The following is a 57,671-nucleotide window of genomic DNA, read 5'->3' as shown; positions in this document are numbered from 1 at the left end:
ATGGTGCATTTGGTGCGCTGGCATTCGGGATTGGAACGAGCGAAGTAGAACACGTATTGTCGACTCAAACGCTCTGGCAATCTAAACCGAAAACGATGGAGATTAAAGTGGAAGGTGAACTTGGCTTCGGCGTAACAGCTAAGGACGTCATTCTTGCGATTATCTCGAAATTCGGCGTCGATGCAGGAACAGGGTATATTGTGGAATATACTGGTGATGCAATTAGAAAAATGTCGATGGAAGAACGTATGACTGTATGTAACATGTCAATTGAAGCAGGGGCACGGGCAGGATTAATCAGCCCAGATGAAAAAACTGCTGAATTTTTAAAGAACCGAGCGCACGTTCCGGCAGAGCAGTATGAAGAGTTGAAAAAGAAATGGCTCAGCTACGCTTCCGAGGAAGGTGCAGTGTATGATCGGACACTGACGATTCATACAGATGAAATAGAACCATTTGTTACCTGGGGCACCAATCCTTCAATGGGATCAGGCATTTCTGCTTCAGTCCCAAGATCTGAAGACTTTGCCCAGCCTGCTAAACAAGAAGAGTTAAAACAGGCGCTCGAATATATGGATCTTTCAGAAGGAATGCCAATTACAGATATTGAAATCCAGCATGTCTTCATTGGATCATGTACGAATTCCCGTATTGGAGATTTAAGAGCAGCTGCTAAAGTCATTGAAGGTAAAAAAGTACACGAAAATGTTACAGCCATTGTTGTACCGGGTTCTTTCACAGTAAAAATGAAAGCAGAAGAGGAAGGGCTGGATCAGGTTTTCAAAGATGCAGGTTTTGAGTGGCGTGAATCGGGCTGCAGCATGTGCCTTGCGATGAATGATGATATCGTACCAGCCGGCGAGCGTTGTGCGTCTACATCTAACCGTAATTTTGAAGGCAGGCAGGGAGCGGGATCACGAACACACCTTGTCAGTCCAGCTATGGCTGCAGCTGCTGCAGTCGAAGGTAAATTCACAGATGTAAGAAAACTTCAAGTTCATGCATAAGGAGGGAAGTTGATGGAACCGGTAAAAAAATTAACAAGCAATATTACACCACTTGATCGAATCAATGTAGATACTGATCAGATCATACCGAAGCAGTTTCTTAAAAGGATTGAACGTACCGGATTTGGTCAGTTTCTCTTTTATGGCTGGCGGTTCAATGAAGATGGTACACCGAATCAGAATTTTGTATTAAATGACCCTGCTTACAAAGGGTCTGAAATTCTGGCAGCAGGTGAAAACTTTGGCTGTGGTTCTTCGAGAGAACACGCTCCCTGGGCCCTGCAGGATTATGGTTTTAAAGTAATTATTGCACCGGGTTTTGCAGATATTTTTTACAATAATTGTGTGAAAAATGGTATACTCGCCATCAGATTGAAAGAAGCGAATAAAATAATCCAGGCTGGAAAAGATGAAAAGGATGCTACGGTGGACCTGGAATCACAAACAGTTAGCTGTGATGGTGAGACATGGCACTTTGAAATTGATTCCTACTGGAAGCAGATGCTCCTGAACGGCTGGGATGAGATTGCGATTACATTCCAATATGAAGAGGCAATCAGCAAATATGAAGCATCAAATGTCTAACTACAATGAGAGGATGATCAACTTGGGAATTTCTATAACACGAGCGCATTATTCGACGCAGCAGAAGAACTAAGCAGTTACGTACACAGAACGCCATGTAAGCAGTCTGACACACTGAATAAGATGACGGGTCAGCAGGTATGGATGAAGCTTGAAAACCTTCAGAAGACAGGTTCATTTAAAGTAAGAGGTGCAATGAATAAAATTTCTTCACTAACTGAAATTGAATGTAAGAGAGGTATTATCGCAGCATCAGCAGGTAACCACGCTCAGGGAGTTGCATTAGCAGGGCAGAAAAAAGGGATCGAGGTTACGATCTTTATGCCAAAGACTACTCCAATTGCTAAAGTGAATGCAACGCGTGAGTATGGTGCGGAGGTTGTGTTGATTGGTGAAACATTTGATGATGCTTACGCAGCCGCTTGTCAAAAGCAGGAGGAAACGGGTGCAGTATTCATTCATCCATTTGATGATTTGAAAATCATTGAAGGCCAGGCAACAGCGGCTATTGAAATGCTGCAGCAGTGCCCACACCTTGAAAGAGTTTTTGTGCCAGCTGGTGGCGGAGGATTACTGGCCGGTACAGCACTTGCGGTGAAGGCATTAAAGCCATCAGTAAAAGTGATCGGTGTGCAGTCTGCAGCTGCTCCGGCGATCGCTGCCTCATTTTTTGGACAATCGAGCAGTGAGGTGCCATTCTTACCTACAATCGCTGAAGGAATTAAAGTGAAATCACCAGGAACACTGACAACTTCTATCATCAATAAATATGTAGATGATATGGTGACAGTAACTGAAGGAGAAATTGCTAAAGCAATCCTCTTCATGCTTGAACGAGAAAAAATGTTGGTTGAGGGAGCAGGCGCTGCCGGAATTGCAGCTCTTCTTAGTAATACCTTATCACCTTATTCAGGTCAGACAGGCGTGATTGTAAGCGGCGGAAATTTTGATGCAGCCAAACTCGGCAGATGTATTGAGTTAGCCGGGGAAGTGAAGGAACCAAAACGCAAGTTGATTATTTAAGTAAAAAACCCCAAAGCATTGAGCTTTGGGGTTTTACGCTGGCTAAAATTCTTTTTCGATTTTTCTTGAGCTTTTATATTGTTTAAAGTTACCGGTTGCAATTCTTGCCTTCGTGTTACTGGCAATCCGACTATTACATTCTTCACATAAATAAGTATGAATTGGCCGATTGCGGAGCTTCTTTGCAAGCGGACTGAAGTCTTCAATTGATTCTATTTTATCGCATAAAAAACATTTAACTCTCATTTCCAAGCTCCTTTCATCCAGCATTATGCTTATAGTATAACATGTGTGAAGTATCAACTGTTAAGGTTGAAGAAACTGCTGTATAATAAGCCGAAAAGGAGTGGAATTATGGCAAACAGAGTTGAAGATCATCTGACACCGGGTTTGTATGAAGAGTTTCAGCATGAGCGATTTGTTCAGCTGGCGACAGTAGATGCGCAAACCGGCGGTACTAACGTGGCGTCACTTTCCTGGGTGCATGCAAAAGATGAAGCTACATTAATTTTTGCTGTAGATCACCGATCAAGAATTATTCAGAATATCGGCAAGCAGCCCTTATGCTCTCTTTCAATCATAGCAGGCGGGAGTACTTATTCCATTAGTGGAAAAGCGAAAGTAGTCGGTCAGTCTTCTGCTGATGTACCGATTGGTTTGTCAATTATTGAACTGAATATTGATGAAGTGAGAGATGTGATGTTTTATGGAGCTAAAATTGTTACTGAACCTGCATTTGCAAAAACTTATGATGAACAGGCAGCAAGAAATCTTGATCAGCAAGTGATGGGCGAATTACAAAAGCACTGACAGCGTCAGTGCTTTTGATCGTCAAGACAATGTAATTTTTCGGACATGTGTGATCGGGTTATTTCGATTTGAACCATCTTCAAATAAAACATGAACCGGTCCATCCTCAAGCAGTGGTTTTCCATCTTTAGAAAACGCCAGTATTAATTCACCGGCTTCTTCAATTGTGAAGGAATGAACGCCTTCAGCAGTTGAAATCATTACTTTTTCAGCGCTATTATCCGGTTCGGCGTTCAAAATAAATGGTTTCATCTTTATACCGAAAGTACCATTAAGCAATTTTTCTTTTTCGTATCTTTTTTTTGATTGTGAGGCCGGCTTTGGTAGTGCAGCACCTTCTTTAATTTCCTTTGAAAAGTGTTCAGCGACGGCTTTGGAATACTTTTCATTCTCATCGATTTCTACGCGCTCTTCATCGAAATAAGTGGTAAGATCTATTTTTCTTTCATCGAAAATCCACACGCTCGGGTCTATTGTCAGCTGAAATTTCACCCGTCCTGTAATTGGTATAACATTGTTCACATCATCATCCCCTTTTTTATCTGTCCTATGAGTATACATCCTATTCTAAAATGTGTCACATAAGGTAAAAACGCTCTGTATATGCAAGACACTGCTTGCAATTTCTTTGATAAAACGCTACACTTTAGGTTAAGAAGATATGATGTATCGCATGAAAACTGAATGGATTGGGGGGATCAGTGTGACATCAGAAATGAAGGTCGATCATCGTGAAAAAGCCTATGAGCTTTTACGCAAAGATGCCGAAAAAATAGCGCAGCTAATTAAAGTTCAAATGGATAACTTAACGATGCCCCAGTGTCCATTGTATGAAGAAGTATTAGATACGCAAATGTTTGGGTTATCCCGTGAAATAGAATTCGCCGTCAGGCTCGGGCTTGTGGATGAAGTAGATGGAAAGACATTAATAGACTCCCTTGAGAAAGAAATGTCAGTGCTCCATGATGCTTTCACCAATAAATAACTTTTACCCACTCAAACAAACTTTTCAGATTGTTTGGGTTTTTTTATATCAAAAAAAGAGGATTTTACACATTTCCTGTTGAATAAATATACAGATGGGACTGATAAGAATGTCGATCATTCTGAAAAGAATGTTCAGGTCTTACGATTATTCATTAATGGCTGTATACATACTCTTAGGAATATTCGGGGTTGTCATGGTTTACAGTGCAGGAATGGTGTACGCAGTAGAAATCCTTGACCAGAACCCTGATTATTTTTACACAAAGCAGCTCAGAAACTTAATTATAGGGGTGATTGGCTTTACCGTTATGGCATTAATTCCTTATAAACTTTATAAGGAAGGGTTTATGCTAAAATTAATTTTTGGGCTGATGTTTGTTCTCCTGATTGCAGTACATATAATCGGATCTGAAGTTAATAACGCAAAGAGCTGGATCATGCTTCCTGGCTTTCAGCTGCAGCCTGCAGAATTTGCAAAGCTTGGTATGATCGTTTACTTGTCCGCAGTTTACGCAAAGAAACAGTCCTACATCAATGAATTTAACAAAGGGGTAATGCCGCCGATTATCATACTTGTTTTCGCATGTTTTCTAGTTGCAGCTGAACCGGATTTTGGAACGGCAGCGATTATCTTTGCGATCGGTATGAGCGTCATTGTGGCATCCGGGATGAAAGTGAAAAGTATGCTGAAACTGGCAGCTTTAGCCGGTGGTGTGATCAGTTTATTCACAGGAATACTTTTTCTTTTTAACCGGAATACATTTCAGAACATTTTTTCAGAGGAACGATTAGGAAGAATTGCTGCTTATCAGGATCCTTTCGCACATATCAGTGATAATGGCTGGCAGCTTGTAGGCTCTTATTATGCGATTGGTAATGGCGGGCTTTGGGGCACTGGTCTCGGACAAAGTATTCAGAAACTTGGATTTCTTCCTGAACCGCATACAGACTTTATTATGGCAATCATTGCCGAAGAGTTAGGGATTTTCGGCGTAAGTTTTGTTCTGTTAGGTCTCGCCTACATAGTTTTAAAAGGCATCGTAATAGGACTTCGGTGCAGGAACCAGTTTGGTAAAATGCTTGCAATAGGCATTTCAAGCATGATTGGTATTCAAACCTTCATCAATCTTGGCGGCATGTCAGGATTAATTCCAATTACAGGAGTCCCGCTGCCATTTATCAGTTATGGTGGATCTTCATTAATTCTTCTATCGTTATCAATGGGACTGCTTATGAATGTATCTATGTTTGTAAAGTATGAGGAAAAGTATTTTGCGAAAGAAAGTCAGAGTATGCCGGATCATAAGAGTAATACATCTTCAATGAATGAAAAAAACACAGCAAGATTGTACCGCTAGAAGTTTGACATCATAGAGGAGGATCATTATGAAGAAAATTAAAAAGGTATTAGTAGCAAATCGTGGAGAAATCGCAATCAGAGTATTCCGTGCATGTACGGAATTAAATATTCGTACAGTCGCAGTTTATTCCAAAGAAGACAGCGGATCATTTCACCGTTTTAAAGCGGATGAAGCATATATTGTAGGTGAGGGAAAGAAGCCGATTGATGCTTATCTGGACATTGAAGGGATTATTGAAATTGCAAAGCGGGCTAATGTTGATGCCATTCACCCGGGGTATGGGTTCCTATCTGAAAATATTCACTTTGCAAGACGATGTGAAGAAGAAGGGATTACATTTGTAGGTCCTACTTCTGAACACCTTGATATGTTTGGAGATAAAGTGAAAGCACGGGAACAGGCAATTAAAGCAGGGATTCCGGTTATACCGGGCAGCGATGGTCCTGTAACCAGCGTTGAAGAAGTTGAACAATTTGGTAAAGACTTTGGATTTCCGTTCATTATTAAGGCATCACTGGGTGGCGGTGGCCGCGGAATGAGAATTGTCCGATCTGCCAGTGATGTGAAAGAATCCTACGATCGTGCTAAATCAGAAGCGAAAGCAGCGTTTGGTAACGACGAAGTATATGTTGAGAAGTTCATTGAGAATCCTAAGCATATTGAAGTTCAGATCTTAGGAGATCATGCAGGGGAAATTATTCACCTTTATGAACGTGACTGCTCTATTCAGAGAAGACACCAGAAAGTTGTAGAAGTGGCACCATCTGTATCTCTTCCAAGAAGTTTGCGCGATGAAATTTGTGATGCTGCTGTGAAGCTAGCAAATAACATTTCATACGTTAACGCAGGGACAGTGGAATTTCTTGTAGCAAATAATGAGTTCTTCTTTATTGAAGTAAACCCGCGTGTTCAGGTAGAGCATACGATCACTGAGATGATCACGGGTGTTGATATTGTACAATCCCAGCTATTTATAGCAGAAGGCCACACATTGCATAGTCCAACGATGGGCATTCCAATGCAGGAGGATATCCAGCAGAATGGTTTTGCTATTCAGTCCCGTGTGACAACTGAGGATCCGCTGAATGGTTTTATGCCTGACTCCGGACGCATAATGGCGTATCGTTCAGGCGGAGGTTTTGGTGTGCGTCTGGATGCCGGTAATGGTTACCAGGGAGCAGAAATTTCAGCTCATTACGATTCTCTATTGGTAAAGGTTTCAACATGGGCGCTGACTTTTGAACAAGCTGCAGCTAAAATGGTCAGAAATTTACAAGAATTCCGTATTCGCGGAATTAAGACGAATATTCCGTTTCTTGAAAATGTAGTAAAACATGAAATGTTCCTGAGTGGAAAATATGATACATCATTCATTGATCATACTCCTGAGCTTTTCCTTTTCCCTAAACGAAAAGACCGTGGAACAAAAATGCTGGCTTACATCGGTAATGTAACAGTAAATGGCTTCCCGGGAATTGATAAAGCCGAAAAGCCTGAGTTTGGTCAGCCTAGGATTCCAAAAGTGAATTTACTCGAAAAGCCACCTGGCGGCACAAAGCAGATTCTTGATGAAAGAGGCGCTGACGGCCTGAAGGAATGGGTGAAGGAACAGGATGAAGTACTGGTTACAGATACAACGTTCCGGGATGCGCATCAATCATTACTCGCTACTCGTGTGAGAACAGTAGACCTGAAAAATATTGCTGACGCATCTGCACGTATGCAAAGTGACTTATTCTCATTTGAAATGTGGGGAGGAGCAACGTTTGATGTTGCATACCGATTCCTGAAAGAAGATCCATGGATGAGATTAATTACTTTAAGAGAGAAAATTCCGAACGTCATGTTCCAGATGCTGCTTCGCGCATCCAATGCGGTTGGTTATAAAAATTATCCGGATAATGTCATTGAAGAATTTGTGAAGCGTTCTGCCTATGCTGGTATTGACGTCTTCAGAATCTTTGACAGCCTGAACTGGATTGAAGGAATGGAAACAGCAATTAAAGCGGTAAGAGATTCAGGGAAAGTTGCAGAAGCAGCCATCTGCTATACAGGTGATATTCTTGATCCGACCCGTACGAAATATGATACTGAGTACTATAAGTCATTAGCGAAAGAACTTGAAAATCAGGGTGCTCATATTTTAGCAATTAAAGATATGGCAGGACTGCTTAAGCCGGAAGCAGCGTATCGTCTGATTTCTGAACTGAAGGATACAGTTGATCTTCCGATTCATCTTCATACACACGACACGAGCGGCAACGGTATTTTCCAATATGCCCGTGCGATTGAGGCAGGAGTGGATATTGTAGATACAGCCCTTGGATCAATGAGCGGATTAACTTCTCAGCCGAGTGCAAGTTCACTCGCTTATGCAATGAAGGGTAATACCAGACAATTGAAACTGGATGTGGACCATTCAGAAACGCTTTCTCATTATTGGGAAGATGTACGTAAATACTATGCGCCATTTGAGAGTGGGATGAACTCTCCGCATTCAGAAATTTATAAGCATGAAATGCCGGGAGGACAGTACTCTAACCTTCAGCAGCAGGCAAAAGCGGTTGGACTTGGCGGTCGCTGGGAAGAAGTAAAAGAAATGTATGCCCGCGTAAACCAGATGTTTGGAGATATTGTAAAAGTTACACCATCTTCTAAAGTGGTAGGCGACATGGCATTATTCATGGTCCAAAATGACCTGGATGAGCATTCTGTAATTGAAAAAGGCTATTCGATTGATTTCCCTGACTCAGTGGTCGAGTTGTTCTCAGGTTACTTAGGACAGCCGCACGGAGGTTTCCCTGAAGAACTGCAAAAGGTTATCTTAAAAGGAAAAGAACCGATTACAGTAAGACCGGGTGAATTGATGGAGCCGATTGATTTCGAAAAGCTGAAAGAAGAGTTATTCCATGAACTTGGCAGACCTGTTACAAACTTTGATGCTTTGGCACATGCACTGTACCCGAAGGTGTTTAAAGAATTTACTGACACTGCTGCACAATTTGGTGATGTATCAGTTATTAATACGCCAACATTCTTCTATGGCATGAAATTAAATGAAGAAATCGAAGTTGAGATTGAGACTGGTAAAACACTAATTTTGAAACTTGTATCGATTGGTGAAGCGAGAGCAGATGGTACAAGAGTTCTTTATTTCGATTTAAATGGTCAGCAGCGTGAAATTGCCATTAAGGATGAGAGTGTTAAATCAACTGTTGCGGTAAAACAAAAAGTTGACCCATCTAATCCTGAACAACTTGGCGCGACTATGCCTGGCACAGTTATTCAGGTTGTCGTATCAGTTGGAGACCAGGTAGAGAAAGGCGAACACCTGATCATCACAGAGGCGATGAAGATGGAAACAACAGTTCAGGCACCATTTGATGGTACGGTTGAGGAAGTTTGCGTGGAGAGTGGAGAATCACTTTCGCCGGGTGACCTTATGATCAGACTGAAAAAAGACAGCTAATCAAAAAAAGAAAGTTGAGCAATTTCGCTCAACTTTCTTTTTTTCGATTTATTTTGCTTCTTGAAATGAGTAGTACAAAGTAGCTCAACAGCCCGAATAACAATGAAATAATAAGGGCGTGAGAAAGTGCGATCAGTAAGTTCAGCTTGGTAACTACGACAAGTGCGCCGGTAATCACCTGTGCAGTAACAAGTATTAAAGCAATGATCCAGCCATAATACACGACTTTTTGATGCTTGTAATTTTTAATGGCGATAATGGCAACATAGATAATCCATATAAATATAAATGCAGCTGCCATGCGGTGTCCCATTTGAATCCATTGGATGGAATTCAATGATAAGTCACCGGGAGATGAGTTTACACAAAACGGCCAGTCTGGACATGCGAGGCTCGCTTCAGTATGTCTCACAAAAGCACCTGAATAAACGACAGCAAATATGTAGATCATCAGTCCGTAGGTATGACGTTTAATTCTTTTGTCGATAACAATTGTATACGCGTTAAACTTTTTATCAACTTCAAAAATCAGAAGTGTCAAGAGCAACACTGCAGCGAATGAAATGAGCGAAATGCCAAAATGAGCGGCCAAAATGATATCTGAGTGTCCCCACACAACTGCACCGGCTCCGAGGAGCGCCTGCAGCATTAAAAAGAAAAATGCAAGGATGGCAAGAAAGTTCGTCTCTCTTATATGTCCCATAGCACGCCATGACCAGATTGATAATGCAAGTACCAGAAATCCGGCGCCGGCAGAAATGACTCTGTGTGAAAGTTCAATGAGTGTTTCTATTTCTAATTGATCAGGTATGATTTTACCGTGACACAATGGAAATGACTGTCCGCATCCCTGTCCTGAGCCAGTCTTAGTAACCAGCGCCCCGCCCAGTAATACCATCAGCATCACCAGAGTCGTAACAACTCCTAAAAATTTTAATCCTTTAGATTGCAAAAGTTTCACCTTCTCATAAATTTATAACTAAACTGCCAGGCAGCGTGTAATCTGATTCTCACAATCTCTATTATGGTACAGAATAAACTTCAGGTGTACCTTTTTTGTGTAAAAATCAAATATTCTTTAAGTGTCATGACAAATAATTTTCACATTGCAATACTATATAAAAATAATTCATATCAATGAAAAGACTGTAAGATGTGAAGGAATTGTTACATTTAATTAATGGCTCAATTTCAGAAGTTGTCTGAATTTCATTTTAAATATAGAAATCATGTTCGCTATCCTTTATAGTAGATGTAGTATAATGTATTAGCAAGTTTGGAGAGGAGGGGAAAGTGTGTCAAATAGTCGAGTTGTGTCGGCTGTAAATGGGGCAGATTTTTCTGGAACAACTGCTTGGAAAGATTTCCTCGCTCTGATCAAAATCGGTATTGTAAACTCGAATTTTATAACAGCGTTTACCGGATTATGGCTTGCGCTATATTTCACCGATACTTATTTTCTGGGATCTCTTGATGTTATGTTTTTAGCATTACTCGGATCTTCACTAGTTGTTGCGGGCTCATGCAGTATTAATAATTACATAGACCGTGATATCGATCCTTTAATGGAAAGAACGAAGAACCGTCCGACAGTAACTGGACGTGTAGCGCCAACGAAAGCTCTTGGACTGGGCATCAGCCTGGTAATTGTTGGTGAAATCATGTTGTTTATGACAACAGTTACAGCTGGTTTAATAGGGTTGTTTGGTGTGTTCAGTTATGTTGTCCTGTACTCCATGTGGACAAAAAGAAAATACGCCAGCAATACGATTGTCGGGAGTATTTCAGGTGCGGTTCCTCCACTGATTGGGTGGGCAGCAATTGATCCGGGACTTGGAGCGATTCCGTTTGCACTATTTTTAATTATGTTTGTCTGGCAGCCACCTCATTTTTACGCAATTGCGATGAGAAGAGTGGAAGAATACAGAGCTGCAGGAATACCAATGCTTCCTGTAGTAAAAGGGTTTGCGAGAACGAAGCTGTCGATGCTTCTGTGGGTTATCGCCTTGTTCCCGCTGCCATTTTTATTGCCTTCACTTGGTACCGCTTTTATTGTGTTGGCAACAATATTGAATGTAGGCTGGCTTGCGCTCGCGCTTGCAGGTTACAAAACGAAAAATGACCATAAATGGGCGACAATGATGTTCGTTTATTCACTGAATTACCTGACAATTATGTTTACAGGTATGGTCATCCTTACATTTATTTAGGGAATTCTTTCTTAAGAGAAATCCACATAAATAATTTCAATCAACAAGAATATTTGAATGAAAGAGGGGTTTAACAAAGCTATGAAAAATGGGCTTAAGAAATGGCGTTTTCTGCCGCTTTTTGCGGCAATGGCGTTTATTCTTTCCGGCTGTGGAGAGCCATTTCTGTCAACGCTTCAACCTGCGGGTGAAGTAGCACAGAAGCAATTCAACCTGATGATGCTGAGTGTGGCAATTATGGTTCTGGTAATTATTGTTGTAGCAATTGTATATGTTATCGCGATTACTAAGTTCCGCCGCTCCAAGCTTGGGGATGACTTCATTCCGAAACAGGTTGAAGGAAGCCACAGACTGGAAGTAATCTGGACTGTTATTCCGATTATTCTTCTTTTGATTCTTGCAGTCCCGACTGTAGCACTGACATTTGAGCTTGGCGATCAGTCAGGAATGGAAGCGGAAGATGAAGAAGGAAACAGAGAGGCACTTGTGATTGATGTACGCGCAAACCTTTACTGGTGGGAGTTTGCTTATCCTGACCAGGGAGTTGTAACTGCACAGGACCTAGTTGTCCCTACAGATCAAAATGTTTACTTTAACGTAATTGCTTCTGACGTTAAGCATTCATTCTGGATTCCTGCAGTAGGAGGAAAGATTGATACGAACGTTGATAATATGAACACATTCTACCTGAACTTTGACGGTGAAAAAGCTGAAGAAGCGAACAATCTGTTCTATGGTAAATGTGCTGAGCTGTGTGGTCCTTCACACGCATTAATGGACTTTAAAGTTCAGACAATGTCTCAGGAAGACTTTGACGGCTGGATTGCAGCAATGCAGGAATCAGCTGAAAGCGAGCAGGACTTTGAAAATGATACTGTCGCTGATGGATTTGCCGTGTTTGAAGAACAGGGTTGTATCGGGTGTCACGCTGTAGACCCTACTCAACAGATTGGCTCATCTGCCGGACCTAACCTTACAAACTTCGGTGAACGTTCATATACAGCCGGAATCCTGGATAATGAGGATTCTGATGAAGTACATGCAGAAAATATTCAAAACTGGATCCGTAATGCAGACGTTCTTAAGCCTGGCAATACAATGGGTGGATATAACGAAGACGATCTGTCAGATGAAGATCTTGATGCATTAACTGAATACTTAATGAGCTTAAAAGTTTATTCTGAATAATTTGATTTCTAAGGGAGGTATAATTAGTGAGTACCGTTGCTGAAAAAAGAGGGTTCTTAGCAGTCCTATGGGACTACCTCACAACGGTCGACCACAAGAAAATCGCCATTCTTTATCTTGTTTCAGGCGGATTTTTCTTCCTGGTCGGCGGTATAGAAGCAATGCTGATCCGTATTCAGCTTGCGATTCCTGATAATGATTTTGTGTCAGCAGGACTATACAATGAATTACTTACCATGCATGGAACAACAATGATTTTCCTGGCAGCCATGCCGCTATTATTTGCTTTTATGAACGCAGTTGTACCATTACAAATTGGTGCACGTGACGTTGCTTTTCCATTCCTGAACTCACTTGGATTCTGGTTATTTTTCTTCGGAGGAATTTTCCTTAACCTTTCTTGGTTTTTAGGTGGCGCACCTGATGCCGGGTGGACTTCATATGCTTCACTGTCACTAGCATCACCTGGTCATGGAATTGACTTCTACGTATTAGGTCTGCAGATATCAGGGGCCGGTACATTAATTGCGGGGATTAACTTCCTTGTAACGATTATTAATATGCGAGCACCTGGGATGACTTACATGCGTATGCCGCTATTCACATGGTCAACGTTTGTAGCATCAGCACTTATTCTGTTTGCATTCCCTCCACTGACTGTAGGACTTTTCCTAATGCTGTTTGACAGAATGTTTGGTGCGAACTTTTTCGATGTAACAATGGGAGGAAATACGATTATCTGGGAGCATTTATTCTGGATCTTCGGTCACCCGGAAGTATACATACTGATCCTTCCGGCATTCGGTATTTTCTCTGACATTATCTCTACATTTTCTAAAAAGCGTCTGTTCGGTTACGCTGCGATGGTATTCGCAACAGTGCTGATCGGGTTCCTTGGATTCATGGTATGGGCGCACCACATGTTCACAACCGGTCTTGGGCCGACTGCGAACGCAATCTTTGCTGTAGCGACAATGGCAATCGCCGTTCCTACAGGAGTTAAGATCTTTAACTGGCTTCTTACGATGTGGGGCGGAAGCATTCGTTTTACAACGCCAATGCTTTACGCTGTAGCGTTCATTCCTTCATTCGTTGCCGGTGGTGTGACAGGGGTTATGCTTGCATCAGCTGCAGCTGACTACCAGTACCACGATTCTTATTTCGTAGTTGCTCACTTCCACTATGTAATCATTGGTGGGGTTGTACTTGGACTATTAGCCGGTACACATTTCTACTGGCCAAAAATGTTCGGTACAATGTTAAATGAAACTCTCGGTAAAATTACATTCTGGCTATTCCTGATCGGTTTCCATGGAACGTTCTTTATCCAGCATTTCCTTGGACTGATGGGTATGCCTAGACGTATTTGGAAGTTCCTTCCTAACCAAGGTTTAGATTTATTTAACATGATCAGTACTGTTGGTGCATTCTTCATGGCACTTGCTGTAATCGTACTATTATACAATGTAGTGATTACACAGATTAAAAATGTACGTGTTGGAAACGACCCGTGGGGAGATGGACGTACACTTGAGTGGGCGATTCCATCACCACCGCCTTACTATAACTTTAAGCAGCTTCCTCTCGTACGTGGACTTGATCCGCTTTGGATTGAAAAAATGGAAGGCCGTAAAGAAATGACGCCGGCAGAACCGCTTGGTGACATTCACATGCCTAACAATTCTTTCATTCCATTCGTCATGTCTCTTGGTTTATTCATCGCAGCATTTGGTGCGATGTATCAGGTTGACTGGAGAGCTTCTGACGGGGCAGACTATGTCTGGTCAATTCCGGTATTAATCATTGGTATGTTAATCACAATCGGTTCTATGGCTGTACGTTCATTGAAAGATGATCACGGATACCATATTCACAAAGAAGAACTGATGGATGATCACGATGATAAAGGGGGTAGGGAGTAATGGATATGAACCAAAAATACACGGCTCGCACGTGGCCTGAATCTCCTGAAAAAACTACCCTTGAAGGTAAAAATAAATTTTTAGGATTCTGGCTCTTCCTTGGTGGAGAAACAGTTCTTTTCGCTTCATTATTTGCAACTTATCTTGCATTAAAAGATAAAGTTCCTGGTAATGATCATGCGCTGGCAGCAGATATGTTTGAACTGCCGCTTGTATTTATTATGACGATGTTACTCTTAACATCATCATTAACAAGTGTGTATGCGATGTATCACATGAAGAATCATAACTACCAGAAAATGCAGACATGGTTACTGATTACAGTATTTTTGGGCCTTGCATTCCTTGGATTTGAAATTTATGAGTTTAACCACTATGTTCATGAATTTCACCATACATTTACAAGCAGTGCATTTGGTTCAGCTTTCTATACACTGGTAGGATTCCACGGAGCCCACGTTGTTGTCGGGCTTGGATGGTTTACTCTTCTGCTGGTACGTAACGGCAAGCGTGGATTGAATCTTTACAACGCACCGAAGTTCTTTACAGCTTCTCTATACTGGCACTTCATTGACGTTGTATGGGTATTCATCTTCACGGTTGTATACTTAATGGGAATGGTGGGATAAACTGATGGCACATGAATCAACTTCAGCAAACCCTAAAGTCAATTATGAATACCGCCGAAGAAAAGCACGCGATGAAATGCGCGGGCAGGTAACATCATTTGCAATGATGATCTTTATGACATTTATTGCATTTATCATTGTCATTGCAGACTTTGATAAGTTTTATGCATTTCCTGTACTTCTTGTTTTAGCAGGAGCTCAGGTCGTACTTCAGCTTTACTATTTCATGCATATGAGTCATAAAGGACACGGAACAGCAGCACTATTTCTGTATTCTGGTGCACTGATTGCATTTGTTACGATACTGACTTTCTTAACGATCGTTTGGTGGTAAATGATACGGGACCGGCATATGCCGGTCCTTTTTCATGCGTAAATTTCTGTATCGTTCATGAACTTGTCATCTGGTTCCATTGAAGTAACCGGCTGTCAGGATTATAATGAAGTAGATGATACAGGAGTATTCGGAAAGGAAGGTGCCTGATGTCGATCAGTATTTTTGGGTTCCAGGCTTTATGGAGTCCATACTTTTTAATAAGTCTGATAATCCTTACAATATTATTCTTTCTGTTAGCAACGAAGTGGAGACACAAAATAACTTACTCCAGATCGATGACCAGGAAAGAAGTCACGTTAGTTTTAACAGCCGTTGTGATTATATATACGATAAAAGGGTCACCTATAGATTTACTTGGCCATATATTGTTTTCGGTTCATATGGTGCAAATGGGTATATTTTATTTACTAGTTCCGCCTTTATTAATTGCCGGTGTTCCGAATTATATGTGGAAGGCATTATTAAATCTTCCGGTTGTCAAACCAGTATTTGGATTCTTAACTAAACCATTAATCGCACTGATTGTATTTAATGGAGCTTTTTCTTTTTATCATATTCCATTAATATTCGATACGATTAAAGTTGATATGCTGCTTCATTCTATCGTTACAGGATCAATTTTCATATTTGCTTTCTTGATGTGGTGGCCGCTCGTTAATACACTCGAAGGGGAGTATAAATTAAGCGGAGTAAAAAAAATCGGTTATATTTTTGCCGATGGCATATTATTGACTCCCGCCTGTGCATTGATTATTTTTGCTGACAGCCCCATGTATGAAACATTCTTCAATGGTGGTGCCTGGCTTGAGGCAATGGCACTTTGTGTGCCTGCTGGAACTTTGCAGGGACTTGCAGGACTCGGCATTACGGGACCTGAACTTTTCACAGACATGGCTCCTTTGGAAGATCAGCAAGTAGGTGGAGTAGTGATGAAGATCATTCAGGAAATCATTTACGGAGTCATACTGGCTCAAGTATTTTTTGAATGGTACAGAAAAGAGAAATCAGAAGAAGATGCGTTAAATGCATCATTATACGCAGCAAGAGAACCAAACATTCAATAACATATATAATTGATAGAAAGAGGATATCTACATGACGTTACCTTTATTACCTACGTTGAGTACAATTTTTATCGTATTAAGTGCAATACTAGTCGCAATTGGCTGGGCACTTGTCAGAAAAAGAAAAATAGAGGCACATAAGAAAACAATGTTTGCTGCTGCAGTTGCAGCATTAACGTTTTTTATCATTTATATGAGCAGAACAATCTTTACGGGTAATACAGCTTTTGGCGGTCCTGAAGATATGAAAATCTATTACACACTGTTTTTGATTTTTCATATCATTTTAGCCACTACAGGTGCAGTTTTTGGACTTGTGACAATTTGGCTCGGCTACAAGAACCGTATTAAGAAACACCGTAAAATTGGTCCGATCACATCAGTGATCTGGTTTGCTACTGCGATTACCGGAGTAATGGTTTACCTTCTTTTATATGTGTTATATGACGGGGGAGAAACAACTTCTGTCATTAAAGCGATATTAGGAACTTAACTGCAAAATTCAGTTCATTTAAAAAGCGTAACCGGCTATTTTTAACCGGTTACGCTTTTTTTACATCTATTCGCTGAAAATATTAGCTTAGAACTTGAAATTCATTTTGATGATGCCAGCTTCTTTTGCAGAATTAAAGATAATTAAGATTAATGGTCCGATCACAAAGCCGAGCAGCCCAAAAAGTTTTAGACCAATAAACATTGCGATTAATGTGGCAAGAGGAGATAAGCCAATATGAGTGCCCATCACTTTAGGCTCAACAGTTCTTCTGATAATTAAAAGTACTGCAGCAAGAATAGCAAGTTGCGTTCCCTGTTCTATATCACCGGTTATTAATTGGAAAATTGCCCAGGGACCGAGTATCACAATTGAACCAATGATCGGTATGAAATCAATGATCCAGATGATCAGAGACATGACAAGTGCTACTTCAGGTGCAATAAGAGATAAACCAATTAATGAGCCTGCAAAAATCAGCAGACTGACAAGGAATTGTGCCTTAGCAAAACCCCAAATGACCTTCGATAGTCTTGCTGTCATAAACCTGACCTTTTCAGCGGTCTGTTCTTTAAAATGCTTATAAATGTTACTTCTGATTGTTGGCAGATCGAGCATGATCAAAAACAAAGCAATTAAATAGACTAGGAAGCTGACTAGATAATCAGGGATATTCGTTATGATCCCTGTAACGCTTTCGGCATTAATCGAGTTTGTAATGCTCGTTCGGAATTCATTAATAAAATTATTAATTTCTGAACTGGTCTGTTCCATTACCTGTTGAGGAACCTGGGCAAAGGTAATGGCCATGTCAGTTTCAACAGTCTTCCACCAAAGAGCAAGTTCATTTACGTAATCAGGTGTATTTTCAACGAATTGAATTGCCTGACCAATCAGTTTCGTTACAGCAAAATAAGAAAGAAGGCCTATTGTACCCATGAATAATATAAAAACTGTCCCAACAGACATTTTTCTATTAAATTTCGTTTTATTTTCAATTAACTTAACGATTGGATCCAGTATAAGTGCTGTAATAAGCGCGGCGATAAGCGGTACAGACACAGGAAGAATAAAGTAAATTAACATGATTACAGCGATAATAACCAATGTGGCGATCACATTTCTTTTCGTAAATAACTTGTTCAATGCCGGTCCCCTTTCAAAATATATAAAAATGTTTGTATTGAGGATAATAAAATTTCCTGATCAATTAATAGAAGATATGCTTAGCGTTTATATATAAAATAAAAGAGCCATATAAACCATGGCTCCTGACCATTAAATGGCGATCTTTGCAAGATCCTCATAAATGGCAACTAAGATTTTTTCACAAGTTTGTACGAGATGTTCAGGGAATTCTTCCCCTTCACCATATTCAACACCATGGGGATAATAATGTTTACCCAATAGTGGTGTAAGCAGTTTTACATCCGCATCGCTGGAGCCGATGTCCCCTTTTTCAGTAAAGCCGAAAATGCGCAGGTAAAATGTGCCTTCTCTGATTTCGAACTTTCTGTCATATGTAACACGTTCCCAGTCCCATTGTCCTGCACGAACCATACCGTGTTCATTCATCGTATCTTCCAATGGATCAAATTCAATTAATAGAGATTCTAATCCCGTATTTTCAAATCGCATTTGAAAATCTCCTCCTGTAAACCAGTTTTAATAATAAGTCGTCTCATGCTTAATAATAGTCGAAACAATAAGAAGTTGCAATTATGTCAGCTATTAATTTCATGTTTTTTTGTGGCAAAAAGATGACAGTTCTAATACTGCCTCTTGCTATTATTATAAGCTGTTCATATGTATAATATAGATATATTAATGAAAGGGGGGGACATAAGTGAAAACAATGGTTAGAATAGGCGTGGTTATTTTAGTCATATTCCTCATTGGTTTTTATAATGGTCCTTCTTTTCAGGAAAATGAAGAACTTGAAAATGAGCCATTCAATGTTGACTCTAATAGCGATAACGTTGAAGTGCCTTCATCTGATGGGCTGACACGGCCGAAGTCCGGCGTATCTGTTTTTATAGGTGAGGATGCAGACAGTCTTAAAGAGGCTTATGGAGAGCCCGACAGAACCGATCCGGGGAGAAATGAACTTACCTGGTATATTTATATGGATGAAGATGGTTATATGCAGGCAGCCGTGAAAGAAAATAAGGTAAAAGCATTATTTGTGATGGGAAATGCTTATGACAGCACACCTTACCATACTGGACAGTCTGTACAGGATATATATCGTTTTACGATGATAAACAGTGAGATTGTAGTTGAGAATGAAGGAAAGGTATATCAGCTTGAATTGAGCGAACAGGACTTGCATACGAGGTTATTAGTTCAATTTGACGACATTTATGCCCAGCTTATGATTGATTCAATTTCAAATACGTTAATGGGTGTATATTATCTGGATAAAGAAACGCTTCTGGATCAGCAGCCTTATGAAGTATCAGTTGAAGGTGGACCTGCTGCGGAAAAAGACCAGTTAATCAGGGATGAAGTGAATGAAGCGAATGAACGTCAAATTTTTGATATCGTGAATTATGTCCGGGAATTAAATGGGTTGAACGGACTGGAGTGGGATGACCGGATTGCTGAGGCTGCCAGAGAGCTTAGCGTAATGCGTAAACAAATGTTGGAGGGTGATAGCGACCAGGACGATTCAGGATTATCTGACAGGTTGTCATTGCTCGACAGAACCTACAAATCAGCCGGTGAAAATACCGCTTCACAATACTACCTTACGCCTGCAGTGGTCCATGGGTGGTTAAATTCAGAAGGACACAGAGATACGATGCTGAATGAAATGTTTACTCATACAGGATCAGGCGTGTACGGCAGTTATTTTACCCAGGATTTCGTTCAGTTTGATCAGTCAGAAGAGTATTCAGAAAGTACAGCACAAAATGAACAATAAAAGGCTGCACCGGCAGCCTTTTATTGTTTTTTGTCTATTAAATAAAATGACCCTGTTGCATGGGCAGCTCTTTTTCCTGCGTCGGTCTCGATCCATCCTTCAATAACCATACTTTTGCTTCCGTGATGGATGATTTTTGCATAAGCACGAACTATACCTCCGTAAATAGGGGCAGTATAATGAAGGTTGAGCTGACTCGTTACAGCTGCTTTATTAGATGGCGCTATTTTATTTGCGAGCATTCCCATTGCAGTATCAATCGCCGTCGCGGTAATTCCACCGTGCATCATACCTAATGAGTTATAAACAATCGGTGTGACGGGCATGGTAATGCTGAGCGTCTCACCGTCAAATTCGTGTTCCATTGCATACATTGCACTAACATAGGAAGTGCTTGTTCCCTGACGTTTTGATTCAAAGCCTTTCAGCACTTGTTCAATAATATTTTTTTCATCTTCGTTTAACTGTTCAATATACATTTGATTAACTGTATCCATCATGTGCCCCCTTTAACCATTCATTTCATTTTACCATAAAATAAATGATGGAAAGGAAATAGGAGGGATGAGATGAGTACACACATCGATCAGATGAATGATTTCAAGGAATACCTGAGAAAAAACCCTGACCTCATCAAAAAGGTTAGACGTGAGGAAGCTACCTGGCAGGAATTATATGAAGATTGGCTTATATTTGGAAATGAACGTAAAAGCTCCAGTATAGAATTTGAACAGGTTTTTTCAGCAGTAAAAGAGAAGATACAACACATTGATCCGTCACAAATTGAAAAATATTCGAAACAGATACAAACAGGTTTAGATTTTTTTCAGGAAATGTTAAACAACTTTAATAAACAGAGTGAAACAAAAAATGATGCATTTATGAATCAGTGGAAACAATAGGGGGCATTCATTCATAACAATTCATGTTATGATAAGTATGGAGGTGCGAACATGTTAGCAACGATGGAAAGAATCCAGCTGCTTGATGCATCAGATGAATTGTCTGAAGCCATCCTGCACTCAGAAACATTAGAGAACTACTATGAAAAGTACCAAACACTAAAAGCGTCCATCACGTCAATGGATAAAATATATAAATTCAACTCTCTGAAGGAACTATATGAAGAGGTTCAGCGTTTTGGCAGGTACCATCCTGACTATGGCAGAGTGATGAAAGAAATACGTGAGACAAAAAGAGATATGGACATGGATCAACATGTGGCACAGTTCAGAGTAGCAGAAAATGAACTGCAGCAACTGCTTGATGAGGTAAGTTCATTAATTGGTCACGCGGTATCTGAAAATGTGAAAATTCCAACTGGAAATCCATTTTTTGATTCTCAATCCGGATGCAGCGGCGGCTGCGGATCGGGTGGAGGCTGTTCCTGCTCTGCTTAAGCTCAAAATAAGTGATGAGACAGTAAATATTATACAAAAAGAACTGACGGAAAGCCCGTCAGTTCTTTTTTATATTACTCACTTTTAACTAATTGCATGGCAATATCAGGACGGTCTGTAATGATACCGTCAGCACCTAGTCTTAATAATCGGTCCATAGTCTCCACGTCATTAACAGTCCAATACTCCACCTTAATATTAAGCGAAGTTAAAAACTCAATAAAACCTTTTGAATCGAGTGGGATTGATTTGTGTTTTGTCGGGATTTGAATTGCGTCAGCATTTGGATGGTAAAGGTGTCCAAACCCGCTGCGATATAATGAAAATGCTTTGCGTGCTTCATTTTCACCACCGCCAATCGCTACCCGGTCCTGCGAGTAAAGTGAAAAGCGATCGATTTGTTCATCGTAAAAGCTTGTCACAAGGACTCTGTCTTCAACGCCGAGCTTTTCAATCAGACGCCATAGCTTTGAAGGCATTAGGCTTCCTTCGTAAGTATCAGGATCTTCTTTCATATCAATATTAAAAAGGTGATCCGGGAAAGCCTCAAGCGCTTCTTTAAGGCTTAATATTTTTTCTTCTTTTCCTCTGTAGGTCTGTTCACCCTGAAGGTCTCTGAAGTGGTAGCCCATATCAAATTCTTTAAGCTCAGATAAAGTGTAGTCAGAAATTCGTCCGGCTCCGTTGGTTGTCCGGTCAATAAACTGATCATGGAAAACAACTAACTCTTCATCTTTAGTCATACGGATGTCAATTTCAAATCCGTCCACGCCAAGTTCAGCAGCATTTCTGAATGCAGCAAATGAACTTTCAGGCGCCAGTTCTGCACCGCCTCTATGTGCGAATACCCGGGGCTTTTCCCCTTCAAAGAATTTTTTAGTCGGTCTCTTTACTGGATTTGATGTCATTTTAGTACCTGCCCAGATTGCTGCGCCAGACGCTGCAAGAGCAAGGCCGATATTCGTTTTCTTTCCCATTTCGAATCCTCCCTTATACAAATATTTCACCATTTAATGTTAGCACGATGAGGGGTGGTTCACAAACATGAGCTCACCTGAAACGAATACAGTCACTGCAGAGGTTGCCGCAGCAGAACATTTTCTGCTGGGGTACATAAAAACGATGGCGATAGACCCATTTGCCATTGTCAGACCTTACAAAAACCGTTTCTGCATTCAGTCTTTTCCCTCTCATTGATCTGACAGCACACTTCTTAATTGTCAGTTCAATTTCATGGCGGTCAGCTTTTATTGAATGTAAATATAAAAAGGGGATGCCTGCTGATTTTTTCCAATAAACATCAATTACTCCTGGCTCTTCACTTAGTAATGAAATAAATCGCTTCCAAATGTCATTTACATCCATATAAGCGCTTCCTTTCATTGCCGGAAAGGCATACTATATGCTACAATTTTTATTAAGAAAAACGAGTGAGGTAATGACTATGCTGATAGAGCGTCAAGGATTAATCGTATGGCTGCACAGCTTAAAGCACGCTAAAACGCTCAGGCGCTTTGGGAATGTGCATTACGTATCGAGAAAAATGAAATATGTTTTATTATACTGTAACCAGAACGAAATTGAAAAACTGACAGAAAAGCTGTCGAATTATTCTTATGTAAAAAAAGTGGACGTATCGTTAAGACCGTTTGTCAAAACAGAATATGAAAACGCAAGACCGGATAAAGCGAAAGAGTACGATTATAAAATGGGTCTTTGACAATTTAAAAAAGGCGGGCATATGCTCCGCCTTTTTGTGTATCAAATTTTAAGAGAGCGGTGCAATGTATCGGTTCATTCTCAATATACCGATCAAATGTTGAAAATAAAGCTCTTTTTCACCAAATGCCGTTGAAGGCTGAACCTCCAGATGCACTAAGGGGATACCTGCTTGTTCGGCAGCCGATTCGATCAGCTTTAATCTTTCAGAAGGTTGTTCAAGGTCAGGAATGCCCTCTCTTGAAATATAGATTGCCTGAAAATTCCCCATGCCGGTTTTTTTCATGATTAATGCCGGAGAAACTACTTTTCGATCATTTACAACCGCATGTAACACTGCAACCCGCATTGCGCGGTCCTGATTGAAATGAATCATATCCAAAAACTCGTATATATCTGCATAACCCTCACCGAGTTCAATAAAACGTTGAATCATCAAGTCACCTGCTTAATTAAAGTTGTTTTGCAAACGCAGATTTGCTATTGCACATCAATAATGTAACACATGTGATGAAAATAGTCTTAAGTGAATATGATTAAAAATATGATGATTAGAGGTGGTTTTGATGCATGTTGTCGTAATTTTATTAGTCATAACATTAATTGTCGTCTATTTTATCCCCGGAGGTCATAGTGAGAAAGAATTTAAAGATGAAGGGTGGATTGTAGCAGCAATTGTGACTGCGCTTGTCACCTACGGATTAATTGAGCTGGCCAGGGAAGATGAATTGAAAGAAATGACACTTGCTGACCTTCGTGAGGCTTTGAATCAAAATGAAGAATTACCGGATCTGGATGTTGTTGTAGAAAACATGTTAAGTAATGATCAAATGATTGATGTAAACGATATGTGATTTCTTCTATTGAATGTAAACAATCGTAAAGCTTTCTCAGTCATTTCAAGTTTATTTTGTGCTGTCAAATTAATCATTCAGCCTTTTTAAAAATTTCAATTCAAGTACAGCAAACATGTATAAATTGAGTATATATGCCGGCTCTGAGGCCGGTTTTATTTTATGCAAAAATTGCGGGGTATCTCATGGCAGATTATAGTCAATTATGGTAGCATAAGTACGAAATGTGTGAGCTGATGTCAATTGAGTTATTTTAACTAAGAGAATGGTTTTGTTAAAGACTAGTGTTTGTTTCTTCACAGCTGGTGATCGGAGCGTAAGGCGGTGACTCCGGCAGGAAGAGACGGATAAAGCATAATGGTTCTGCGCCAGACTGTAGAGAGCGTCCGTCTGAAGCGGAAATCAACAGCCAGAGTTAAGAGAATAAAAGATCGCGGTGATAATATGAGGATTATTTCAGGAGAAAAAAGAGGCATACAACTTCAGGCGGTTCCGGGGACTGGTACTAGGCCGACCACTGATAAAGTAAAAGAAGCAATTTTTAATATGATTGGTCCGTACTTTGAAGGAGGTACAGGACTGGATTTGTTTGCAGGCAGCGGAAACCTGGGGCTTGAAGCTTTGAGCAGAGGGCTGGACCGTATGATATTTGTAGATAAAGACAGAAAAGCATTTCAGACCATTAAAGACAATATACAAAAATGTTCCTATGAGAAACAAACTGAGTTATTCCGGAATGAAGCGGAACGGGCATTGAAAGCGGTTGCGAAAAGAGAAATCAAATTTGAATGTATCTTTCTCGATCCTCCTTATAAGAATAAGCAGCTGGATATGTATTTAGCCTATATAAATGAACATCATTTGCTTTCAGATACCGGTGTTGTAATGTGTGAACATGATGCTTCTACAATAGTTCCAGAGGCTTCAGGCAATTTAATAAGAGCAAAACATGAAATATATGGAACGACTGGTATATCAATTTATTATCTGCAAAAGAGAGAGGAAGAAAATAATGAAGCGTAAAGCAGTATGTCCAGGGAGCTTTGATCCAATTACTCTCGGACATTTAGACATCATTTCCCGTGGTGCCAAAAATTTTGATGAATTACATATTGTCGTTTTGAATAACTCTTCAAAAAAACCGGCGTTTTCAGTTGAGGAGAGAATGGATTTAATCAGGACTGTGACAAAAGATATTCCAAACATTAAAGTTGACTCTTATCAGGGTCTATTAGTAGATTATGCCAGAGAAATAGGTGCAAATGTAATCATTCGTGGTTTGAGGGCAGTATCTGATTTTGAGTATGAGATGCAAATTACTTCAATGAACAGAGTATTACATAGTGATCTCGAAACTTTCTTTATTATGACAAATAATCAGTATTCATTTTTAAGCTCAAGTATTGTAAAAGAGGTTGCACGTTACAGTGGTGATATTTCTGAACTTGTACCTCCTGAAGTGGAAGAAGCTTTAAGGCAAAAGTATATAGTGAAATAATATTTGTCCCGGACTAAAGCCGGGACTTTTGTTTGTTTACATTCACTAGCATAACGATGATGCACAGCGAAAAACTGATAATTGTGATCAATTGTGAATAAGGAACCGGCCGACTGAATGTCATGATCACATGTTGAACAGCTGGTACTTCATCGTATGCGAACGGGGAAAAGTGAGTATATATAATAAAAATAAGTGGTGATAGTATCATGTGAAAGAGCCTTGAAAGCAAGTAAGGCTTATAAGATATGGGAAGATGGTCAATGAATGATACAACTTGCATATGTATGCACAGACCGCTAAAAGAAACCATAGCTAAAACGATCATGGCAGTGGTTTGAAGGTTTTCGGATTGCCTGACAGCTGCATCAACACCGTTAGATAGCTCGAGGATCCCTGAAGCTAAAATTTCCAACTTTTCATTAGGGATGTCACTGTGAAGAGATTGTATGCCATTTTCGATTGAATGAATGGCCACTGAAAAAAAAATAATAAAGCCGCCAATCACTACAAGCTGTTTCATAGATATTACGACGGATTCTCGAAACAATGTAATATAATCAACAGACTCATTACGTTCTGGTACTTTAACCAATGAATCACCTTTAATGAGCCTCCCTGCAAATATACCTATGATCATATTGCCCGCCAAATGACATAGGAATAGTATAATGCCAAGTGAGGGCTGATTCATCAGGCCACCGGCTACAGCGCCAATCAGAAACATTGGACTTGCGCCATTCGTATAACAAATCAGACGTTGTGCATCAGGAAGACTGATTTTATTTTTCTTCAGCATATCAGCTGTCATTTTCGCACCAACTGGAAACCCTGATAAAGAGCCAGTTAAAAAGACCAGAGCTCCCTGTCCGGAAACATTAAAAACCGGCTTCATGACATGTCCGAAAAATTTGGAGAAGTTATTCAGCCAGGAAATTGAAGGTAACATGGAGGTTAATACAAAAAACGGAAATAGAGACGGAAAAATGATTTCGATGAATAATTGCATACCATTTATAGCTGCTTCAATCGTAGATTCGGGATTCACGAGTAGAAAAATAAAAGATAAAAAAAACAATAGTGAAATGATGTGGTCTTTTAATTTCATTGCAATCGGCTCCATTGCAGTATGATTAGTTCTTTTTAAGTACCAGCAATGCTAAAATTAACTATAAGTTGATTGTATGAAATGACAAGCTGTTTAGAACTGCTGTGAAAGGGTGTGAAAATATGAATCCTAAAATAGGGCTGGCACTTGGTTCAGGCGGTTCAAGGGGCTTTGCACATCTCGGTGTGCTGAAAGTACTTGAGCGTGAAAATATCAAAGTGGATTACATAGCAGGAAGCAGTATGGGGTCACTTGTAGGTGCGCTGTATAGTGCCGGGCAAAGCGTTTATGATATGGAGAGACTGGCGGCTACATTCAGAAGTAAATATTTTATGGATCTGACAGTACCTAAAATGGGCTTTATATCCGGAGAAAAATTCAGACAGTTTGTAAAGCTGTTTACTCATAATAAAAATATTGAAGAGTTAAACATTCCACTTTCAATCGTTGCAACCGATCTCATTAAAGCTGAAAAATTCATCTTTACTGAAGGTCCGGTAGACCGGGCTGTAAGAGCGAGTACAGCAATACCGGGTATATTTGTACCGGAAAAAATAGATGGAAAACTGCTTGTTGATGGTGGTGTGATTGACCGGGTTCCTGCTTCAGTTGCAAGGAATATGGGGGCGGATATTGTGATCGGTGTAGATGTTTCTCAAGTGAAGAAAAATGCTGAAATCAACACGATTTATGATGTCATTATTCAAAGTATTGATATATTGCAAACTGAAATCGTTCATTTGAAGATGACAGGAGCAGATATACTGATTTCTCCTAAAGTGGATCAATACAGCAGTAAATCATTTCAGTTTGCAGAACAGATTATACAATTGGGGCAAGAAGCTGCAGAAGCAGCTTTGCCGGATATACTAGAGGAAATAGAACGCTGGAAGGAGCACCGCAATGAATAGAAAAATGATGCTTACACTGTTAATAGTTATGGTTATTGCAGTGTTTCTTAGCTTTTATTCGCTGCCATATTATGTTCAGAAACCGGGCAACGCGTTTGCGCTTGATGAAATCGTAGAAGTGGAAAATGGGACTGAAAGTGAAGGGGACTTTTCATTAATGACGGTTTCACAGGTGCAGGCCAATGTGTTTGCATACGCGTGGGCATACTTTAGTGAATATCAGGAAATTTACGATGTTGAAGAAGTAAGAAATCCTCATGAAAGTGAAGATGAGTATTCTGTCAGACAATTATACTTAATGGATAATTCTGCAGCTCAAGCAATTGAAGTAGCATTTAGAGAAGCTGGAGCTGAGTATGAGTTTCAATACAATGGAATCTATATATTGAACGTGTTTCCCGGTATGCCTGCTGAAAATATTTTAAAAGCAGGAGACCGCGTAATTGAAGTTGACGGGATAAAGCTGGAATCTTCCGAACAATTTATTGATTATGTTGCTGAAAAAGAAGCGGGAGATCGTGTCACACTCGTATATGACAGAGAAGGAAAAGACATGACAGATGATATTGTACTTGATACGTTTCCGGAAAATAATGATCAGGTAGGGATGGGTATCTCTCTTGTAGATGACGTGGAGCTGGAAACAGACCCAAGTGTAGAGATTGATTCAGGCGGGATTGGCGGTCCCTCAGCGGGCTTAATGTATTCTCTTGAGATTTATGATCAGCTTGTTGAAGAAGATCTGACAGCCGGGTTGATGGTGGCCGGTACAGGTACAATTTCTTCAGAAGGTGATGTGGGGAGAATCGGTGGAATTGAGCAAAAAATAGTTGCTGCTGACAAACAGGATATAGACATCTTTTTTGCGCCTGATGATGAACTGCCTGAAGACATTCGGGAAGAAAATCCGGATGTTAAAACAAATTATGAGGCAGCCGTTGAAACTGCTGAAAAGATAGGAACTGATATGAAAATTGTACCTGTCAAAAAATTTGAAGATGCTTTGGAATATTTAAATTCATTATAGGTTAAAAGAGGATGGGACATAAGCTGTCTCATCCTCTTACTCGTTTCGCTGCGCTTCAGGCGGACGCTTTCCGCGCGGCCGGCGGTGAGCCTCCTCATCGCTTCGCGCCTGCGGGGTCTCACCTGTCCGTCTTCTCGCGCTGGAGTCACCGCCTTACGCTCCGCTACACTTAGATTTTAATATAAATATTGTTTAATTCAACAAAAGAGTTTTTTTGTCTCAGCCTCTTTTTTGGATAATGACTATATGATAACGGGTGCAGATTTGAAATCTTTTACAATCATTTCCTGTCTTTTAATGGGATTACTGTATCCCATGGCGTATGCCCTGCCTGCTCTGATATCAATTGCGCATTGCTCATGGTGATTACGGTTTAGGTTACTGATGATTGGGAGTGTAAAATCATTTTTATACAGATTTAAATATTCCCGCCCTTTAGCATTCATGCCAAGCATTCTTAAATAGGCCGGAGAATGATTTGATTGCATTTCCTCTTTTGTTGTTGTCGTTAACAGGTGAGTCAGAATCCGCTGAATTCTCGTCCATGTATATCTCTTCGTCTTTACCTTATGCATGAATTCCCCGAAGTTTCTGCTATCCAAAGCTGCCTCAATCAGTCTGTATTGAATACCTTCTTCCATTTCATAAATGCGCTCAAGAGAAGAAGGAGAGTTTGTAAGCAAAATATGCTGGATATAAGACCAGTAGCTGCTCCAATTCAGCAGTTGACCATGATTACCTAAATATTTATCCAGAACTGAATACGTCGATTCTGGTACGTGGTTCTTAACACTTTCAACGCCGTCTTCAAAAATTTTCTTTCTGATTGAAGTAGCACTTGATATGAACGAATGATTCAGCGACTCATCATGATACTGTGATGAAGTTCTCTGAATCGTATAAGGTTTTATTTTGTCCGAGAAAACATCCACTGCGGTTATGTACTGATAGCCCAGCATATTGTTAGGTTTGGCTAAATCAAGCTGAGATTGATCTTCAAATAGTTGCTTGTAGCTTTCTGCAGCTGCTGCAGGGTAGCTTTTGCCCAGTTTCATCTGCTCCCTGATTTTATGCTGTAACTCCGGGCGTTGATCCTTCTCAAGCTGAAGCTGCTGAATAAATGGTTCGATTTTGCCGTTTTCACTTCCAAAACAAATTGAGCTGCACCCGGCTGCATCCAATAGTTTGACTGCTCCTTCAGCAAAGATCGAAGCATGCTGCACCGCAAACTGATAAGGCAGTTCGAAAACGATATCAACTCCAGAGCGCAGTGCCATCTCTGCACGCTCCTGTTTTGGCAGCAGTGCAGGTTCTCCTCTCTGAAGAAAATTCCCGCTCATGACTGCGATGACAATTTCGCTATTGGTAACTGTGCGTGACTGGTCAGCGTGTAATTGATGTCCATTGTGAAAAGGATTATATTCTACAACGATTCCACAAGCCTTCAACCAAATCATTCCTTTCTTTAAATGTTAATTTGAATTGTATTAAAATTTAGTGATCATGATCGTTTGTTGATGTTTAATCGCACATTTGCAGTAAGTAAATTTCTCTACAGTAATAGACAGCGCAAACAGATTTTATAGTCAGATTTATTAAAGATAACATTTGTTGAACAATCCCTTTATATTTTAACTCATCTGCGTTATAATAATATGTAGTTTCGACCGGTAAAGCAACCGGTCTTTTATTGTGCAGCCTAAAGCGCGAATACTTTCAGGCCGGCATTTTCAGTTGTAAAGAAAAAATCTTGACATTCCTTTATACAGGGAATATAATCTACTTTGTGCCTTGAGGTGATGACAGATGAAATGGTCAATCATTCAGCTGCAGAAATATCGCAATGAAGACTTTAAGATCAATGAAACGGTAGAAATGAATGAACTGACTGAACGGCACCGTGATATCCGGCAGGTTGAACCTGTCCGTGTTACAGGTCGCGGGGATATTAGTTCATCCAGAATAACGTTTCACCTTCAGATTGAAACAACACTTACTCTGCCATGTGCGAGAACACTAGTAGATGTTAAGTATCCAGTTTCTCTTCAAACCGTAGAAACTTTTATCCTGAATTCATCTTATATTGATGAAGAATTGCATGAAGAAGTACATGAACTGGAAGGTGAAGTAATCAATCTTCGTCCGGTTATTGAAGAAATTCTATTGCTCCAGGTGCCGCTTCAGGTCTTTAGCGATAAAGCACTTAAAGAAGAAGGCATGGACAGCGGAAACGGCTGGGAAGTTTTATCCGAAGAGGAGCTTGAAGAAGCAAGAAATGAAGAGCAGCAGGATGAACCTGCAGCAGACCCAAGACTTGCTGATCTTGCGAAATTTTTCGACGAAAAAAAATAAACGTAAAAACTGGACCTATGGTTCATTTTACAATCACTCTCTTTAAGGAGGTGGGAAACATGGCAGTACCATTTAGAAGAACATCGAAAACCGCTAAAAGAAAGCGTCGTACGCATGTCAAGCTATCTGTACCAGGTATGGTAGAGTGCTCTAACTGTGGAGAAATGAAGCTTTCTCACCGCGTGTGTAAAGCGTGCGGAACTTATAAAGGCAAAGAAGTAGTTGGAAAATAATTGCTTCTTCTGAAAACCTGCAACAGGGACCATGGCCCTTTGCAGGTTTTTTGTGTTATTGCAGTTTTGCTTAAACACCACTCGTATGTCTCGTGTTACAATAATTTGCAGATTAGCGTAAAGGGGAAAAAATATGGGGTATACGATTCAGCAAAATAATCATGCATTAATTTTTACAATTTCTCGTCCGGAACGCAGAAATGCAGTTAACTATGAAGTCATGGACGGGCTTCAAATAGCGATAAATCAAGCACAAAAAAACGATTATGTAAAAGCACTGATCGTAACCGGTGAAGGGAATGAGGCATTTTGTGCTGGTGGGGACCTGCAGGAGTTTCACCGGTTAAAAACTCAAAAAGAAGCCTATGGCATGTTATCAAACATGGGCTCGATACTCTATCAGCTTGCTACATTGAATAAAGTAACTGTAGCATACATAAATGGTGCTGCGGTTGGTGGTGGCTGTGAAATTGCAGCAGCCTGTGATTACAGAATAGCCCGTCCAGGCATTAAAATGGGCTTTGTTCAGGCTAATCTCGCGATCACTACCGGCTGGGGTGGAGGTACATTATTATATGAAAGATTACCTGCAAATCAGGTGTTTCGCCTATTATCAGAAGCGAAAGTACACCATGAAAGCACATTATACGAATTAGGCTTTATCGATCAGACAGTTCAGGTTGAATCAGTTGATGAACTGATTGATATGTTTAAACCGGTATTTGAAAAATCAGGAGCAGTCCTGGGAGCATACAAAAAAATGCTCACTCAAAAGTGGACTGCCGGAGATTTAAAAGCCCGGATGGAAAGCGAAATCTATGAGTGTTCAGTGCTATGGGAGAAAGAAGAGCACCATCAAGCTGTTGAAAAATTCTTTGAAAAATAATAGTAGACATAAAAAATACGTTTTTCGTATTTTTTTATGTCTATTTTTTTATATTCGGGCATAGAATATCAATAGATTACAAAACTGTATATCAGCTATATTAATATGAAAATGGGGGAATCAGAGTGAAGTTAAGACAGGATGGCTGGACATCGCATGAAGATCAGTTGTTAAAAGAGAGAGTTCTTGCGCATATCGAAAGAGGAAGTACGCAGCTGAATGCATTTGAAGAGATTGCAATTGAACTGAACAGGACGCCGGCAGCATGCGGGTTCCGGTGGAATTCGTGTCTTAGAAAAGAATGTCAGAAACAGATCTCTGAAGCTAAAAAAGTAAGGTATGCAAAAAGAAGAGAAGAAGAAAAGAAGTCTGTTGAAAAAAGCAGCGACTGGAATGCAGAACAGCTTATTATGAGGATGAATCAGTGGATCAGCAGACTTGAGCAGAGTAAGCCTGCGGAAGAGATGGAACTAAGAGTAATAGAAGCAGAGAAAGATCGTGAAAAACTTGAAAAAGATAATCAACTTCTAAAAGAACAAATATCTGAATTAAAAGAAGACTATCATGCATTACTCTATCTGATTGAAAAAGCAAGAAAATTGGGGACAGAAGATGGAGATAGATCATCAAGTGTTTTTAAGATGGAACCTAACGGCAACCTGTTCAGGATGGAAAAGAAAGCTGTTAACGAATCTTCAGAGCATTTTTAGGTAATATAGAAACGAGGGCTGCGAACAGCCCTCGTTTCTATTTTTTATTCGTGAATTTGTTCTGTAACTCCATCCGGGTACCAGACCATTGGATTTTCTCCTAAGTCTCTTTCCAGATCATAAGTGACATACTCAAAGCCCATCCGCTCCCAAAAAGCTCTTGAATTTACTCTTGGATTCGTTTTTATCGGAAGACCGAAGCTTTTGGCATACTCAACCATTTTCGATCCGTAGCCTTTTTTTTGATAATCAGGCAGTACTTCTACTTTCCAGAGCTCCAGATAATTTTGTGGAGGTTCGAAATACTGGTCAAAGCGTGCATCTCTTTTAAAAAGATTCATTCTTGCTACCAGTTTATTGCCTAAGTAAATCCCGTAGAAAGGTGATTCACTATCATTTTCGACCATATTGGTTTCAAGTTCCTCTTTCATTGAAAGCTCCTGAACGCCAACTTCACGAAATTTATTAAACTCTTCAAGAGTTTTGTAATTAATTTTTAAATTCTCTACTTTATAAGACATTTCGTACACTCCCTGTAAGTATGATGAGATTATGATGTAACCGCTTAAAACGGTATATAGCTATATTATAGCGCAACAGGTCAAAAAATTCTGCACATTTCATTAGAAAGCGTTTACAATAGAAGGTGGGGATGGAGATAAAATGTTTAGAAAGGGGATTGTTGTGAGAAAAATACTAATTGCTAACCGTGGGGAAATAGCGCTTCGAGTTATTAAAACATGTAATAAAATGAATATAGAAACGGTAGCTGTGTATTCTGAAGCCGACCAGGATCTTCCTTATGTGAAAGCAGCAGATACAGCTAAGTTGATCGGTCCGCCTCCAGTGGCCCAGTCATACTTACATATTGAAAGACTGCTTGAAATTGCTTCCGAGGAAAACGTTGATGCGATTCATCCAGGCTATGGTCTTTTATCTGAAAACGCAGATTTTGCTGAACAAGTAGAAAAGGAAGGGTTCATCTTTATAGGTCCTTCGTCTTCAGTCATGCGCAAGATGGGAGACAAAATAGAAGCAAGAAAAACGATGATGGAAGCCGGAGTCCCAGTTGTACCTGGTTATGAAAGTGACAATATGACATTGGATGATGCGAAATTTGAAGCGGGTAAAATCGGCTACCCTGTTATGTTGAAAGCAAGTAGTGGCGGAGGCGGAGTGGGAATGGTGCTTTGCAAAAATGAACAAGCGCTCACTCAGCATTTTGAACCGACAATCAAACGCTCCCAAACTTACTTTGGATCCGGAAAATTGTTTATAGAAAAATACATCCCCAAAGCACGCCACATTGAAGTGCAAATATTCGGGAATGCTGAAGGGGAAGTATTTCATTTATTTGAACGGAATTGTTCAATTCAGAGACGAAATCAAAAAGTGATTGAAGAATCGCCGTCTCCTTCCCTGTCAGAACCTGCAAAGGAAAGACTTTATCATTTAGCCGTGCAGGCTGGAAAAGCAGTAGGATATAAAAACGCAGGAACGATTGAATGTATATTGGACACTGACGAGAATCCGTTCTTTTTAGAAATGAACACCCGATTACAGGTTGAACATCCAGTTACCGAACAAATAACAGGGTTTGACCTGGTGGAATGGCAGATCCTTACTGCATTTGGAGAAAGGCTTCCTGTTCAAAAACAGGATGAGATAAAGTCATCAGGACATTCAATTGAGTTCAGAATCTACGCAGAAGATCCGAAAACGTTTTATCCTTCTCCAGGAACACTAGAGACAGTTGAATTTCCTGAAGGGCAGGGGATCAGGGTAGATATCGGATATGAAAGAAATAATAAAATTACACCTTACTATGATCCGATGATCGCTAAATTTATCGTGACAGCTGATTCACGTCAGTCATGTATAAAAACTGCAAGACAGGCATTTGATTCAGTCAAAATAGAGGGTGTAAAGACAAACACTCCTCTCCATAAACTCGTTTTGGATTCTGCTGAATTTATGGATGGGAAATACCACACACAAACATTAGAGAAAATTAAAGGAGAATGATGACGATGACACAGATTACATCAACGATGGCAGGTACAGTTTTACAAGTTTTGGTTAACAATGGCGATCAGATTGAAAGTGGACAACCAGTGATGATGCTTGAATCAATGAAAATGGAAATTCCTGTAGAGGCTGAAGCTGCAGGTAAAGTGAGTGAGGTTAAAGTAAATGCTGGTGATTTTGTAAATGAAGGTGACACGCTGCTAATTCTTGAATAATCCCGAAAGGAGAGGAAAATACATGCAATCTGAAACGATTCAGAGCAGGCTGAAAGAAGCCCGTGAAGAGATACAAAAAGGCGGTAAACCAAAGTATCATGAAAAACTGAACGATCAGGGTAAGATGTTTGCCAGAACAAGAATAGAACGCTTAGTGGACAAAGATTCTTTCAAAGAAGATGCAATGTTTGCGAACTTCAATGCAGGCGACCTGCCGGCTGATGGCGTCATTACAGGAACAGGTCTTGTGGATGGAAGACCTGTATGCATCATGGCCAATGATTCTACCATTAAAGCCGGTTCCTGGGGAGCGAGAACGGTTGAAAAGATTATCCGCATACAGGAAACCGCTGAAAAGCTGCGTGTTCCGATGCTTTACTTAGTGGACTCTGCAGGAGCCCGCATTACAGATCAGCTTGACATGTTTCCAAACCGCAGAGGCGCAGGAAGAATATTTCACAATCAGGTAAGACTGTCCGGTTTCATCCCGCAAATTTGTCTGTTGTTTGGTCCGTCAGCAGCAGGCGGCGCTTATATTCCTGCTTTTTGTGATATCGTCATTATGGTTGAAGGAAATGCGTCTATGTATCTCGGTTCCCCGAGAATGGCTGAAAAAGTGATCGGTGAAAAAGTGACGCTTGAAGAAATGGGTGGTGCAAAAATGCACTGTTCAGTAAGTGGATGCGGAGATATCCTGGCCAAAAATGAAGAAGAAGCCATTCATCATGCAATCAATTACTTAAGCTATTTTCCTCTTAACTTTGAAGGTGAGGTACCGGTGAAGGAACCGGCAGTGTCTCATAGTAAGGAGCAGCTGTCAGGATTAATCCCGGCAAATCAAAATGCTCCATTTAATATGTATGATGCCATTGACACGCTCATTGATCAGGACAGTTTTTTTGAGATTAAGAAGCTTTTTGCTCCTGAACTGATTACCGGTTTTGCAAGAATGAACGGTAAGCCGGTCGGAATGATTGCAAACCAGCCAAAAGCTAAAGGTGGCGTATTATTTGTTGACTCAGCTGATAAAGGCGCGAAATTTATTCAGCTGTGTGATGCATTCAACATTCCATTACTTTTCCTTGCTGACGTGCCAGGCTTTATGATCGGAACGAAGGTCGAGCGTGCAGGTATTATCCGTCATGGTGCCAAGCTGATTTCAGCTATGAGCTCTGCTACTGTGCCTAAAATATCGGTTGTGGTCAGAAAAGCTTATGGCGCCGGCCTTTATGCAATGGCTGGACCGGCATTTGAACCTGACTGCTGTATTGCACTGCCTTCAGCTCAAATAGCCGTAATGGGACCTGAAGCAGCTGTCAATGCAGTATATTCTAATAAAATTCAGGAAATTGAAGATCCTAAAGAAAAAATTGCTTATGTGCAGAAAAAACATAAAGAATATCAGGAAGAGATAGATATTTACAGACTGGCATCTGAAATGATTATTGATGACATAGTTGAGCCTGATGAACTGAGAGATGTTCTGATCAGCCGATTTGAATACTACGCATCAAAAAAGATCCCAATGCCGCCAAAGAAGCATTCTGTATACCCTGTATAACGTACGAACCGCCAGAAGTAGCTTCTGGCGGTATTTTTCTGAAAAATGATGCTTTTCCATCTCTTAATTTTGATAAACTAGATGAAAAGGGGTGATCAGCATACATATACATATCATTGGTGCAGGGTCAATCGGCCTTCTCTTTGCACATCAACTTAAGCAATGCGGCCATCACATACATATATGTACAAGAACTGAGCAGCAGTCAGACCAGATTAACCTCCATGGAGTTTCAGCTTCAGGAGGTTCAAACCAGCCGGTTACAGCATCTGTATTGGGACGTGAAGCATTTACACGGACCGATGCAGTAATCATTGCTGTAAAACAATATCATTTAGCGGGGATTATTCCTGACCTTCAGCGAATACCAGCAGACGTACCATTAATATTTCTGCAAAACGGGATGGCACACGTGCAGCTTTTCCCGGATTTGAATCACAATCATATTTTTGTCAGCACAGTTGAACACGGTGTAAAAAAACTGACATCACATTCATTTCAGCATAATGGAATTGGCTGGTGGAGAATCGCAAAATTCCGGGGAAATGATGATCTAGTCCTTGAAATAATAAATTGTAATCAATCAAATTTCCCGATTGCATTCGACCAGGATTATGAAAGTTTACTAACAATAAAATTAATTAAAAATCTGATGATTAACCCTCTTACAGCTATCTTTATGGTGAAAAATGGTTCTTTAGCCGAAAATCAATACTTCAAAGATATGATGAAAACACTTTACGGTGAACTGTCCACCCTATTTCCGGCGGCAGCTGAAAAGTGCAGTTTTGAAGATATCCTGGATCTTTGCAGAAGAACCGCAGAAAACGAATCATCTATGCTGTCAGATATTAATGCCGGGCGCAAAACAGAAATTGAGTCTATGACTGGATATGCATTGAAAGTTGCTGAAGAAAAAAATTACTTACCTGTCATTCTGCCATTTCTGGAGAAAGGTATTCTTGCAATCGAAACAGGGAGGGAAACAGACTAGTGGAGGCTGCAGCTATATTCATCAGTGTACTGTTATATGCCCCGTATCTGATTTATCTGATTGTATTTATAGCAATAAAAAAGCTGTCATCCAGACACAGGTTAGCAGTCTCATCAGGGATTAATATCACAACTCCATTTTTAATCGGGTCAGTTTATTTCCTCATCCTTTTTATTTGGGATATTTCGATGTTGTGGATGATCTCTTTGATTATCGCATCCATAGGGATTATGGCTGCATTTTACATTAGAAGTAAAAAAGATGATTTCACATTTGGTCACATTTTAAAAAGTACATGGAGACTGTCCTTTTTAATTTTTTTTATGATCCACTTCACATTGGTCATTGCGGGAACGGCACTCGCAGTTTATAAATCATTACTTTAACAAGCATTATTCTTTCGGCTTTCGAAAAGTAGATGGTATAATGACGATGGACTAATGTGGATTAAAGGAGTTTTTATCGATGCTCGTAAAACAATTGGATCTTCCGGCTATACAGCCATTTGCTTCGGCATATATAAACGAATCTTCTATTGCAATGAAACATTTTCATTATTCATATCAGCACGACTTTAATAAGAGGCTGGCTGATCTTGATCAGAGAACGTTTATGCGCAAAGAATTAGCAGCATGTATAGAAACGTATATGAATGAGTTGCCCATATCTGACGAGACCAAGGTTTCACTGTCAGCATTAAAAGAAGATGCAGTCGCAGTCGTTGGCGGTCAGCAGGCAGGATTATTAACCGGACCTCTTTATTCAATACATAAAGTTATTTCAATTATAAAGCTCGCTGAACAGCAGTCTAAAGATCTCGGCAGAAAAGTAATTCCTGTTTTCTGGATTGCCGGTGAAGATCATGACTTTCTGGAAATCAATCATGTGTATACTGAATCAGGTGGAAAGCTAAAAAAGAAGGGTTATCCTGAAAGAGTGTTAACTAAAAAGATGGCTTCAGATATTCAGTATACTCTTTCAGATATGCAATCCTGGATTGATGAGATTCTTGCTGAATTCGGCGAGACCTCTCATACAGCAAAATTGCGCAAAACACTGTATCGGGCTGCATCAGAAAATCAAAATATATCAAAAATGTTTGCCTGGCTTGTAATGGATCTGTTCAAGGATACAGGCCTTCTCGTACTGGATGCAGCAGACCCTGAACTCAGAAAGATTGAATCATCATTTTTCAAACAGCTGATTGAACAGCATGCAACATTGAATCAGGCTGTTTTATCACAGCAGGAAGTATTAAAAAATGATGGTTTTACTCCAATGATCGAATTAGAAGATGATGCGTCAAACTTATTTATAAGAGTTGATGGGGAACGGCAATTGTTATTTAACAGAAACGGTGAGTTTTATGATAAATCCGGCAGAACATATTCATTGGAAGAATTAATGGCAGCTGCAGAGAGTACGCCTGAAAATCTGAGTAATAATGTTGTGACCAGACCGTTAATGCAGGAGTGGCTCATCCCGACACTTGCATTTATCGGCGGACCTGGTGAGATTGCTTATTGGGCGGAATTAAAAACCGGTTTTGAGAAAGCAGGTTTTCAGATGCCACCCGTCGTACCACGCCTTACATTTACAATTGTTGAAAGAAATATTGAACAGGATGCAAAAGAGTTGGATCTATCTGTTAATGAAGTGATCAGCAGAGGCGTTGAAAATGAGAAGACTCATTTCTGGGAAGAAGTTAAAGATCAATCATTGTGTACCTTAATAGAAGAAACAGAAGAACAGTTAATTGAACAATACCATCAAATTAAACACCTGACTTCTGAATATGACCCTAACTTTAATCAGGTGGTGGAAAAAAACCTGAATTTTCATATGAAGCAGCTCTCTTATCTTCAACTGAAATCAGATGAGGCAATCAAGTTAAAGCACGACAATATATTGAGAAAATACGACCGTGTAGCAAATGCCCTCAGACCTTCAGGTGGTCCACAGGAAAGAATCTGGAATATTTACTACTATATTAACCGTTACGGTGATTCTTTTCTTGACGATTTAGTGAAGTCAGAAGTTGAATTTAATCACAAGCACAATATTATATATGTGTAATACCGAGGAGCTGCCAGACAATAACCTGGCAGCTTTTTTATTTTGAAAAATATTTCTCGCTTTAAGTGCGCTTTCGTTTTTGAACAGCTGATGTTTGTGGTTAGAGAACCTAACCCCAGCGTAATGTCGCCGCGACCGCCCGAAGCGGAAATCAGCAGCAATGGAATAAAGACATAATAATATCTTATTTGAGCATCTATTGAAGCCTTTTAAATTATGATCAGTGGACAATGTAATCAAATATATAAATGTTTTTAGAAAATTCATTCACATTTCATTTTTTAATATTACAGTTGTGTTAGAATATGAGAAACGAGTGGTACAAAGTGGGGGACTGTGGTACATTTATTTTGAGAGGTGGGAAGCCTAATGTTCATGGGGGAGTATCAGCATTCAATCGATACGAAAGGGAGAATCATTGTCCCTGCAAAGTACCGTGAACATGTGAAAGATCTTTTTGTCATTACAAGAGGTCTTGACCAGTGTTTATTTGGTTATCCTATGGATGAATGGCGACGCCTCGAAGAAAAAGTACGTTCACTTCCTGTTACTAAGAAAGACGCCAGAGCGTTTGCGAGATTCTTCTTCTCAGGTGCAGTTGAATGTGAAATTGACAAGCAGGGAAGAATTAATCTTCCGAAAAATTTAATCGACTACGCTAAAATTGATAAAGAATGCATGATCATTGGCGTATCTTCAAGAATTGAGATCTGGGATAAAGCAGTGTGGAATGATTACTTATCTGAATCAGAAGAATCATTCGCGGAAATTGCAGAAAATCTGATTGATTTTGACTTATAGAATTCAGAATGTGTTGAGGTGGCAAGGATGTTTGATCATACTACTGTCCTTCTTAAAGAAACAGTTGATGGACTAAATATAAAAACAGATGGAATTTATGTGGACTGTACACTTGGTGGTGCAGGTCACAGTGAATACTTATTATCCCAGTTATCCAGCAAAGGACATCTTTATTGCTTTGACCAGGATGAAACCGCAATTGAACATGCGAAAGAAAAATTGAAGTCATATGAAGGACAAGTTACTTTTATTCAGTCGAACTTCAGACATTTAAAAAGTGAGTTAAATGAACGGGGCGTTGAGAAGGTAGACGGAATTCTTTATGACCTGGGTGTCTCATCGCCACAGCTGGATACACCTGAAAGGGGATTCAGCTACCACCACGATGCGCCACTGGATATGAGAATGGATCAGTCTTCTTCACTAACTGCAAAAGAAGTGGTAAATCAATGGTCATATTCTGATTTGTTAAGAATTTTTTTCCGTTATGGGGAAGAAAAGTTTTCGAAGCAGATTGCCCGAAAGATAGAGGCGGCACGCGAACAGAGAACAATTGAAACCACTGCTGAACTGGTTGAACTAATTAAAGACGGAATCCCGGCACCAGCCAGAAGAAAAGGTGGACATCCGGCTAAAAGAATTTTTCAGGCGATTAGAATTGCTGTGAACGATGAGCTTGGTGTAATTGAGGAGTCTTTGGAACAGGCAATGGAAATGCTGAATCCCGGGGGAAGGATCAGCGTCATTACGTTCCATTCTTTAGAGGACAGAATATGCAAAACAATGTTTAAAGAAGCATCTAAAGGTCCGGAATTGCCTCATGGTCTGCCGGTTATACCTGAAGGCTACGAGCCTGAAATGAAACTAATTACAAGAAAACCGATTACAGCAAGCGAAGAAGAACTTGAACACAACAATCGGTCGAGATCAGCAAAGCTCAGAATTATAGAAAAAAACAGATAAAATTGAAATGGGGGAAATAGAATGATGAACACTGCAAAGAAGGTCGAGCAAAACCCTTCGGTTCAGGTTACACAGAAGAAAGTACTTAAAAAAAGATCTTCTCCGTTTACACTTGGGGAAAAAGTAATCGCTGCTGTATTTGCTGCATTTGTATGCTTTGCAAGTCTTCATATCATTACCGCTCAGGCGGAGATTTACAGTACCAATAAAGATATTCAGCAGCTGGAATCAGATGTGCTGGCCCAGGAAAATGTAAATAATGATCTGACGATTCAAGTTAGCCAAATGAGTACATATGAGCGTGTCTGGGAGAAAGCGAAAGAACTTGGACTCACACTGAATGATTCAAATGTTAAGGTTGTGCAGCAGCCATGAGAAAGTTGAAAAAGAATTGGGGAGCCTACCTGTTATTTATGGTATTTGGTGCTCTCTTTTTTTTATTGATAACAAGATTTTTGACATTACAGATTACCGGAGAAGCTGAAGGAAGAGACCTGGCGGCTCAGGCCCAGGCTCAGTATGCAAGAAGTCAGATTCTCGAAGCTGAAAGGGGTAAGATCCTTGACCGCAACGGTGAAGTGATTGCTGAAGATACCCAGACGTATAAAATTGTTGCAGTTTTAGATGAAAACCTGACTACAAACGAAGAAAATCCGAGGCACGTTATTGATCCTCAAACAACAGCTTCAACACTTTCAGAGTATCTGGATTTAAGCGAAGCTGAAATTATGGAGATTTTAACACAGGAACGTAAACAGGTTGAATTCGGGACTGAGGGAAAAGACATTCCGCTTGAAATCAAGCAGCAGATTGAAGATGCAGAACTGCCTGGCATCTTTTTCCTCCAGGATTTAAAACGGTTCTATCCGAATGGAATTTTTTCATCCCACCTGATCGGCTATGCACAGCCTGAAACGACAGAAGATGGAATGGTTAAAACGGTTGGGCAAATGGGTGTAGAGAAAAATCTGAATGAATATCTTGAAGGAAAAAATGGTGAGCTTTCTTTTGAGACTGATGCACGCGGTTATTTGCTGCCAGGTGGTGAAGAAGCTCTTACTAAGGCAAAAGATGGTCATGATGTATATTTGACGCTTGATAAAAAAATTCAAACTTTTCTCGAAGACGCAATGAGCCAGGTTTCAGATGAGTACAATCCTGGAAATATGTTCGGCATTGTAGCCGATGCAAAAACAGGTGAAATTCTTGCCATGAGTCAGCGGCCTACATTTGATCCTGACACAAGGGTTGGTTTAAGTGAAAATTGGTACAACCAGATTGTTGAAAGTACTTTTGAACCCGGTTCCACCTTTAAAACGTTCTCACTTGCAGCAGCCGTTGAAGAAGGTGTTTTTAATCCAAATGCAACTTATCAATCGGGTTCATACGATGTACTCGGACAAAAAATTAACGACCATAATGTAAGCGGCTGGGGAACGATCAGCTATTTAGAAGGTGTTCAGCGTTCTTCAAATACCGCTTTTGCAAAACTACTGGAGCAAATGGGTGATGATGTCTATCGAAATTATCTGGATGATTTCGGATTTGGTCAAATGACGGATATAGACCTTCCGAATGAAGCACCTGGAAATATCCTTTATAACTATCCGATTGAAAAAGTAACAACAATTTTCGGGCAGGGCACTACTGTTACACCTCTGCAGATGATTCAGGCGGAAACCGCGATTGCAGGTGATGGAAAGATGAAAAAACCGTTTGTCTTATCAAAAGTGGTAGATCCGGAAACCGGAGATGCAGTGTACGAAGGTGAACCGGAAGTGAGTGGTCAGCCGATCTCAGCAGATACTGCGTCAAAAGTAAGGGAGTATCTTGCATCAACAGTAACAAGTGAGGTTGGTACCGGGCAACCGTTCAATATTCCTGGCTATGAGGTTGCGGGGAAATCCGGTACAGCACAGATTCCTGACTCTCAGACGGGCAGATATATGACAGGAAGAAGTAACTACCTGTTCTCATTCATCGGAATGGCGCCGGCAGATGATCCTGAATTAATCGTCTATATTGGAGTGCAACAGCCTGATCTCCCTGCAGACGAAATCAGTTCAATTCCTGTATCAAAAGTTTTTAATCCTGTTATGTTAAATAGCTTAAAATACCGTAATATCCAGCCTGCAGAAGCACCTGTAAAAGAAAATGTGACAGTTGAAGATTACACTGGACAAGATCCTCAGTCTGTTAAAGAAAAATTAGAAGGTGAAGGACTTTCTGTTGAAGTAATGGGCAATGGTTCCAGCATTAACCATCAATCCAACATGCATGATGAATTGATGGCTGGAGAACGACTCATTTTAGTCACTGATGAGGAATTAACGATTCCTGATTTCACCGGGTGGTCATACAGAGATGTGGTGAAAGCTGCTGCAACGGCAGACCTCGAGCTTAATGCAACCGGCACCGGGTTTGCAACACAGCAGAACCTGACAGCTAATACGGCAATTGATCAAAGTCAGCCTCTAACAGTGAAGTTTGAAACGCCTGAAGAGACGAGGACAAGATTAAGTCAGCCGCAGGGTGAAGATGAAGATGAACTTCCGCAGGGCTAAGCTGTTTTCCGGCAAAAGCCTTTTCTGACAAAAAGTCAGAAAAGGCTTTTTTGCATACGGAAAGAATCTCAACATACGATGTCAGTATAGATGCAAGAGACAGGAGGAGCGGAGTGCAGCATTTTTCGGAAAGGCTACTGAAAAAAAGGTTGATGGCTGTCTTTGTGTTGTTTCTTATTATTTTTACTGTCATCGTTGTCCGCCTGTTTTATGTACAGGTTTTTTCACACGAAGAGTTATATGAAAAAGCTGTTGAAAGCTGGACCAGAGAGTTACCTTTAGAACCCAAAAGAGGAGCAATATACGATCGGAATGGAGAGGCCATTGTATTAAATGAATCAGCACCGAGCCTATTCATCATTCCGAAGCAGGTAGAAGATCGTAAACGTACAGCGGGTCATTTAAGTGAAATACTGAAAATCTCAAAGAAAAGAGCAGAAGAATATGTAGGGAGAAATGGGTCAATTGAAAAATTGCATCCTGAAGGAAGAAAGCTTAGTTATGAGCAGGTAAGGGCGATTGAAGAGGCAGCACTGCCAGGGGTTTATATAGCAGATGATTATAAACGCTCCTATCCGAATGGGAGAATGCTGTCCCATGTTCTTGGTTTTATAGGTGTAGATAACAGAGGTCTGTCGGGACTTGAGCTTTTATATGATCAGCAGTTGTATGGTGTACAGGGTGCAGAAGGTCTATTTACAGATGCAAAGGGAAAAGAGATGGAGAAAGCAGGATCCTACCATAAAGATCCCGAGCATGGCACGGATCTGCATTTAACGATTGATTTAAATGTGCAAAATGTACTCGAGCGGGAATTAACGAATGCACAGGAGAAATATGAGGCCGATCAGATCTTAGCCATTGCGATGAATCCGAAAACTGGTGAAATTTTAGGGATGGCTTCGCGACCAGACTTCGATCCCGCGAATTATCAAAAGTTTTCTCCGGATATTTATAACAGGGTACTGCCAATTTGGAGAACGTATGAACCGGGTTCGACATTCAAGATCATTACACTTGCAGCAGCTTTGGAAGAAGGGCTTGTTGACCTTGAGAAAGAGCAGTTTTATGACAGTGGCCATGTTGAAGTAGCAGGCGTACACCTTCACTGCTGGCAAAGAGAGGGGCACGGAAGCCAGACATTCCTTGAGGTGGTACAGAATTCCTGTAACCCGGGATTTATTGAGCTGGGTAACAGACTGGGAAAAGACAGACTTTTATCTTACATTCATGACTTTGGATTTGGTCAAAAAACAGGGATTGATTTAACTGGGGAAGCGAGTGGGATCTTATTCAAGCCGGAAAATATGGGTCCGGTTGAACAGGCAACTACGGCTTTTGGTCAGGGGGTTTCGGTTACGCCAATCCAACAGGCAGCAGCTGTTTCAGCGGTCATAAATGGAGGCAACCTGATCGTGCCTACCATTACAAAAAAATGGACTGATCCAACAACAGGAAAAACGATTCAGGAAGTCCCTGTTAAAACAACGAGAAAAGTGATATCTGAGGAAGTTTCTGCAGAAATGAGAGAAGCTCTTGAGTCAGTAGTGGCTCAGGGTACAGGCAGAGGCGCATTTGTTGAAGGATATCGGGTAGGCGGCAAAACGGGAACGGCGCAGAAAGTAGAAAATGGACAATATCTGAAAGATAATTATATCGTTTCCTTTATCGGTTTCGCACCGAGTGATGACCCTGAATTACTTATTTATCTGGCGGTAGACCACCCTAAGAATACGATACAGTTTGGTGGGGTAGTTGCTGCACCTATTGTAGGAAACATCATTGAAGAGTCTTTAAATGTACTTGGTGTGGAAAGAAGAACAGAACAAATTGAAAAAGAAGTCAGATGGACGGATCCGCTGGAGATTGAGGTGCCGGATCTGAATGGAATGTCAAAAAAAGAATTATTGACAATGAACCTCCCGATTAAGCTTGATATTAAAGGCGAAGGAGAAAAAATTATCAGGCAGTCACCCGAGCCGGGAGCAGTAATATCAGAGGGAGAAACACTTCGAATATTTGTAGGTCAATAGCATTCTTTTGACCTATCAGTTAAAATAGAAATATAAGAAATGTTCGAGGAGTTGAATGTATGAGACTTTCAGAGCTGACAGGCTGCCTGCCATTTTATGTGATGAAAGGCCCTGAATCAGACCCTGAGATCGTGAAGGTTTGTCATCACCATCAGGATGTAGAACCGGGATCACTATTTACAGCTATTAAAGGTGAAAAGTCTGATGGCAGGTTTTATATAGAAAAAGCAATTGAAAAAGGTGCAGCAGCAGTTCTTTCTGACACTGAATATGACTTGTCTGTTCCCCTCATCATGGTCAAGCAGCCACGTCATGCTTTAGCGTATATCGCCAATCATTTTTATGATTATCCGAGCTTCGGCCTGAATGTGATCGGTGTAACAGGAACGAATGGTAAAACTACAGTTACACATATGGTTCACGGTGTACTTGAATCAGCTGGGATTAAAACAGGTATCATAGGTACTCTCTATATGAAACAGGGAGATCGCATTAAGAAATCTGAGAATACAACGCCTGATAGTTTGCTTCTTCAGCAGACACTTGCAGAATTCAGAGATGAAGGATCACGGGCTGCTGTTCTTGAAGCCTCTTCACACGGATTGTCACAAGGAAGAATGTACGGCTGTGATGTTGATATTGCGATTTTAACGAATTTAACACAGGATCACCTCGATTATCATGAAACAATGGAACATTATAAGTGTGCGAAAACACTTTTATTTTCACAACTGGGTCACACGCATGTAAAAAACGCTCCCAAGTTTGCCGTGTTGAATCATGACGACCCTTTTTCGAAAGAGGTAGCAACAGCAACATCTGCCCATATCATTACTTATGGAATCACCAGTGAAGCAGATGTTTATGCAAAAAACATTCATTCATACAGTGAAACGACTTCATTTACGATCTGTACCCCTTCTGGAGAAACAGATGTTGAATTAAGGTTTGCAGGAATGTTTAATGTCTATAATGCACTAGCGGCTGCGGCAGTTGGATTTGTAAAAAGAATTCCGACTGGAGTGATTGCCAAAGGATTAGAAAGTGTATCGGGGGTACCGGGCCGTTTTGAAATCGTTAAGCACAATGGGCCGTATACTGTCATCGTTGATTATGCACACACCCCTGACAGCTTAAAAAATATTTTGCAGGCGGCGGGCGAAATGAAGCCTAATAAATTGATCACAGTGATCGGCTGTGGAGGGGACAGAGATCGCGCCAAACGACCTATTATGGCTAAAATCGCATGTGAATTTGCTGATTATGCAGTATTCACTTCAGATAATCCAAGAAGTGAAGATCCCAAAAAAATTCTAAGAGACATGGAAAAAGGCGTCCAGGGTAACAGCTATATTTCACTTGTAGACCGTCGTGCAGCCATAAAATATGCACTAAAATCAGCAGAAGCAGGTGACATCATTATTATTGCCGGAAAGGGACACGAGAAATATCAGCTAATAAATAAAGAGAAAATCCCTTTTGATGATAAGTCTGTTGCTGAAAGTATATTAAACGAAATGTTGATTGAAGACGTTTAATTAATAGCATCAGTTATTTAGCACAGCGTAAAATCGTTGTGCTTTTTAATATGTCTTACTGATGTAAAACAAACATAAAAGGACTTTTGTATCGAAATTAAAATGTCAAAAAATTTACCGTTGTAACCATCATGATTATGGTAAAATGGGAGATTGTCAGCATACAACGTAAAAAGTAAAATAAAATGGACCGATTTGTTAGGAGGAAGCAAGATGTCAGTATGGGCTGTAATATGGGCGGCAATATTTGGATTTGGAATTTCGGCAGCGACAGCTCCGGTATTTATTCCTTATCTAAGAAGATTAAAATTTGGACAAAGTATCAGGGAAGAGGGTCCTGAATCACACCAGAAAAAATCGGGAACACCTACAATGGGCGGACTGATTATTATCAGTGCAATTACACTCGCGACAATCATAGTCAGTGCGATTTACGCTGTTCTTTCTGTTACAACATTATTATTATTAATGGTTATGATTACATTTGGGGTGCTTGGCTTCTTAGATGATTTCATCAAAGTAGCTAAAAAAAGAAATCTTGGCCTGACCTCTAAGCAAAAGCTTTTGGGGCAAATTGTGATCGCAATTATTTTTTATATTATTTTCAGTGCAAATGACTTTTCATCTATTATTTCCATTCCGTTCACATCATTTGAACTGAATCTTGGAATTTTATATGTTGCATTCGTTATTTTCTGGTTAGTTGGTTTTTCAAATGCTGTTAACCTGACTGATGGTCTGGATGGTCTTGTGTCCGGAACAGCCGTGATCGCATTTGGTGCATTTGCATTGATTGCATGGCAGCAGGATCAGCTTGCTCTGGCGATATTTTGTATGGCTGCAGTAGGCGCACTGCTTGGATTTCTATTATTTAATGCGCACCCTGCTAAAGTTTTTATGGGAGATACAGGTTCACTGGCACTCGGTGGTGCGATTGGTACAGTTTCCCTTCTGGCCAAGCAGGAAGTATTGCTATTATTAATTGGGATCGTTTTTGTATTAGAAACATTATCTGTCATGATACAGGTTACTTCTTTTAAAACTACAGGAAAAAGAGTGTTCAAAATGAGCCCGCTTCATCACCACTTCGAACTGACTGGCTGGTCAGAATGGAAAGTGGTCACTGTTTTCTGGACAGTCGGTCTTACAGCGGGTGTTCTGGGCGTTCTGATGGGAGTGTTTGGTTAATGATTGATTACAAAGGTTATCAAAATAAAAAAATTCTGGTGGTCGGACTAGCCAAAAGCGGAGTAGCTGCTTCTTTGCTTCTTCATAAGCTTGGGGCATTTGTTACAGTGAATGACTGGAAGCCGCTGTCAGAAAACAAAGATGCGCAACAGCTGCTGGATCAGGGTATCAAAGTGATCTGCGGGAGTCATCCTGTAGAACTTCTTGATGAAGGGTTTGAACTCATCGTTAAGAACCCAGGTATTCCTTACTCAAACCCGCTTATCAAAGGTGCGATTGCAAAAGGAATGCCAGTCATTACAGAAGTGGAACTTGCATATCACATCAGTGAAGCTCAACTAATTGGCGTAACGGGTACAAATGGTAAGACTACAACAACTACACTCATTCATGAAATGATTACAAATGATGATAAAAAGTCTTATGTAGCAGGGAATATTGGAACTGTTGCATGTGAGGTTGCTCAAATTGCGAACAAAGGAGAGGCGATGGTCATTGAATTATCGTCCTTTCAGCTGATGGGAATACGTCAATTTGCACCATCTATTTCAATCATTACGAACATCTATGATGCCCACCTTGACTATCATTCTTCTAAACAGGAATACGTGGAAGCGAAAGCTGCAATCACAAAAAACCAGAGTGAAGAAGATATGTTAATAGTAAATGCAGACCAGGAAGAATTAATGTCTGCAGTAGAAAACACAAGAGCAACAGTTATTCCGTTTTCAACCAAAAAAGTACTCTCTGAAGGGATTTCTTCAGATGGTGAGCACATTGTGATGAATGGTGAATCTGTGATTGCACTTAGAGATATCGTTCTTCCAGGAAGACACAACCTTGAAAACATCATGGCTGCAATCGGTGCAGCTAAAACATATGGTGTTTCTAATGAAAGTATCAGAAAAGTCCTCGGAGAATTTTCAGGTGTTAAACACCGTACACAATTTGTTAGAGAGTTGAACGATATTAAGTTTTATAATGATTCAAAAGCAACAAATGTACTTGCAACTCAAAGTGCACTTGAAGCATTTAAAGTACCTACAGTGCTTTTATGCGGCGGTCTGGATCGCGGTAACAGTTTTGATGAATTGGCATCATCAATGTCCAATGTGAAATCAGCAATTGTTTTTGGTGAAACTGCAGACAAAATGTCTGAAACTGCAAAAAGTGCAGGTGTGGAAAATATAATTAAAGTAAAAGATGTTGAAGAAGCTGTTGCTGCAGCTTCAGAAGTTGCAATTAGTGGTGATGTCGTCTTATTGTCACCTGCATGTGCAAGCTGGGATCAGTATCCAACATTTGAAGTGCGTGGAGACATATTTATTGATGCGGTGAATAAGCTGAAGTAAATAAGTTGAAGGGACGAATGTAATGGATCGTCTGCTGTTTTCTTTCGTACTGATCTGTTCAATATTTGGTGTTGTTTTAATTGACAGCGCAAGCAGTGTGTGGGCATTTGACCGTTTTGGTGATGCCCATTTTTTTTCGAAAAGACAAGCAGTATATTTAGCAGCAGGATTAGTCGCCATGATGATTATTTCGAAACTGGATTATCTATTCTGGTACAGACACGCAAAATTAATTTACATATTTTCAGCTTTATTATTAGTGCTTGTTTTAATTCCTGGTATTGGGTTAGAGCGCAATGGATCTCAAAGCTGGATTGGTGTTGGACCTATTTCCATTCAGCCTGCTGAGTTGGCTAAAGCAGGCGTATTAATGATGACGGCTGCATTAATCAGCAGGTCCACGAGAAAATTAACAATGAAGAAAATGATTTTGTTAATGTCAGTTGTGCTGATGCCTTTTGGGATCGTCATGCTCCAGCCAGACCTTGGTACAGGTACAGTTTTAGCAGGAAGCGGTCTATCGCTGCTTTTTTTAGCCGGCGTAAGCATTCGCTTTTTTCTATTTTTATTTGGTGCGGGCATCACAGGGTTTGCAGCACTGGTGATTGCTGCTCCATACAGAATGCAAAGAATTTACTCATTCATTGATCCCTGGCAGGACCCATTAGGCGCAGGTTTTCAAATCATTCAGTCCCTCTACGCAGCTGGACCGGGAGGGTTATTTGGGGCCGGATTTTTTGATAGCAGACAAAAACATTTTTATCTTCCTGAACCTCAGAACGATTTTATCTTTGCTATTGCTGCTGAAGAAATGGGGCTGGCAGGAAGTGTGATAATCGTATTGTTGTTTTCAAGTGTGATCTGGAGAGGAATATTAATCGCACTTGGAGCACCGGATGTCTTCAGTAAAATGCTTGCCGGTGGAATTGTGATCTCGCTTGGACTGCAGGCTGTAATCAACATATCTGTTGTGATTGGGCTGATTCCTGTTACAGGTATTACACTGCCTTTTTTCAGTTATGGCGGCTCATCTCTCATGGTAGTCCTGTGTATGTGCGGGATCTTACTGAATATTAGCCGGCATTCTAGAATTTAGGTATTTTACATTTTCATGACGATCAACAAGTTTCTGTATGTTATACGCATACAATAGTGTAGTATTAAGGTAGATTCAGAAAGACTAATGTTATTGCGGTTCAACCGCGTGACTGGAGTGAATTGAATGAAACGCAAGCCGGTTGTCTCACTTGAAGACAGAGTGCCGCAGTTAAGACAGCGCCGGCGTAAAAAAGCGAACAGGCGCTTAGTTGGAGTTGTTCTGCTATTCGTCTTCTTAATTATTATCGTGTTATATTTTCAATCTCCTTACAGTAAAGTGCAGAATATTCATATAACAGGAAACAGTGGGATCTCTGATGAGCAGGCTGTTCAGCTTAGCGGAATTTTAGCCGGAGACCCTTATTGGACTTTAAGCACGGATGATGCCGAAAAAAGACTCAAAGATAATAAGATGATCAGAGATGCAGAAGTAAAAAGGGATTTACCTTTAAATGTCGAAGTTACAATTGAAGAATTTGAAAAAGTGGCGCTTAGCAGAGAGGGACAGCTTTATAGAGCGGTCTACGAAAATGGCTTTGTGAGTGAACCCCAACCAGTGCAGGATATTGATTTTAGCGCTCCGGTATTGAATGGCTTCCAGCAGGGGGAGGCAGTGAATGATCTTGCTGCAGCTCTGTCGGATCTTCCTGGAAATGTGTTAAACGCCATTTCTGAAGTGCACTATTCTCCTTCCGAAGTTGATCCCAACAGAATCATATTATACATGAATGATGGATTTGAAGTTCATGCAGTAATACCTACACTTGCAGAAAAAATGACTCACTATCCTTCGATTGTAAGTCAGCTTGATCCAGAAGTTAAAGGTGTAATTGACCTGGAAGTAGGATCTTATTTCAGGGCTTATAATGCAGGAGAAGCGGCAAACGGGGAGACAGACGAAACGCTTGATGAGCAGATTGAAGAAGCTGCTGAGGGATTGCCTGATAACGATGTACCATCCATCGAGGAAAACTCAGGAGGATAAATTCTGTTAAAGTATTAATTTGTCAGTAAAATCGGTCATTTATTACTTTTCTGAGTATCTCAATTGGTGTAGACTATATCTATTGAGGTTTCATAGGTGAAACAGCAAGAATGCTATTCTTTTAAAAGTCTAGTGTTTATTGAAAATAAAATACGAATTCTTAAATGAAATGCTTTCATAATGTTCATTGTTGATTCTGCATCGTTTTATGGTTGGAGCGTAAAGCGGCGGCTCACTGCCGTCCGTAGGCGTTCACCTGAAACGGAAATCAGCAGTTAACTTTAAAAAAGCAAATGAAAAATAATTATTTAAAACTAAACATGTATGTTTACAGGTTTGAAGGAGGTGCCACACTTGAGCAATAACGAATATTATGTCAGTCTTGACATTGGATCATCATCTGTGAAAGTTGTTATTGCAGAACTGGTCCATGATTCAGTAAATATTATTGGAGTCGGAAATGTAGAATCTGAGGGAATCCGTAAAGGATCAATTGTTGATATTGATGAAACCGTGCAATCTATTCAGAAAGCAGTAGATCAGGCTGAACGGATGACGGGCCTTTCAATACATAATGTAATTGTCGGAATACCGGCTAATCATGTAGCTTTACAGCCATGCCATGGGGTAGTGGCAGTTTCTACAGAAGATAAAGAAATTCGTGATGAAGATATTGCACGCGTTTTGGATGCGGCACAGGTAATGCCTATGTCACCGGACAGAGAATTAATTAATGTAATACCACGACAGTTTATCGTGGATGGTTTGGATGAAATTAAGGATCCGCGTGGTATGATCGGTGTCCGGCTGGAGCTGGAAGGCACTGTAGTAACAGGGTCGAAAACAATGCTGCACAACATTTTACGCTGTGTAGAGAAAGCTGGACTTGAAGTTTCAGACATTTTTCTTCAGCCTCTTGCTGCAGGAACGATTGCTTTATCTAAAGATGAACAGGATCTTGGTACCGCAATCATTGATATTGGCGGGGGTTCTACCAGCATCGCGGTGTTTGAACATGGTCATCTGATAGCGGCATCGACTGTTCCGGCAGGTGGAGAGCATATTACGAAAGATCTTTCAATCGGCCTCCGCACGACAACGGATGACGCTGAAAAAATCAAGCGCAAACATGGTCATGCATTTTATGATTACGCTTCAGAAGATGAAGTGTTCAGTGTGCCGATCATCGGCAGTGACCAGCATCAGCAATTTAACCAGCTGGAAATCTCTGATATCATTGAAGTAAGAATGGAAGAGATGTTTGAATTAGTACTGAACGAATTAAAAAGACTGAACATCCATGATTTACCTGGAGGATTCGTCCTTACTGGTGGATCAGCTGCTATACCGGGAGTATTAGAACTTGGACAGGCAGTGCTTCAAAATCAGGTTCGGGTAGCAGTGCCGGATTATATTGGTGTAAGAGAGCCTCAATACACAACAGCAGTCGGATTAATTAAATATGCATATAAACATGCGAAGCTGCAGGGTCATGCAGATAAGCAGCCTTCTGCCTCAGAGTTTGAAAACAATGAGTATGCACCGAAAAAAACCAGAAATACTGAATCGGGCTCAAAGCAGCAGAAACCAAAGCAGAAAAATGAAGAGGGAAGATTTAAAAAACTATTTGGATACTTCTTTGAATAGGAGTTCTGGAAAGTAATTTGAATTTAGGAGGATTTGCGATGTTAGATTTCGATACGAATGTTGATTCCCTGGCAACGATAAAAGTCATCGGTGTAGGCGGCGGCGGTAACAACGCTGTTAACCGAATGATCGAGCACGGCGTTCAGGGAGTAGAATTTATAGCAGTTAACACAGATGCCCAGGCACTTAATCTTTCTAAAGCGGAAATTAAGATGCAAATCGGCGGTAAGCTTACACGCGGACTTGGAGCGGGTGCAAATCCTGAAGTAGGTAAAAAAGCAGCTGAAGAGAGCCGCGAGCAAATTGAAGAAGCAATCAAAGGTGCGGACATGGTATTCGTAACAGCTGGTATGGGCGGCGGTACCGGAACGGGTGCTGCACCGGTTATTGCTCAAATTGCGAGAGAACTTGGCAGCCTGACTGTCGGAGTAGTAACTCGTCCGTTTACTTTTGAAGGACGCAAACGTGCAACTCAGGCCGCAGGCGGTATCAGTTCAATGAAAGAAGCGGTTGATACACTGATTGTCATTCCAAATGACAGACTGCTTGAAATCGTTGATAAGAGTACACCTATGCTTGAGGCATTCCGTGAAGCTGATAATGTACTTCGTCAGGGTGTTCAGGGTATTTCAGATTTAATTGCAGTTCCCGGTCTCATTAACCTCGACTTTGCAGATGTGAAAACAATCATGTCTAATAAAGGTTCTGCTTTAATGGGTATTGGTGTTGCATCTGGAGAAAATCGTGCGTCAGAAGCAGCTAAAAAAGCCATTTCAAGCCCATTGCTTGAGACATCTATTGATGGGGCGCAGGGTGTGCTAATGAATATCACCGGCGGTACGAACTTAAGCTTATATGAAGTTCAGGAAGCAGCTGACATTGTTGCAAGTGCTTCAGATCAGGAAGTAAACATGATCTTTGGGTCTGTTATTGATGAGGATCTGAAGGATGAAATTCTTGTAACTGTTATTGCGACAGGATTTAACGAAACACCAAACCAGGCTAAACCGACTCGCCCGCAAATGGGTGGTCAGGTAAGACAACAGCCTCAACCCCCTAAGCGTGAAAGAGAAAGGGATAGAGAGCCTGTAAGAGAACAGCACCATCAGCGTGAGGAAGCTCCTCAGGCAGAACAGCAAACCCGTAATCAGCAGCCTGTAGAAGATACACTTGATATTCCAACATTTCTTCGTAATCGTAACAGACGAAGAGGATAATCTAATATTTTTAGAAAGTTCGGCGTTTTTACGCCGGGCTTTTTTTTGTGGGTTAGTGGCGTAATTTATCCAACGAATTATTTAATTTTATTGATGAACTGACAAGTTTCGTTCGTAGTTGTTTGTAGAATGTGGTTATCAGGAGGGCAGGATCAATGACATTGTATATCGAGTATTTACTTTTGGTAAATATTTGTGGAGGGCTGCTTTTGTTATTTGCGGCGAACAAGTGTCTAAGAACGGGAATAAAGGTTCGGTCCGCATGTACCATACTACTTTTGCACACTGCCATGGAATGGATTGTTTTTTCATATTACCCACAAGTTTCAGGTTTGCTTTCAGCAGTTTCCATTTTGGTCATCAGTAAATATGCTGTAAAAGGTCAAGCTGTTTCGCATGTTGCACTTATTATTTTAATCGTTTTTTCTTCAGGATCATTGACTACTTTTACAAATAATTTACTGAATATTCAGTCATATTATTATCATTTCATCATGCTGTTGCTCATTTTAGTGGGGCATTCCTTAGTGACTCAAAGAATATCTCAAGGGCTCACCTATTCTTCTGTACAAGCATCTTTCGTTTGTGAAGTGAAACTGACACAAAAGAACAAGCATTGGACAGGAAGGGGATATTTGGATTCTGGAAATGCCCTCTCAACTCCCTTTAATGGGAAGCCGGTTATGTTTGCTGATTCATCTGTTGCAGCGCATCTTTTACCTGAAGAAATGGTTTATTATCTCAATGGTCAAGCAGAATGTCCTCATGAATGGAAACAAAAAATTTCTTTCATTCCATCAAAGTCGATTCATAAGGAATGTGAAATCCTGATCAGTGTTGAATGTGACAGTGTGGAGGTACTTTCAGGTGGAAATAAATTTGTTTTTGAAAAAATGCCTGTGGTTTTCAGCAAGGAAAATTATTATGTGGAGCAATCATGTCATTGTCTTCTGAGTCCATTACAAATGCTTCACTGCTATCAAAAATAAGGGGTGCTGTGAAATGAATTTACTGGATGCAAAAAAGAAAGTTCAATTATGGCTCGTTCAGGTTACCGGAAAGATAAAGGTAAAAGAAATTCATTACATTGGAGGTAGTGAAGCACTCCCGTCTCCACTCGAAAGACCTGAAGAAGCCAAGGTGCTGGCAAGACTGGCAAAAGGTGATGAACAGGCAAGGTCGCTACTGATAGAAAGAAACTTAAGATTGGTTGTCTACATCTCGAGAAAATTTGAGAATACAGGTATTAATCTTGAAGATTTAATTAGTATCGGCACAATAGGATTAATCAAAGCAATTAACACTTTTAATATTGAAAAAAACATCAAACTTGCGACATACGCATCAAGGTGTATTGAGAATGAAATTCTGATGTATTTGAGAAGAACAAGTAAATTAAGATCTGAAGTATCATTTGATGAACCACTGAATACTGACTGGGACGGAAATGAACTGTTGTTATCCGATGTCTTAGGAACGGAAAACGATCTGATCGTAAAGGGTATTGAAGAGAAAATGGACAGAGTACTACTTTATCAGGCTTTAAATATTTTGGATGAGAAAGAATCATTTATTATTGAATCCCGTTTTGGGCTGAATGGCAGGAAGGAGCATACGCAAAAAGATGTAGCAGATATGATGGGCATTTCCCAGTCCTACATATCCAGACTTGAAAAAAGAATCATTAAGCGGCTGCAGCGGGAAGTAGCAAAATTAGTGTAGCATCCATTCTTTTCCTATGGTGAATACCCGCATATTTTTTTTCTGCAGGGACATACTGAACGAGAACAATTACTCCCGACTGGAGGAAATCTCATGTCCCGGAAAGTTGAAATATGTGGTGTTGATACTTCTTCACTCCCAATATATAAAAATGAAGAAATGAGACAGTATTTTTCTGCTTTACAAAATGGCGATAGCGAAGCCAGGGAAAAGCTGGTTTACGGAAACTTAAGACTGGTACTAAGTGTTATTCAACGTTTCAGCCACCGGAGTGAAAATCCGGATGACTTATTTCAGGTAGGCTGTATTGGCCTGTTAAAATCAATTGACAACTTTGACCTTGGTCAAAATGTCCGTTTTTCAACTTATGCAGTACCTATGATCATAGGAGAGATCAGAAGACATCTCAGAGATAATAATCCAATCCGTGTTTCAAGGTCTCTTCGTGATATCGCCTATAAATCATTAAAAGCAAAAGAGGAATTAATCACAGAAACTTCAAAAGAACCTACATTGCGCGAAATTGCCGAGCGGACCGAAATTCCAGAAGAGGATATTGTATTTGCACTTGATGCGATTCAGGAACCTGTTTCACTATTCGAGCCTGTCTATCAGGACGGCGGAGATCCGGTGTATGTGATGGACCAGGTGAAAGACACACGCGTCAGTGATGAACGTTGGATAGAGGAATTATCAATTAGAGAAGGAATGCTCGATTTAGAAGATAGGGAGCGGCTCATCTTAAAAAACAGGTTCTTCAATGGTAAAACCCAAATGGAAGTAGCTGAAGAGATCGGAATATCCCAGGCACAGGTTTCAAGGCTTGAAAAAGGTGCCATCAAACAAATGAATAAGTATTTTTCATGAGAGAAGAATGAGCAGTTCTTCTCTTTTTTTGGTGTGCCCGGCATGGGTAATAACTTGACGGTGAAAGTCCGCTACAGGCTTGGCAGTAGGAACTGTTAGCTAACGGCAAGGGT

The 57,671-nt window shown here is 40.4% G+C and carries 59 protein-coding genes and 1 pseudogene (1 of these 60 running past the window's edge); 48 read left to right on the top strand and 12 right to left on the bottom strand.

What is annotated here, in order from left to right; all coding sequences use genetic code 11:
• The 3 genes and pseudogenes from leuC to ilvA form a co-directional block, all read left to right on the top strand.
• Positions 1-1,007: the 3' portion of a 3-isopropylmalate dehydratase large subunit gene (gene leuC, locus E2626_RS12440; RefSeq protein ID WP_134382097.1), read on the top strand. Its footprint begins 397 nt before the window's first position; the window shows 1,007 of its 1,404 coding nt (coding positions 398-1,404); its start codon lies beyond the left edge, outside the window; the stop codon is at positions 1,005-1,007.
• A gap of 12 nt (positions 1,008-1,019) precedes the next feature.
• Complete coding sequence (gene leuD, locus E2626_RS12435; RefSeq protein WP_134382096.1) at positions 1,020-1,592, top strand: 3-isopropylmalate dehydratase small subunit; 573 nt, start codon at positions 1,020-1,022, stop codon at positions 1,590-1,592.
• 87 nt (positions 1,593-1,679) lie between these two features.
• Positions 1,680-2,615 (top strand): annotated as a pseudogene (gene ilvA, locus E2626_RS12430) (threonine ammonia-lyase); the annotation flags it as partial.
• Positions 2,616-2,657: 42 nt separating this feature from the next.
• Here ilvA and E2626_RS12425 read toward each other — a convergent pair.
• Positions 2,658-2,861, bottom strand: a complete 204-nt coding sequence (locus E2626_RS12425; protein ID WP_134382094.1) for a YlaI family protein — start codon at positions 2,859-2,861, stop codon at positions 2,658-2,660.
• 108 nt (positions 2,862-2,969) lie between these two features.
• Here E2626_RS12425 and E2626_RS12420 point away from each other — a divergent pair, with 108 nt between their 5' ends.
• On the top strand, positions 2,970-3,425 hold the full coding sequence (locus E2626_RS12420) for a pyridoxamine 5'-phosphate oxidase family protein (RefSeq protein WP_134382093.1): 456 nt from the start codon (positions 2,970-2,972) through the stop codon (positions 3,423-3,425).
• Between the two features lie 21 nt (positions 3,426-3,446).
• Here E2626_RS12420 and E2626_RS12415 read toward each other — a convergent pair whose 3' ends face one another.
• Positions 3,447-3,947 (bottom strand): peptidyl-prolyl cis-trans isomerase, encoded by a 501-nt coding sequence (locus tag E2626_RS12415; RefSeq protein WP_134382092.1) that lies wholly within the window; start codon positions 3,945-3,947, stop codon positions 3,447-3,449.
• Positions 3,948-4,128: 181 nt separating this feature from the next.
• On the opposite strand from E2626_RS12415, the gene E2626_RS12410 reads away from it, so the two are divergent.
• The 3 genes from E2626_RS12410 (at position 4,129) to pyc (ending at position 9,242) form a co-directional block, all read left to right on the top strand.
• Positions 4,129-4,410: an Fpa/YlaN family protein gene (locus tag E2626_RS12410; protein WP_134382202.1), complete on the top strand. Its 282-nt coding sequence runs from the start codon at positions 4,129-4,131 to the stop codon at positions 4,408-4,410.
• Between the two features lie 118 nt (positions 4,411-4,528).
• Positions 4,529-5,770: an FtsW/RodA/SpoVE family cell cycle protein gene (locus E2626_RS12405; RefSeq protein ID WP_134382201.1), complete on the top strand. Its 1,242-nt coding sequence runs from the start codon at positions 4,529-4,531 to the stop codon at positions 5,768-5,770.
• A 28-nt stretch (positions 5,771-5,798) separates the two neighbouring features.
• The gene (gene pyc, locus E2626_RS12400) at positions 5,799-9,242 is read left to right on the top strand and encodes a pyruvate carboxylase (RefSeq protein WP_208528147.1); all 3,444 of its coding nucleotides are present in this window, start codon (positions 5,799-5,801) and stop codon (positions 9,240-9,242) included.
• 28 nt (positions 9,243-9,270) lie between these two features.
• Here pyc and E2626_RS12395 read toward each other — a convergent pair whose 3' ends face one another.
• Positions 9,271-10,194 carry a COX15/CtaA family protein gene (locus E2626_RS12395; RefSeq protein WP_424955134.1) on the bottom strand — a complete coding sequence of 308 codons (924 nt, stop codon included), beginning with the start codon at positions 10,192-10,194 and terminating at the stop codon, positions 9,271-9,273.
• A gap of 343 nt (positions 10,195-10,537) precedes the next feature.
• Between E2626_RS12395 and cyoE the strand changes: the two genes are divergently transcribed.
• The 7 genes from cyoE to E2626_RS12360 all read left to right on the top strand — a co-directional run bounded on the left by cyoE (position 10,538) and on the right by E2626_RS12360 (position 17,085).
• A complete protein-coding gene (cyoE, locus tag E2626_RS12390; protein WP_134382089.1) occupies positions 10,538-11,452 on the top strand; it encodes a heme o synthase in 915 nt (304 codons plus the stop codon).
• Between the two features lie 81 nt (positions 11,453-11,533).
• Positions 11,534-12,640 (top strand): cytochrome c oxidase subunit II, encoded by a 1,107-nt coding sequence (gene coxB / locus E2626_RS12385; RefSeq protein ID WP_134382088.1) that lies wholly within the window; start codon positions 11,534-11,536, stop codon positions 12,638-12,640.
• A 26-nt stretch (positions 12,641-12,666) separates the two neighbouring features.
• Positions 12,667-14,562 carry a cytochrome c oxidase subunit I gene (ctaD, locus tag E2626_RS12380; RefSeq protein ID WP_134382087.1) on the top strand — a complete coding sequence of 632 codons (1,896 nt, stop codon included), beginning with the start codon at positions 12,667-12,669 and terminating at the stop codon, positions 14,560-14,562.
• Positions 14,562-15,191 carry a cytochrome (ubi)quinol oxidase subunit III gene (locus tag E2626_RS12375; RefSeq protein WP_134382086.1) on the top strand — a complete coding sequence of 210 codons (630 nt, stop codon included), beginning with the start codon at positions 14,562-14,564 and terminating at the stop codon, positions 15,189-15,191. The genes ctaD and E2626_RS12375 overlap by 1 nt, the downstream gene beginning before the upstream one ends.
• A gap of 4 nt (positions 15,192-15,195) precedes the next feature.
• Entirely contained in the window at positions 15,196-15,525 is a 330-nt protein-coding gene (ctaF, locus tag E2626_RS12370) for a cytochrome c oxidase subunit IVB (RefSeq protein WP_134382085.1), read from the top strand.
• A 149-nt stretch (positions 15,526-15,674) separates the two neighbouring features.
• Positions 15,675-16,592 (top strand): cytochrome c oxidase assembly factor CtaG, encoded by a 918-nt coding sequence (gene ctaG / locus E2626_RS12365; RefSeq protein ID WP_134382084.1) that lies wholly within the window; start codon positions 15,675-15,677, stop codon positions 16,590-16,592.
• A 31-nt stretch (positions 16,593-16,623) separates the two neighbouring features.
• Positions 16,624-17,085 carry a DUF420 domain-containing protein gene (locus E2626_RS12360; protein ID WP_134382083.1) on the top strand — a complete coding sequence of 154 codons (462 nt, stop codon included), beginning with the start codon at positions 16,624-16,626 and terminating at the stop codon, positions 17,083-17,085.
• A gap of 87 nt (positions 17,086-17,172) precedes the next feature.
• Here E2626_RS12360 and ytvI read toward each other — a convergent pair whose 3' ends face one another.
• Together ytvI and E2626_RS12350 are read right to left on the bottom strand one after the other, a co-directional pair.
• On the bottom strand, positions 17,173-18,231 hold the full coding sequence (gene ytvI, locus E2626_RS12355; protein ID WP_134382082.1) for a sporulation integral membrane protein YtvI: 1,059 nt from the start codon (positions 18,229-18,231) through the stop codon (positions 17,173-17,175).
• Between the two features lie 132 nt (positions 18,232-18,363).
• Entirely contained in the window at positions 18,364-18,723 is a 360-nt protein-coding gene (locus E2626_RS12350; RefSeq protein WP_134382081.1) for a YugN family protein, read from the bottom strand.
• A gap of 217 nt (positions 18,724-18,940) precedes the next feature.
• Between E2626_RS12350 and E2626_RS12345 the strand changes: the two genes are divergently transcribed.
• Positions 18,941-20,011, top strand: coding sequence for a CAP domain-containing protein (locus E2626_RS12345; RefSeq protein WP_244094327.1), 1,071 nt, complete (start codon positions 18,941-18,943; stop codon positions 20,009-20,011).
• A gap of 20 nt (positions 20,012-20,031) precedes the next feature.
• Here E2626_RS12345 and E2626_RS12340 read toward each other — a convergent pair whose 3' ends face one another.
• Entirely contained in the window at positions 20,032-20,508 is a 477-nt protein-coding gene (locus E2626_RS12340) for a PaaI family thioesterase (protein ID WP_166786819.1), read from the bottom strand.
• Positions 20,509-20,580: 72 nt separating this feature from the next.
• Between E2626_RS12340 and ylbD the strand changes: the two genes are divergently transcribed.
• Entirely contained in the window at positions 20,581-20,913 is a 333-nt protein-coding gene (gene ylbD / locus E2626_RS12335; RefSeq protein WP_134382078.1) for a spore coat protein YlbD, read from the top strand.
• Between the two features lie 51 nt (positions 20,914-20,964).
• The gene (locus tag E2626_RS12330) at positions 20,965-21,411 is read left to right on the top strand and encodes a YlbF/YmcA family competence regulator (RefSeq protein ID WP_134382077.1); all 447 of its coding nucleotides are present in this window, start codon (positions 20,965-20,967) and stop codon (positions 21,409-21,411) included.
• Positions 21,412-21,485: 74 nt separating this feature from the next.
• On the opposite strand, the gene E2626_RS12325 is transcribed toward E2626_RS12330, so the two are convergent.
• Complete coding sequence (locus tag E2626_RS12325) at positions 21,486-22,388, bottom strand: glycerophosphodiester phosphodiesterase family protein (protein WP_134382076.1); 903 nt, start codon at positions 22,386-22,388, stop codon at positions 21,486-21,488.
• A 73-nt stretch (positions 22,389-22,461) separates the two neighbouring features.
• Positions 22,462-22,776, bottom strand: coding sequence for a hypothetical protein (locus tag E2626_RS12320; RefSeq protein WP_244094318.1), 315 nt, complete (start codon positions 22,774-22,776; stop codon positions 22,462-22,464).
• Between the two features lie 79 nt (positions 22,777-22,855).
• Between E2626_RS12320 and E2626_RS12315 the strand changes: the two genes are divergently transcribed.
• A complete protein-coding gene (locus E2626_RS12315) occupies positions 22,856-23,131 on the top strand; it encodes a YlbG family protein (protein ID WP_134382200.1) in 276 nt (91 codons plus the stop codon).
• A 48-nt stretch (positions 23,132-23,179) separates the two neighbouring features.
• On the opposite strand, the gene E2626_RS12310 is transcribed toward E2626_RS12315, so the two are convergent.
• The gene (locus tag E2626_RS12310; protein ID WP_134382074.1) at positions 23,180-23,566 is read right to left on the bottom strand and encodes a DUF7147 family protein; all 387 of its coding nucleotides are present in this window, start codon (positions 23,564-23,566) and stop codon (positions 23,180-23,182) included.
• A 130-nt stretch (positions 23,567-23,696) separates the two neighbouring features.
• On the opposite strand from E2626_RS12310, the gene E2626_RS12305 reads away from it, so the two are divergent.
• From E2626_RS12305 to coaD, 3 genes are all read left to right on the top strand, one after another.
• Complete coding sequence (locus E2626_RS12305; RefSeq protein WP_134382073.1) at positions 23,697-23,984, top strand: hypothetical protein; 288 nt, start codon at positions 23,697-23,699, stop codon at positions 23,982-23,984.
• Positions 23,985-24,428: 444 nt separating this feature from the next.
• Positions 24,429-25,007: a 16S rRNA (guanine(966)-N(2))-methyltransferase RsmD gene (gene rsmD / locus E2626_RS12300; RefSeq protein ID WP_134382199.1), complete on the top strand. Its 579-nt coding sequence runs from the start codon at positions 24,429-24,431 to the stop codon at positions 25,005-25,007.
• Complete coding sequence (coaD, locus tag E2626_RS12295) at positions 24,997-25,482, top strand: pantetheine-phosphate adenylyltransferase (RefSeq protein WP_134382072.1); 486 nt, start codon at positions 24,997-24,999, stop codon at positions 25,480-25,482. Before rsmD ends, coaD begins: the two co-directional genes overlap by 11 nt.
• A gap of 13 nt (positions 25,483-25,495) precedes the next feature.
• Here coaD and E2626_RS12290 read toward each other — a convergent pair whose 3' ends face one another.
• Positions 25,496-26,590, bottom strand: coding sequence for a nucleoside recognition domain-containing protein (locus tag E2626_RS12290; RefSeq protein ID WP_134382071.1), 1,095 nt, complete (start codon positions 26,588-26,590; stop codon positions 25,496-25,498).
• Positions 26,591-26,712: 122 nt separating this feature from the next.
• On the opposite strand from E2626_RS12290, the gene E2626_RS12285 reads away from it, so the two are divergent.
• Both E2626_RS12285 and E2626_RS12280 read left to right on the top strand, forming a co-directional pair.
• The gene (locus tag E2626_RS12285; RefSeq protein ID WP_134382070.1) at positions 26,713-27,501 is read left to right on the top strand and encodes a patatin-like phospholipase family protein; all 789 of its coding nucleotides are present in this window, start codon (positions 26,713-26,715) and stop codon (positions 27,499-27,501) included.
• On the top strand, positions 27,494-28,528 hold the full coding sequence (locus E2626_RS12280; RefSeq protein WP_134382069.1) for a SepM family pheromone-processing serine protease: 1,035 nt from the start codon (positions 27,494-27,496) through the stop codon (positions 28,526-28,528). Before E2626_RS12285 ends, E2626_RS12280 begins: the two co-directional genes overlap by 8 nt.
• Before the next feature lie 242 nt (positions 28,529-28,770).
• Here the strand turns inward: E2626_RS12280 and E2626_RS12275 are convergent, their stop codons facing one another.
• On the bottom strand, positions 28,771-29,976 hold the full coding sequence (locus tag E2626_RS12275) for a nucleotidyltransferase (RefSeq protein ID WP_134382198.1): 1,206 nt from the start codon (positions 29,974-29,976) through the stop codon (positions 28,771-28,773).
• A 358-nt stretch (positions 29,977-30,334) separates the two neighbouring features.
• On the opposite strand from E2626_RS12275, the gene E2626_RS12270 reads away from it, so the two are divergent.
• The 4 genes from E2626_RS12270 (at position 30,335) to E2626_RS12255 (ending at position 32,709) form a co-directional block, all read left to right on the top strand.
• A complete protein-coding gene (locus E2626_RS12270; RefSeq protein ID WP_134382068.1) occupies positions 30,335-30,880 on the top strand; it encodes a YceD family protein in 546 nt (181 codons plus the stop codon).
• 59 nt (positions 30,881-30,939) lie between these two features.
• On the top strand, positions 30,940-31,113 hold the full coding sequence (gene rpmF, locus E2626_RS12265) for a 50S ribosomal protein L32 (protein ID WP_134382067.1): 174 nt from the start codon (positions 30,940-30,942) through the stop codon (positions 31,111-31,113).
• Between the two features lie 133 nt (positions 31,114-31,246).
• Entirely contained in the window at positions 31,247-31,999 is a 753-nt protein-coding gene (locus tag E2626_RS12260) for an enoyl-CoA hydratase/isomerase family protein (RefSeq protein ID WP_134382066.1), read from the top strand.
• A gap of 125 nt (positions 32,000-32,124) precedes the next feature.
• Positions 32,125-32,709: an RsfA family transcriptional regulator gene (locus tag E2626_RS12255; protein ID WP_166786818.1), complete on the top strand. Its 585-nt coding sequence runs from the start codon at positions 32,125-32,127 to the stop codon at positions 32,707-32,709.
• A gap of 44 nt (positions 32,710-32,753) precedes the next feature.
• On the opposite strand, the gene E2626_RS12250 is transcribed toward E2626_RS12255, so the two are convergent.
• Complete coding sequence (locus tag E2626_RS12250) at positions 32,754-33,230, bottom strand: N-acetyltransferase (protein WP_134382064.1); 477 nt, start codon at positions 33,228-33,230, stop codon at positions 32,754-32,756.
• Between the two features lie 163 nt (positions 33,231-33,393).
• Between E2626_RS12250 and E2626_RS12245 the strand changes: the two genes are divergently transcribed.
• The 21 genes from E2626_RS12245 to sigG all read left to right on the top strand — a co-directional run bounded on the left by E2626_RS12245 (position 33,394) and on the right by sigG (position 57,558).
• Positions 33,394-34,734, top strand: coding sequence for an acetyl-CoA carboxylase biotin carboxylase subunit (locus E2626_RS12245; RefSeq protein WP_134382197.1), 1,341 nt, complete (start codon positions 33,394-33,396; stop codon positions 34,732-34,734).
• Positions 34,735-34,739: 5 nt separating this feature from the next.
• Positions 34,740-34,952, top strand: coding sequence for an acetyl-CoA carboxylase biotin carboxyl carrier protein subunit (locus tag E2626_RS12240; protein WP_134382063.1), 213 nt, complete (start codon positions 34,740-34,742; stop codon positions 34,950-34,952).
• Positions 34,953-34,974: 22 nt separating this feature from the next.
• Positions 34,975-36,513: an acyl-CoA carboxylase subunit beta gene (locus E2626_RS12235; protein WP_134382062.1), complete on the top strand. Its 1,539-nt coding sequence runs from the start codon at positions 34,975-34,977 to the stop codon at positions 36,511-36,513.
• Positions 36,514-36,604: 91 nt separating this feature from the next.
• Positions 36,605-37,507, top strand: a complete 903-nt coding sequence (locus E2626_RS12230; RefSeq protein WP_134382061.1) for a 2-dehydropantoate 2-reductase — start codon at positions 36,605-36,607, stop codon at positions 37,505-37,507.
• Complete coding sequence (locus E2626_RS12225; RefSeq protein WP_166786817.1) at positions 37,507-37,893, top strand: DUF3397 domain-containing protein; 387 nt, start codon at positions 37,507-37,509, stop codon at positions 37,891-37,893. The genes E2626_RS12230 and E2626_RS12225 overlap by 1 nt, the downstream gene beginning before the upstream one ends.
• Before the next feature lie 79 nt (positions 37,894-37,972).
• A complete protein-coding gene (gene bshC, locus E2626_RS12220) occupies positions 37,973-39,583 on the top strand; it encodes a bacillithiol biosynthesis cysteine-adding enzyme BshC (RefSeq protein ID WP_134382059.1) in 1,611 nt (536 codons plus the stop codon).
• 369 nt (positions 39,584-39,952) lie between these two features.
• Entirely contained in the window at positions 39,953-40,384 is a 432-nt protein-coding gene (gene mraZ / locus E2626_RS12215) for a division/cell wall cluster transcriptional repressor MraZ (protein ID WP_134382058.1), read from the top strand.
• Between the two features lie 27 nt (positions 40,385-40,411).
• Complete coding sequence (rsmH, locus tag E2626_RS12210) at positions 40,412-41,347, top strand: 16S rRNA (cytosine(1402)-N(4))-methyltransferase RsmH (protein ID WP_134382057.1); 936 nt, start codon at positions 40,412-40,414, stop codon at positions 41,345-41,347.
• Positions 41,348-41,368: 21 nt separating this feature from the next.
• The gene (ftsL, locus tag E2626_RS12205; protein WP_134382056.1) at positions 41,369-41,722 is read left to right on the top strand and encodes a cell division protein FtsL; all 354 of its coding nucleotides are present in this window, start codon (positions 41,369-41,371) and stop codon (positions 41,720-41,722) included.
• A complete protein-coding gene (locus tag E2626_RS12200; RefSeq protein ID WP_134382055.1) occupies positions 41,719-43,911 on the top strand; it encodes a penicillin-binding transpeptidase domain-containing protein in 2,193 nt (730 codons plus the stop codon). The genes ftsL and E2626_RS12200 overlap by 4 nt, the downstream gene beginning before the upstream one ends.
• A 152-nt stretch (positions 43,912-44,063) precedes the next feature.
• Positions 44,064-45,944 (top strand): stage V sporulation protein D, encoded by a 1,881-nt coding sequence (locus E2626_RS12195; protein ID WP_134382196.1) that lies wholly within the window; start codon positions 44,064-44,066, stop codon positions 45,942-45,944.
• A 59-nt stretch (positions 45,945-46,003) separates the two neighbouring features.
• Positions 46,004-47,482: a UDP-N-acetylmuramoyl-L-alanyl-D-glutamate--2,6-diaminopimelate ligase gene (locus E2626_RS12190; RefSeq protein WP_134382054.1), complete on the top strand. Its 1,479-nt coding sequence runs from the start codon at positions 46,004-46,006 to the stop codon at positions 47,480-47,482.
• A gap of 213 nt (positions 47,483-47,695) precedes the next feature.
• On the top strand, positions 47,696-48,670 hold the full coding sequence (gene mraY, locus E2626_RS12185) for a phospho-N-acetylmuramoyl-pentapeptide-transferase (RefSeq protein ID WP_134382053.1): 975 nt from the start codon (positions 47,696-47,698) through the stop codon (positions 48,668-48,670).
• The gene (murD, locus tag E2626_RS12180; protein ID WP_134382052.1) at positions 48,670-50,022 is read left to right on the top strand and encodes a UDP-N-acetylmuramoyl-L-alanine--D-glutamate ligase; all 1,353 of its coding nucleotides are present in this window, start codon (positions 48,670-48,672) and stop codon (positions 50,020-50,022) included. The genes mraY and murD overlap by 1 nt, the downstream gene beginning before the upstream one ends.
• 22 nt (positions 50,023-50,044) lie before the next feature.
• Positions 50,045-51,118 (top strand): putative lipid II flippase FtsW, encoded by a 1,074-nt coding sequence (ftsW, locus tag E2626_RS12175; RefSeq protein ID WP_134382051.1) that lies wholly within the window; start codon positions 50,045-50,047, stop codon positions 51,116-51,118.
• Positions 51,119-51,244: 126 nt separating this feature from the next.
• Positions 51,245-52,105 carry a cell division protein FtsQ/DivIB gene (locus E2626_RS12170; protein WP_134382050.1) on the top strand — a complete coding sequence of 287 codons (861 nt, stop codon included), beginning with the start codon at positions 51,245-51,247 and terminating at the stop codon, positions 52,103-52,105.
• Positions 52,106-52,459: 354 nt separating this feature from the next.
• Positions 52,460-53,752 (top strand): cell division protein FtsA, encoded by a 1,293-nt coding sequence (gene ftsA, locus E2626_RS12165; protein WP_134382049.1) that lies wholly within the window; start codon positions 52,460-52,462, stop codon positions 53,750-53,752.
• Between the two features lie 38 nt (positions 53,753-53,790).
• Positions 53,791-54,969 carry a cell division protein FtsZ gene (gene ftsZ / locus E2626_RS12160; RefSeq protein ID WP_134382048.1) on the top strand — a complete coding sequence of 393 codons (1,179 nt, stop codon included), beginning with the start codon at positions 53,791-53,793 and terminating at the stop codon, positions 54,967-54,969.
• A 155-nt stretch (positions 54,970-55,124) separates the two neighbouring features.
• Positions 55,125-55,958, top strand: a complete 834-nt coding sequence (locus E2626_RS12155) for a sigma-E processing peptidase SpoIIGA (RefSeq protein WP_134382047.1) — start codon at positions 55,125-55,127, stop codon at positions 55,956-55,958.
• 13 nt (positions 55,959-55,971) lie between these two features.
• Positions 55,972-56,691 (top strand): RNA polymerase sporulation sigma factor SigE, encoded by a 720-nt coding sequence (gene sigE / locus E2626_RS12150; protein WP_134382046.1) that lies wholly within the window; start codon positions 55,972-55,974, stop codon positions 56,689-56,691.
• 93 nt (positions 56,692-56,784) lie between these two features.
• Complete coding sequence (sigG, locus tag E2626_RS12145) at positions 56,785-57,558, top strand: RNA polymerase sporulation sigma factor SigG (protein WP_134382045.1); 774 nt, start codon at positions 56,785-56,787, stop codon at positions 57,556-57,558.
• Positions 57,559-57,671: the final 113 nt, after the last annotated feature.

Source organism: Jeotgalibacillus salarius (genome assembly GCF_004405125.1).
GTDB lineage: Bacteria > Bacillota > Bacilli > Bacillales > Jeotgalibacillaceae > Jeotgalibacillus > Jeotgalibacillus salarius.
The sequence above is the reverse complement of the archived record's forward strand: the minus strand, read 5'-3'. Positions and strand labels throughout refer to the sequence as shown.

Bases quoted from the DNA above. Each gene is read 5' to 3' on its own strand.
- E2626_RS12425 (WP_134382094.1), bottom strand. From the start codon at position 2,861: ATGAGAGTTAAATGTTTTTTATGCGATAAAATAGAATCAATTGAAGAC.
- sigG (WP_134382045.1), top strand. From the start codon at position 56,785: ATGTCCCGGAAAGTTGAAATATGTGGTGTTGATACTTCTTCACTCCCA.
- E2626_RS12190 (WP_134382054.1), top strand. From the start codon at position 46,004: ATGAGACTTTCAGAGCTGACAGGCTGCCTGCCATTTTATGTGATGAAA.
- E2626_RS12305 (WP_134382073.1), top strand. From the start codon at position 23,697: ATGCATGTTGTCGTAATTTTATTAGTCATAACATTAATTGTCGTCTAT.
- ctaF (WP_134382085.1), top strand. From the start codon at position 15,196: ATGGCACATGAATCAACTTCAGCAAACCCTAAAGTCAATTATGAATAC.
- E2626_RS12280 (WP_134382069.1), top strand. From the start codon at position 27,494: ATGAATAGAAAAATGATGCTTACACTGTTAATAGTTATGGTTATTGCA.
- E2626_RS12330 (WP_134382077.1), top strand. From the start codon at position 20,965: ATGTTAGCAACGATGGAAAGAATCCAGCTGCTTGATGCATCAGATGAA.
- E2626_RS12315 (WP_134382200.1), top strand. From the start codon at position 22,856: ATGCTGATAGAGCGTCAAGGATTAATCGTATGGCTGCACAGCTTAAAG.
- coxB (WP_134382088.1), top strand. From the start codon at position 11,534: ATGAAAAATGGGCTTAAGAAATGGCGTTTTCTGCCGCTTTTTGCGGCA.
- ftsL (WP_134382056.1), top strand. From the start codon at position 41,369: ATGATGAACACTGCAAAGAAGGTCGAGCAAAACCCTTCGGTTCAGGTT.
- coaD (WP_134382072.1), top strand. From the start codon at position 24,997: ATGAAGCGTAAAGCAGTATGTCCAGGGAGCTTTGATCCAATTACTCTC.
- E2626_RS12200 (WP_134382055.1), top strand. From the start codon at position 41,719: ATGAGAAAGTTGAAAAAGAATTGGGGAGCCTACCTGTTATTTATGGTA.
- E2626_RS12350 (WP_134382081.1), bottom strand. From the start codon at position 18,723: ATGCGATTTGAAAATACGGGATTAGAATCTCTATTAATTGAATTTGAT.
- E2626_RS12285 (WP_134382070.1), top strand. From the start codon at position 26,713: ATGAATCCTAAAATAGGGCTGGCACTTGGTTCAGGCGGTTCAAGGGGC.
- E2626_RS12240 (WP_134382063.1), top strand. From the start codon at position 34,740: ATGACACAGATTACATCAACGATGGCAGGTACAGTTTTACAAGTTTTG.
- ftsW (WP_134382051.1), top strand. From the start codon at position 50,045: ATGGATCGTCTGCTGTTTTCTTTCGTACTGATCTGTTCAATATTTGGT.
- mraY (WP_134382053.1), top strand. From the start codon at position 47,696: ATGTCAGTATGGGCTGTAATATGGGCGGCAATATTTGGATTTGGAATT.
- E2626_RS12170 (WP_134382050.1), top strand. From the start codon at position 51,245: ATGAAACGCAAGCCGGTTGTCTCACTTGAAGACAGAGTGCCGCAGTTA.
- E2626_RS12420 (WP_134382093.1), top strand. From the start codon at position 2,970: ATGGCAAACAGAGTTGAAGATCATCTGACACCGGGTTTGTATGAAGAG.
- E2626_RS12235 (WP_134382062.1), top strand. From the start codon at position 34,975: ATGCAATCTGAAACGATTCAGAGCAGGCTGAAAGAAGCCCGTGAAGAG.
- E2626_RS12290 (WP_134382071.1), bottom strand. From the start codon at position 26,590: ATGAAATTAAAAGACCACATCATTTCACTATTGTTTTTTTTATCTTTT.
- E2626_RS12310 (WP_134382074.1), bottom strand. From the start codon at position 23,566: ATGATTCAACGTTTTATTGAACTCGGTGAGGGTTATGCAGATATATAC.
- rsmH (WP_134382057.1), top strand. From the start codon at position 40,412: ATGTTTGATCATACTACTGTCCTTCTTAAAGAAACAGTTGATGGACTA.
- ftsZ (WP_134382048.1), top strand. From the start codon at position 53,791: ATGTTAGATTTCGATACGAATGTTGATTCCCTGGCAACGATAAAAGTC.
- rsmD (WP_134382199.1), top strand. From the start codon at position 24,429: ATGAGGATTATTTCAGGAGAAAAAAGAGGCATACAACTTCAGGCGGTT.
- rpmF (WP_134382067.1), top strand. From the start codon at position 30,940: ATGGCAGTACCATTTAGAAGAACATCGAAAACCGCTAAAAGAAAGCGT.
- E2626_RS12340 (WP_166786819.1), bottom strand. From the start codon at position 20,508: ATGGATACAGTTAATCAAATGTATATTGAACAGTTAAACGAAGATGAA.
- murD (WP_134382052.1), top strand. From the start codon at position 48,670: ATGATTGATTACAAAGGTTATCAAAATAAAAAAATTCTGGTGGTCGGA.
- pyc (WP_208528147.1), top strand. From the start codon at position 5,799: ATGAAGAAAATTAAAAAGGTATTAGTAGCAAATCGTGGAGAAATCGCA.
- bshC (WP_134382059.1), top strand. From the start codon at position 37,973: ATGCTCGTAAAACAATTGGATCTTCCGGCTATACAGCCATTTGCTTCG.
- E2626_RS12195 (WP_134382196.1), top strand. From the start codon at position 44,064: ATGGCTGTCTTTGTGTTGTTTCTTATTATTTTTACTGTCATCGTTGTC.
- E2626_RS12325 (WP_134382076.1), bottom strand. From the start codon at position 22,388: ATGGGAAAGAAAACGAATATCGGCCTTGCTCTTGCAGCGTCTGGCGCA.
- leuD (WP_134382096.1), top strand. From the start codon at position 1,020: ATGGAACCGGTAAAAAAATTAACAAGCAATATTACACCACTTGATCGA.
- E2626_RS12360 (WP_134382083.1), top strand. From the start codon at position 16,624: ATGACGTTACCTTTATTACCTACGTTGAGTACAATTTTTATCGTATTA.
- E2626_RS12320 (WP_244094318.1), bottom strand. From the start codon at position 22,776: ATGGATGTAAATGACATTTGGAAGCGATTTATTTCATTACTAAGTGAA.
- E2626_RS12345 (WP_244094327.1), top strand. From the start codon at position 18,941: ATGGTTAGAATAGGCGTGGTTATTTTAGTCATATTCCTCATTGGTTTT.
- ylbD (WP_134382078.1), top strand. From the start codon at position 20,581: ATGAGTACACACATCGATCAGATGAATGATTTCAAGGAATACCTGAGA.
- sigE (WP_134382046.1), top strand. From the start codon at position 55,972: ATGAATTTACTGGATGCAAAAAAGAAAGTTCAATTATGGCTCGTTCAG.
- E2626_RS12155 (WP_134382047.1), top strand. From the start codon at position 55,125: ATGACATTGTATATCGAGTATTTACTTTTGGTAAATATTTGTGGAGGG.
- mraZ (WP_134382058.1), top strand. From the start codon at position 39,953: ATGTTCATGGGGGAGTATCAGCATTCAATCGATACGAAAGGGAGAATC.
- ctaG (WP_134382084.1), top strand. From the start codon at position 15,675: ATGTCGATCAGTATTTTTGGGTTCCAGGCTTTATGGAGTCCATACTTT.
- E2626_RS12270 (WP_134382068.1), top strand. From the start codon at position 30,335: ATGAAATGGTCAATCATTCAGCTGCAGAAATATCGCAATGAAGACTTT.
- E2626_RS12250 (WP_134382064.1), bottom strand. From the start codon at position 33,230: ATGTCTTATAAAGTAGAGAATTTAAAAATTAATTACAAAACTCTTGAA.
- E2626_RS12375 (WP_134382086.1), top strand. From the start codon at position 14,562: ATGGATATGAACCAAAAATACACGGCTCGCACGTGGCCTGAATCTCCT.
- E2626_RS12260 (WP_134382066.1), top strand. From the start codon at position 31,247: ATGGGGTATACGATTCAGCAAAATAATCATGCATTAATTTTTACAATT.